Source organism: Pseudomonas sp. NFACC51 (assembly GCF_900103575.1).
Taxonomy (GTDB): Bacteria; Pseudomonadota; Gammaproteobacteria; order Pseudomonadales; family Pseudomonadaceae; genus Aquipseudomonas; species Aquipseudomonas fluorescens_Q.
The window spans coordinates 229,923-285,857 of sequence record NZ_FMXH01000007.1 but is presented as its reverse complement, the minus strand read 5'-3'; the positions used below and the strand labels follow the sequence as shown (position 1 = coordinate 285,857).

56 protein-coding genes and 1 pseudogene (1 of these 57 cut by a window edge) are annotated in these 55,935 nt (G+C 57.6%); 27 read left to right on the top strand and 30 right to left on the bottom strand.

Translation table 11 applies throughout. From position 1 onward, the window contains the following. Positions 1–61: 61 nt before the first annotated feature. From BLT00_RS16530 to BLT00_RS16510, 5 genes are all read left to right on the top strand, one after another. A complete protein-coding gene (locus tag BLT00_RS16530; protein ID WP_063320592.1) occupies positions 62–334 on the top strand; it encodes a hypothetical protein in 273 nt (90 codons plus the stop codon). A gap of 169 nt (positions 335–503) precedes the next feature. Next, positions 504–818: a type II toxin-antitoxin system RelE/ParE family toxin gene (locus BLT00_RS16525; RefSeq protein ID WP_092144732.1), complete on the top strand. Its 315-nt coding sequence runs from the start codon at positions 504–506 to the stop codon at positions 816–818. 1 nt (position 819) lies between these two features. After that, on the top strand, positions 820–1,338 hold the full coding sequence (locus BLT00_RS32345) for an addiction module antidote protein (RefSeq protein ID WP_092144647.1): 519 nt from the start codon (positions 820–822) through the stop codon (positions 1,336–1,338). Between the two features lie 237 nt (positions 1,339–1,575). Continuing rightward, positions 1,576–2,025, top strand: coding sequence for a GNAT family N-acetyltransferase (locus tag BLT00_RS16515; RefSeq protein ID WP_092144645.1), 450 nt, complete (start codon positions 1,576–1,578; stop codon positions 2,023–2,025). A 135-nt stretch (positions 2,026–2,160) separates the two neighbouring features. Beyond that, on the top strand, positions 2,161–2,781 hold the full coding sequence (locus tag BLT00_RS16510; protein WP_092144643.1) for a hypothetical protein: 621 nt from the start codon (positions 2,161–2,163) through the stop codon (positions 2,779–2,781). 363 nt (positions 2,782–3,144) lie between these two features. Here BLT00_RS16510 and BLT00_RS16505 read toward each other — a convergent pair whose 3' ends face one another. From BLT00_RS16505 to BLT00_RS16495, 3 genes are all read right to left on the bottom strand, one after another. Continuing rightward, positions 3,145–3,399 (bottom strand): DUF2790 domain-containing protein, encoded by a 255-nt coding sequence (locus BLT00_RS16505; protein ID WP_092144641.1) that lies wholly within the window; start codon positions 3,397–3,399, stop codon positions 3,145–3,147. A 111-nt stretch (positions 3,400–3,510) separates the two neighbouring features. Further along, entirely contained in the window at positions 3,511–3,981 is a 471-nt protein-coding gene (gene cynS / locus BLT00_RS16500) for a cyanase (RefSeq protein WP_092144639.1), read from the bottom strand. Between the two features lie 39 nt (positions 3,982–4,020). Then, entirely contained in the window at positions 4,021–4,680 is a 660-nt protein-coding gene (locus BLT00_RS16495) for a carbonic anhydrase (RefSeq protein ID WP_092144637.1), read from the bottom strand. A gap of 109 nt (positions 4,681–4,789) precedes the next feature. Here BLT00_RS16495 and cynR point away from each other — a divergent pair, with 109 nt between their 5' ends. Then, positions 4,790–5,677, top strand: coding sequence for a transcriptional regulator CynR (cynR, locus tag BLT00_RS16490; protein WP_092144730.1), 888 nt, complete (start codon positions 4,790–4,792; stop codon positions 5,675–5,677). Positions 5,678–5,845: 168 nt separating this feature from the next. Here the strand turns inward: cynR and BLT00_RS31900 are convergent, their stop codons facing one another. The 7 genes from BLT00_RS31900 to BLT00_RS32550 all read right to left on the bottom strand — a co-directional run bounded on the left by BLT00_RS31900 (position 5,846) and on the right by BLT00_RS32550 (position 11,804). Beyond that, positions 5,846–6,028: a hypothetical protein gene (locus BLT00_RS31900; protein WP_158265806.1), complete on the bottom strand. Its 183-nt coding sequence runs from the start codon at positions 6,026–6,028 to the stop codon at positions 5,846–5,848. A 237-nt stretch (positions 6,029–6,265) separates the two neighbouring features. Further along, entirely contained in the window at positions 6,266–6,850 is a 585-nt protein-coding gene (locus BLT00_RS16485) for a DUF805 domain-containing protein (RefSeq protein ID WP_092144635.1), read from the bottom strand. A 534-nt stretch (positions 6,851–7,384) separates the two neighbouring features. Continuing rightward, entirely contained in the window at positions 7,385–7,894 is a 510-nt protein-coding gene (locus tag BLT00_RS31205) for a hypothetical protein (protein ID WP_139199611.1), read from the bottom strand. 490 nt (positions 7,895–8,384) lie between these two features. Continuing rightward, positions 8,385–8,822: a hypothetical protein gene (locus BLT00_RS31200; RefSeq protein ID WP_139199610.1), complete on the bottom strand. Its 438-nt coding sequence runs from the start codon at positions 8,820–8,822 to the stop codon at positions 8,385–8,387. Between the two features lie 264 nt (positions 8,823–9,086). Then, positions 9,087–9,398: a hypothetical protein gene (locus BLT00_RS31195; protein ID WP_139199609.1), complete on the bottom strand. Its 312-nt coding sequence runs from the start codon at positions 9,396–9,398 to the stop codon at positions 9,087–9,089. A 439-nt stretch (positions 9,399–9,837) separates the two neighbouring features. Next, positions 9,838–11,388: a TIGR04141 family sporadically distributed protein gene (locus tag BLT00_RS16465; RefSeq protein ID WP_092144631.1), complete on the bottom strand. Its 1,551-nt coding sequence runs from the start codon at positions 11,386–11,388 to the stop codon at positions 9,838–9,840. Between the two features lie 179 nt (positions 11,389–11,567). After that, positions 11,568–11,804 carry a GNAT family N-acetyltransferase gene (locus BLT00_RS32550; protein ID WP_371856943.1) on the bottom strand — a complete coding sequence of 79 codons (237 nt, stop codon included), beginning with the start codon at positions 11,802–11,804 and terminating at the stop codon, positions 11,568–11,570. 285 nt (positions 11,805–12,089) lie between these two features. Between BLT00_RS32550 and BLT00_RS16455 the strand changes: the two genes are divergently transcribed. Both BLT00_RS16455 and BLT00_RS16450 read left to right on the top strand, forming a co-directional pair. Further along, a complete protein-coding gene (locus BLT00_RS16455) occupies positions 12,090–13,067 on the top strand; it encodes a hypothetical protein (protein WP_092144627.1) in 978 nt (325 codons plus the stop codon). 471 nt (positions 13,068–13,538) lie between these two features. After that, positions 13,539–14,861 carry a PIN domain-containing protein gene (locus tag BLT00_RS16450; RefSeq protein ID WP_092144625.1) on the top strand — a complete coding sequence of 441 codons (1,323 nt, stop codon included), beginning with the start codon at positions 13,539–13,541 and terminating at the stop codon, positions 14,859–14,861. A 287-nt stretch (positions 14,862–15,148) separates the two neighbouring features. Here BLT00_RS16450 and BLT00_RS16445 read toward each other — a convergent pair whose 3' ends face one another. The 3 genes from BLT00_RS16445 to BLT00_RS16435 all read right to left on the bottom strand — a co-directional run bounded on the left by BLT00_RS16445 (position 15,149) and on the right by BLT00_RS16435 (position 19,104). Beyond that, positions 15,149–17,548, bottom strand: a complete 2,400-nt coding sequence (locus tag BLT00_RS16445) for a TonB-dependent receptor (RefSeq protein WP_092144623.1) — start codon at positions 17,546–17,548, stop codon at positions 15,149–15,151. 129 nt (positions 17,549–17,677) lie between these two features. After that, a complete protein-coding gene (locus BLT00_RS16440) occupies positions 17,678–18,601 on the bottom strand; it encodes a FecR family protein (protein ID WP_092144621.1) in 924 nt (307 codons plus the stop codon). Next, a complete protein-coding gene (locus BLT00_RS16435) occupies positions 18,598–19,104 on the bottom strand; it encodes an RNA polymerase sigma factor (RefSeq protein WP_092144619.1) in 507 nt (168 codons plus the stop codon). Before BLT00_RS16435 ends, BLT00_RS16440 begins: the two co-directional genes overlap by 4 nt. Positions 19,105–19,302: 198 nt before the next feature. Between BLT00_RS16435 and BLT00_RS16430 the strand changes: the two genes are divergently transcribed. Further along, positions 19,303–21,288 carry a M10 family metallopeptidase C-terminal domain-containing protein gene (locus BLT00_RS16430; RefSeq protein WP_092144617.1) on the top strand — a complete coding sequence of 662 codons (1,986 nt, stop codon included), beginning with the start codon at positions 19,303–19,305 and terminating at the stop codon, positions 21,286–21,288. Positions 21,289–21,450: 162 nt separating this feature from the next. Here the strand turns inward: BLT00_RS16430 and BLT00_RS16425 are convergent, their stop codons facing one another. Beyond that, entirely contained in the window at positions 21,451–22,242 is a 792-nt protein-coding gene (locus BLT00_RS16425) for an MmyB family transcriptional regulator (protein WP_092144615.1), read from the bottom strand. Between the two features lie 120 nt (positions 22,243–22,362). Between BLT00_RS16425 and BLT00_RS16420 the strand changes: the two genes are divergently transcribed. Then, entirely contained in the window at positions 22,363–22,974 is a 612-nt protein-coding gene (locus BLT00_RS16420; protein ID WP_092144612.1) for a glutathione S-transferase family protein, read from the top strand. Here the strand turns inward: BLT00_RS16420 and BLT00_RS32155 are convergent. The 3 genes from BLT00_RS32155 to BLT00_RS16405 all read right to left on the bottom strand — a co-directional run bounded on the left by BLT00_RS32155 (position 22,968) and on the right by BLT00_RS16405 (position 24,413). Next, positions 22,968–23,093, bottom strand: a complete 126-nt coding sequence (locus BLT00_RS32155) for a hypothetical protein (protein ID WP_256572671.1) — start codon at positions 23,091–23,093, stop codon at positions 22,968–22,970. The genes BLT00_RS16420 and BLT00_RS32155 overlap by 7 nt on opposite strands. A gap of 217 nt (positions 23,094–23,310) precedes the next feature. Beyond that, complete coding sequence (locus BLT00_RS16410) at positions 23,311–24,087, bottom strand: SDR family oxidoreductase (RefSeq protein WP_092144611.1); 777 nt, start codon at positions 24,085–24,087, stop codon at positions 23,311–23,313. Beyond that, a complete protein-coding gene (locus tag BLT00_RS16405) occupies positions 24,081–24,413 on the bottom strand; it encodes a nuclear transport factor 2 family protein (protein ID WP_092144609.1) in 333 nt (110 codons plus the stop codon). Before BLT00_RS16405 ends, BLT00_RS16410 begins: the two co-directional genes overlap by 7 nt. Positions 24,414–24,518: 105 nt before the next feature. Between BLT00_RS16405 and BLT00_RS16400 the strand changes: the two genes are divergently transcribed. Continuing rightward, on the top strand, positions 24,519–25,427 hold the full coding sequence (locus tag BLT00_RS16400; protein WP_092144607.1) for a LysR family transcriptional regulator: 909 nt from the start codon (positions 24,519–24,521) through the stop codon (positions 25,425–25,427). 21 nt (positions 25,428–25,448) lie between these two features. On the opposite strand, the gene BLT00_RS16395 is transcribed toward BLT00_RS16400, so the two are convergent. Next, positions 25,449–26,888, bottom strand: a complete 1,440-nt coding sequence (locus BLT00_RS16395) for an HD domain-containing phosphohydrolase (RefSeq protein WP_092144605.1) — start codon at positions 26,886–26,888, stop codon at positions 25,449–25,451. An 87-nt stretch (positions 26,889–26,975) separates the two neighbouring features. Between BLT00_RS16395 and BLT00_RS16390 the strand changes: the two genes are divergently transcribed. Together BLT00_RS16390 and BLT00_RS16385 are read left to right on the top strand one after the other, a co-directional pair. Continuing rightward, positions 26,976–27,749, top strand: a complete 774-nt coding sequence (locus tag BLT00_RS16390; protein WP_092144603.1) for an alpha/beta hydrolase — start codon at positions 26,976–26,978, stop codon at positions 27,747–27,749. A gap of 59 nt (positions 27,750–27,808) precedes the next feature. Next, entirely contained in the window at positions 27,809–29,374 is a 1,566-nt protein-coding gene (locus tag BLT00_RS16385) for a GMC family oxidoreductase (protein WP_092144601.1), read from the top strand. 216 nt (positions 29,375–29,590) lie between these two features. Here BLT00_RS16385 and BLT00_RS16380 read toward each other — a convergent pair whose 3' ends face one another. From BLT00_RS16380 to BLT00_RS16370, 3 genes are read right to left on the bottom strand one after another with little or no spacing between them, the layout of a single operon-like run. Further along, positions 29,591–30,934: an MFS transporter gene (locus tag BLT00_RS16380; RefSeq protein ID WP_092144599.1), complete on the bottom strand. Its 1,344-nt coding sequence runs from the start codon at positions 30,932–30,934 to the stop codon at positions 29,591–29,593. A gap of 56 nt (positions 30,935–30,990) precedes the next feature. Next, positions 30,991–32,382, bottom strand: coding sequence for a four-carbon acid sugar kinase family protein (locus BLT00_RS16375; RefSeq protein WP_092144597.1), 1,392 nt, complete (start codon positions 32,380–32,382; stop codon positions 30,991–30,993). Positions 32,383–32,385: 3 nt separating this feature from the next. After that, the gene (locus tag BLT00_RS16370; protein ID WP_063320572.1) at positions 32,386–33,663 is read right to left on the bottom strand and encodes a ribulose-bisphosphate carboxylase large subunit family protein; all 1,278 of its coding nucleotides are present in this window, start codon (positions 33,661–33,663) and stop codon (positions 32,386–32,388) included. Between the two features lie 191 nt (positions 33,664–33,854). Here BLT00_RS16370 and BLT00_RS16365 point away from each other — a divergent pair, with 191 nt between their 5' ends. Beyond that, positions 33,855–34,733 (top strand): LysR substrate-binding domain-containing protein, encoded by an 879-nt coding sequence (locus BLT00_RS16365; RefSeq protein ID WP_092144595.1) that lies wholly within the window; start codon positions 33,855–33,857, stop codon positions 34,731–34,733. Between the two features lie 58 nt (positions 34,734–34,791). On the opposite strand, the gene BLT00_RS16360 is transcribed toward BLT00_RS16365, so the two are convergent. Beyond that, the gene (locus tag BLT00_RS16360) at positions 34,792–35,559 is read right to left on the bottom strand and encodes an SDR family NAD(P)-dependent oxidoreductase (protein ID WP_063320570.1); all 768 of its coding nucleotides are present in this window, start codon (positions 35,557–35,559) and stop codon (positions 34,792–34,794) included. A gap of 294 nt (positions 35,560–35,853) precedes the next feature. On the opposite strand from BLT00_RS16360, the gene BLT00_RS31895 reads away from it, so the two are divergent. Together BLT00_RS31895 and BLT00_RS32150 are read left to right on the top strand one after the other, a co-directional pair. Continuing rightward, positions 35,854–35,994 carry a hypothetical protein gene (locus tag BLT00_RS31895; protein ID WP_158265808.1) on the top strand — a complete coding sequence of 47 codons (141 nt, stop codon included), beginning with the start codon at positions 35,854–35,856 and terminating at the stop codon, positions 35,992–35,994. A gap of 102 nt (positions 35,995–36,096) precedes the next feature. Beyond that, positions 36,097–36,174, top strand: a pseudogene (locus tag BLT00_RS32150) (tautomerase family protein); the annotation flags it as partial. A 149-nt stretch (positions 36,175–36,323) separates the two neighbouring features. On the opposite strand, the gene BLT00_RS16350 reads toward BLT00_RS32150, so the two are convergent. Beyond that, entirely contained in the window at positions 36,324–36,998 is a 675-nt protein-coding gene (locus BLT00_RS16350; protein WP_092144593.1) for a hypothetical protein, read from the bottom strand. A 348-nt stretch (positions 36,999–37,346) separates the two neighbouring features. Here BLT00_RS16350 and BLT00_RS16345 point away from each other — a divergent pair, with 348 nt between their 5' ends. From BLT00_RS16345 to BLT00_RS16330, 4 genes are all read left to right on the top strand, one after another. Further along, the gene (locus BLT00_RS16345; RefSeq protein WP_092144591.1) at positions 37,347–39,509 is read left to right on the top strand and encodes a TonB-dependent siderophore receptor; all 2,163 of its coding nucleotides are present in this window, start codon (positions 37,347–37,349) and stop codon (positions 39,507–39,509) included. Between the two features lie 132 nt (positions 39,510–39,641). Continuing rightward, positions 39,642–39,893: a hypothetical protein gene (locus BLT00_RS16340; RefSeq protein WP_072339944.1), complete on the top strand. Its 252-nt coding sequence runs from the start codon at positions 39,642–39,644 to the stop codon at positions 39,891–39,893. 236 nt (positions 39,894–40,129) lie between these two features. Further along, a complete protein-coding gene (locus BLT00_RS16335) occupies positions 40,130–40,696 on the top strand; it encodes an RNA 2'-phosphotransferase (RefSeq protein ID WP_086936753.1) in 567 nt (188 codons plus the stop codon). 229 nt (positions 40,697–40,925) lie between these two features. Further along, positions 40,926–42,335 (top strand): surface-adhesin E family protein, encoded by a 1,410-nt coding sequence (locus tag BLT00_RS16330; RefSeq protein ID WP_256572670.1) that lies wholly within the window; start codon positions 40,926–40,928, stop codon positions 42,333–42,335. Positions 42,336–42,375: 40 nt separating this feature from the next. Here BLT00_RS16330 and BLT00_RS16325 read toward each other — a convergent pair whose 3' ends face one another. Further along, positions 42,376–43,125: a substrate-binding periplasmic protein gene (locus BLT00_RS16325; RefSeq protein WP_063320565.1), complete on the bottom strand. Its 750-nt coding sequence runs from the start codon at positions 43,123–43,125 to the stop codon at positions 42,376–42,378. Between the two features lie 215 nt (positions 43,126–43,340). On the opposite strand from BLT00_RS16325, the gene BLT00_RS16320 reads away from it, so the two are divergent. The 4 genes from BLT00_RS16320 to BLT00_RS16310 all read left to right on the top strand — a co-directional run bounded on the left by BLT00_RS16320 (position 43,341) and on the right by BLT00_RS16310 (position 46,308). Continuing rightward, positions 43,341–44,141 (top strand): DUF6630 family protein, encoded by an 801-nt coding sequence (locus BLT00_RS16320; RefSeq protein WP_092144586.1) that lies wholly within the window; start codon positions 43,341–43,343, stop codon positions 44,139–44,141. A 161-nt stretch (positions 44,142–44,302) separates the two neighbouring features. Then, the gene (locus BLT00_RS31890) at positions 44,303–44,455 is read left to right on the top strand and encodes a hypothetical protein (protein ID WP_158265810.1); all 153 of its coding nucleotides are present in this window, start codon (positions 44,303–44,305) and stop codon (positions 44,453–44,455) included. A 39-nt stretch (positions 44,456–44,494) separates the two neighbouring features. After that, entirely contained in the window at positions 44,495–45,142 is a 648-nt protein-coding gene (locus BLT00_RS16315) for a VOC family protein (RefSeq protein WP_092144584.1), read from the top strand. Positions 45,143–45,354: 212 nt separating this feature from the next. Beyond that, positions 45,355–46,308 (top strand): alpha/beta fold hydrolase, encoded by a 954-nt coding sequence (locus BLT00_RS16310; protein ID WP_092144582.1) that lies wholly within the window; start codon positions 45,355–45,357, stop codon positions 46,306–46,308. Positions 46,309–46,436: 128 nt separating this feature from the next. Here BLT00_RS16310 and BLT00_RS16305 read toward each other — a convergent pair whose 3' ends face one another. The 3 genes from BLT00_RS16305 to gabT form a co-directional block, all read right to left on the bottom strand. Then, a complete protein-coding gene (locus tag BLT00_RS16305) occupies positions 46,437–46,925 on the bottom strand; it encodes an Lrp/AsnC family transcriptional regulator (protein ID WP_003203167.1) in 489 nt (162 codons plus the stop codon). A 45-nt stretch (positions 46,926–46,970) separates the two neighbouring features. Beyond that, positions 46,971–47,627 (bottom strand): HAD family hydrolase, encoded by a 657-nt coding sequence (locus BLT00_RS16300; RefSeq protein ID WP_092144580.1) that lies wholly within the window; start codon positions 47,625–47,627, stop codon positions 46,971–46,973. 87 nt (positions 47,628–47,714) lie between these two features. Continuing rightward, positions 47,715–49,007 (bottom strand): 4-aminobutyrate--2-oxoglutarate transaminase, encoded by a 1,293-nt coding sequence (gene gabT / locus BLT00_RS16295; RefSeq protein WP_063320560.1) that lies wholly within the window; start codon positions 49,005–49,007, stop codon positions 47,715–47,717. 288 nt (positions 49,008–49,295) lie between these two features. Between gabT and BLT00_RS16290 the strand changes: the two genes are divergently transcribed. The 3 genes from BLT00_RS16290 to BLT00_RS16280 all read left to right on the top strand — a co-directional run bounded on the left by BLT00_RS16290 (position 49,296) and on the right by BLT00_RS16280 (position 52,054). After that, on the top strand, positions 49,296–50,222 hold the full coding sequence (locus BLT00_RS16290; RefSeq protein WP_092144578.1) for a 2-hydroxyacid dehydrogenase: 927 nt from the start codon (positions 49,296–49,298) through the stop codon (positions 50,220–50,222). A 225-nt stretch (positions 50,223–50,447) separates the two neighbouring features. Then, on the top strand, positions 50,448–51,305 hold the full coding sequence (locus BLT00_RS16285) for a GNAT family N-acetyltransferase (protein ID WP_092144576.1): 858 nt from the start codon (positions 50,448–50,450) through the stop codon (positions 51,303–51,305). A gap of 41 nt (positions 51,306–51,346) precedes the next feature. After that, complete coding sequence (locus BLT00_RS16280) at positions 51,347–52,054, top strand: cupin domain-containing protein (RefSeq protein WP_092144574.1); 708 nt, start codon at positions 51,347–51,349, stop codon at positions 52,052–52,054. A gap of 144 nt (positions 52,055–52,198) precedes the next feature. On the opposite strand, the gene BLT00_RS16275 is transcribed toward BLT00_RS16280, so the two are convergent. The 3 genes from BLT00_RS16275 to argE form a co-directional block, all read right to left on the bottom strand. Further along, on the bottom strand, positions 52,199–53,278 hold the full coding sequence (locus BLT00_RS16275; protein WP_092144572.1) for a tartrate dehydrogenase: 1,080 nt from the start codon (positions 53,276–53,278) through the stop codon (positions 52,199–52,201). A 40-nt stretch (positions 53,279–53,318) separates the two neighbouring features. Further along, positions 53,319–54,776, bottom strand: coding sequence for an NAD-dependent succinate-semialdehyde dehydrogenase (locus tag BLT00_RS16270; protein ID WP_072339501.1), 1,458 nt, complete (start codon positions 54,774–54,776; stop codon positions 53,319–53,321). A 173-nt stretch (positions 54,777–54,949) separates the two neighbouring features. Further along, a protein-coding gene (gene argE / locus BLT00_RS16265) for an acetylornithine deacetylase (RefSeq protein WP_092144570.1) crosses the window boundary here: on the bottom strand, positions 54,950–55,935 show its 3' portion. It continues 172 nt past the right edge of the window; the window shows 986 of its 1,158 coding nt (coding positions 173–1,158); the start codon falls outside the window, past its right edge — the gene reads right to left on this strand; the stop codon is at positions 54,950–54,952.

Genomic DNA, 55,935 nt, shown 5'->3' with positions numbered 1-55,935 from the left:
TGGTGATCAGGTTTGGCGACCTGCGTATCGGATAAGCCCTCTAACCAAATGGAGCAATCCCATGCAGAGATACATCCCCATCACCGGCATCGACTGCACCCCAGCCGCCCTGCTTATCGACACCCAAGCCCCCCTTGACGTCCTGCACGCAACTGCCGATTACCGTATCCGTACCGTGACCCAGGTATTGGAAAACATCGCGTTTCGCTCCGAGATTGCCAGCGATACGGTGGTGCTTTCGGATTTCGCGCAGCTTTTGGTGATTCCGCTGCGGGATGGGTGTGATTTGCTGGAGGTGATTGGTAGGCGACTTCAGGCGCAGGTCGAAAACTAATGGAACGACGGGCGCCTGAGAGCGCCCGTTTTCACGCAACTGCAGCATACAAATAGCGCCTACTGCCAGCCAGAGCGACACCATCGGCTCTATGTTCGATGAAAAGAACCATGATCTGCAGTCAATCCTCCCATCTATCAGGAGTAGCCATATGGCTACAAATGAGACTATGATCGATAAGAAAATGTACGAGATCCACCAGACGCCCGATTTTGAGGATTGGCTTGACAGTGTGAAGGATGCTCAAGGAAAAGCGGCCATCTTGGCCCGCCTGGATCGCGCCCGAAATGGCAATTTTGGTGATTGCGAACCGGTTGGCGATGGGGTGAGCGAAATGCGTGTTTTTATCGGACCGGGGTACAGAATCTACTTTGTACGCTCGGGGACCGCAGAGTACTTGATGCTCAGCGGAAGCGATAAAACAGATCAAAAACGAGGCATTAAGAGAGCCAAAGTGATTCTTGATGCCCTGAGAGGTCAATGACATGAGCGACAAATTCAATCCTGAGGATATGCCGGTCCTTAGCCTCGGCACTACCGGTACGACTCGTTACGAGGCTTCGCGTTTTCTCGATACCCCAGAAGCTATAGCGGCTTATCTGGCTGAAAGTATGAAAGCCGATGACACAGAGAGTCTTATTCATGCGTTGGCCGAGGTCGCAAAAGCTAAAGGTGTCAATAAAGTCGCCAAAGATGCCGGAGTTAATCGTGAAAGCCTTTATAAGGTGCTGAAATCTGGAGCAAAAACGCGGTTTGAAACCATCAGGAAATTGATGACCGCGATGGGTGTGGAACTCACGGTACAACCGATTAAAACATTAGCGGTGGCTTCCAAAGCTGCGGCTCCAAAAGCTGGAAAACCACCGGTCGCTGCATCAAAACCTACAGCAAAATCCGCTGCGAAAAAACCAGCCGTACCGGCGGCTAAAACAGACGCGAAACCTGCTGCGAGAAAATCAGCTGAGGAAGCTGGGTGGGAAGCTGGGGACAGACCACGATTTTGAATCCATCTGCGAAACCTCGCACAGCTTCACGGGGCTCCCCTTTTAAGAACAAATCTGCGTTATCGCGAATCGCTGCATGAAGCTTCGGATATAGCACCCTGAGTCCTTCAATAAGCATGAACATCTGCGATGTTGACTTCCCCCTTGACCAGTGGAAGTGCAAACATGAGTGTCAGCGTCCGGGGAAGGCACATTGCGATGCGCTAAGCTGTAATCCTTTAGGATTGAGGTCCCAGCATGGAATGTCACGTTCGTCCCGCCACGAGCAGAGATGCAGCAGCGATAAGCCGCGTAGTTATTGCCGCCCTGCGTGAGTCAAATTCACAGGACTATCCGCCTGATGTGATCGCTCAGGTTGAGCAGAGCTTTTCTCCTGAAGCCATCACCACACAGCTTACGAAGCGTAGGGTCTTCGTAGCCTTATTGGGCGAAAACATTATTGGCACTGCCGGTCTCGACGGTGATGTGGTCAGAAGTGTTTTCGTTGACCCGGCTCACCAGAAAGGCGGTATCGGGCGGCATTTGATGGATGTCATTCATACAACTGCTGCCAGCGCAGGAGTTGGAGCTGTACGTGTGCCCTCGTCGATTACAGCTGAAAGGTTTTATACAGCGTTGGGTTATCAGAAAATCCGAGAGGAGTTTCATGGGGCGGAGCGCACCATCGTTATGGAGAAGCGGCTGTAGGGTAAGCGTCCAGTTAAGTCATCTACCGATCCAGCTATCAGCATGAGGATGACTGCTTGCCGCCCATGCCGTAAGGTTCGCTACCAAAATCACCACAGCCTTCCAGTGGTGGCAATACAGCAAAGAGAGCGAACAATGAACACCTTCAGATCATCAATCCAAAACGTAGCTGCGGCCATAGGCCTCATCGCAGCAGTGACAGTCGGGGGATGCGTGATGATCCCTTATGACACGCCGGAATCAAAAGCCCAAATCCAGCGCGATCTGAAAATTGCACCATCGGATATTCAAGCCGTGTCGGAAACGAACTGGTGCTTGTTCCCATATGGAAGCGAAGGCAGCTGCAAAGCCACTCAAGGCCTGGGAGTGTTGACCAGCAAAGGCCTGATCCTCAGTCTCTACAACAACCACACCTACACTGAAACCGCACGCATCCTCCCAGAACAAGTGCAGTGCGTGAAGACAGTTGGTGGTCGCACTGGAGTCGAACCGTTCGTTGTATTCACCAAAGACCGAGCGATCATGCTCGCCGTCATTACGCCTGGTGGACAAATGAATGTGCCTGTGAAAGTCAGTTTCTTTGATTACCTGACGAAGCCAGGGCAGCAAGTCTTCACTGGAGCGGATGGCGGATATGTGCGCAAGTCGGGTCGACAGCAAACCGTAGGCGGAATGGTGTCAGGCACTGCCATTCCGTGGCATACAACACTCGACGTAACCGAGGTTTTTAACCCTTGCCAGCAGGTTACAGATTAACAAGGAGTGGTGCGTTCCCTCGCAAGCGGTGCGCGCAGGCCGAAGCCCGTAGGTATGAAGGATGAAGCCGGAAGGGCCGAGACGCCCCGGTGGCTCGGCTCGCGACAGCCGCCCTCGTGAAGCTGGTGAGGCTGGGGACAGGCCACGATTTTGAATTCACCTGCAAAAAAGGAAACAGATTTTTTATCAGAAAAACAAATCTGTTCCTTTCTCCAGAATACCGTACGAGTAGAAGCAGCAAGCGTGGCGCGAGGCGCAAGTAGCGAAGGGTATTGCCCTCAAAAAGCACAGGGGTCGGCGGATGTTTGCCGCCCTCCCCCGGCGCCGAGTGATCAAGCGCCAGGTGAGTCAACGGCAGAGGAGTCAATTGGTACACCCAGTACCTATAACCTGGTACTCCATGATGTGCCGATCGCCCTTGGAGTCGTCGTAAGTCATCCGCACCGGCACTACGTCGCAGACATTGGGTATTGGAGTCATCGCCACAATGTGCGCGATATCCAGGTTCTGAGAATAACGATAGGGCTCGACCCTAACTTGCGCTGCCTGAGTATCCTGTTCATCGGCCATGGCGACAGAGCCAAGGCAGCCCAGGAATAAAACGAGTAACAGTCTCATAGCAATCACCTGTAATGAGGGCGTGAGAAGGCCAAAGCACTCAATTTGTGCTCAGTCGTAATAAAGGTTTGGGTGTAGCCCGGTCGCCGCCAGACGCCGGGCTGCCTTACATCAGAAAGGCTTGGTAGGCAGGTACTTGCCGTCCAGGGTGATCACGGCGCGATGGCCGCCCTCCGGATCTTCGATTTTCTTGATGTCCAGCTTGAAGTTGATGGCACTGATGATGCCGTCGCCGAACTTTTCGTGAACCAGAGCTTTGAGGGTGGTGCCGTATACCGAGATCATCTCGTAGAAACGGTAGATGGTCGGGTCGGACGGTACGCCGTCAAAAAAGCTGCCGCGAATTGGCATCGATTGCAGCAAGGCGATCTGATCAGCATCGAGGTCGAGTTTCCTGCCCACGACATTGGCGGCGCTGGCAGGCAGCGGATGCTGGCCGAGCAAGGCAGCAGTGACGAAGGCTTCGGACAAGCCGGTGCCGTCAACGATTTCGGCGAAGGACAGGTCTTTGCGAGCCTTAGCCAGAATGATGGTTTCAGTCAGCTCCTGGCGAGCGGTGCGGGTGGCTTGAGTCTGGATCATGGCGTATCTCCTGGGTTAGCAACGGTGCAGGTACAGGCTTCAGGCAACGTGCCTGGCGTGTTGGGAAACGGCGTGAACTTCGGGGTTCTCGGCGAGGGACACGAAGATCCCGGTATCGCCATCGAAGGCGTCGATATGCCCGCTCTCGATGTCATAGACCCAACCATGCAGGGTCAGGCGGCCTTCTTCGAGAGCCAGGCGAACGGATGGGTGTGTCTGGACGTTGGCCAACTGTGCGATGACGTTTTCGCGCACCATGGACGCTACTTTGCTCGGCAGATCCGGGTGTTTGCGGGCTTCGTTAACGACCTTGGCCGAGTCGGCGTAACGGAGCCATCCGGCGACGGCAGGCATGTGATCCAGGCACTTGCAAGTTGCCACGGCGGTCATCGCACCGCAGTCGGAGTGGCCGCATACCACGATGTCTGCGACCTGAAGTGCGGCGACTGCGTATTCAACCGAGGCAGAAACGCCGCCCGGCTCTGGCCCATACGACGGCACGATGTTGCCGGCATTTCGAATGACAAACAGATCGCCTGGCTCGCGCTGGGTGACTAGTTCCGGCACCAAGCGGCTATCAGAACAGGAGATGAACAGCGCTCTCGGGCTCTGCTGATTGGCCAGGTCCTTGAACAATTTGGCTCGCTTAGGGAAGGCGTTTCTTTGGAATTTCAGAAAACCATCGATGATCGCTTTCATGGTTGCTGTCTCAATGTCGCGGGTGTGAAACAAAGACTAAGCAACGCGTTACATAAGGTAAAAGTCTCATTTATTATGAGATGGATCAGATTACCTTATGGCAAAAACCATGCTTGCTCGGCACGTCCAATATTTCCTCGCGGTTGCGGAACATCTCAGTTTTACGAAGGCCGCAGCGGCGCTGCACGTCTCTCAGCCAGCCCTTTCGCAGCAGGTGAGGCAGTTGGAAGAAAGCCTTGGAGCCCAGTTGTTCGACCGCTCAGGACGCACAACCCGTTTGACTGACGCGGGAGATGTCTATCTTCTGTATGCGCGCCGTGCTTATCAGCAATTGCGGGAAGCCAAAAGCGCCATCCATGATGTGAGCGACCTCACCCGCGGCTCATTACGCCTGGCCGTGACGCCGACGTTCACGACCTATCTGGTGGGGCCGGTGATCGAAGCATTTCACTCCCGGCATCCTAAAATCACTCTCAACCTGAAGGAGATTTCCCAAGAGCGCATTGAGGAGCAGCTTTTGGCAGGAGATTTGGACGCGGGGATCGCGTTCGATGAAATAAATACACCGAACATTGATGCCGTCCCTTTGCTGAACGAAACCCTCGCTTTGGTGGTGAGTCGCAAACACCGCTTGGCCGAGGAGCGGTCCATTGGATTGCAGGACCTGAATGCTGAATCCCTGATTCTGCTCAGTCCAGAGTTTGCAACCCGCGAACAAATCGACCGCTACTTCCGCAAACACGCGATTCACCCTCAGGTGCAGATGGAGGCTAATGCCCTCGGCGCCGTGATCGAAATTGTTCGCAGGACAAATCTATCGACTTTGTTGCCTGCCAAAATAGCGTTGGCCCATGATGATCTGGTGGCTATCGCACTGGAGCCCGAGCGCTTGCAACGCACCGCCGTCCTTATGCGGCGCAAGGATGCCTTTCAGAGCGCAGCGATGCGAGTTTTCATCGAGGTGGCTAAAGAGGTATCCATTCAACTGAACGTGTAATACCTGTGCTCGTCGAGCTTGACGGGGCTGAGCCGAGCCTGTGCCGTGTTGATAGCAGGCTTGTTGGAAAACAACAGACTGCCCCTTTTTTCGGAACGCTGCTGTCCGCACGAAGATATGCTCGGACGCTGCGATTGCAGTGGCGGTTTCTGGCTGGCTCCAGCCGGTCTAGGGAAAGGGGGCAGATTTATTATCAGAAAAAATAAGCCTGTCCCATTTTTTTGTCCCGTTTTTTTCCATTACAACATTAGCGGTGACTTCCAAAGCTGCGGCTCCAAAAGCTGGAAAAACACCGGTCGCCGCATCAAAACCTATAGCAAAATCCTCTGCGAGAAAATCAGCTGCGGTCAAGCTTGGCGCATCGGAAGACCTCCAAACCTGCCCGGTGCTGGCAATACAAATAACAAAAGGGGGCCCGATAAGGGAACGAAACTATTTTCAAGCAAATAAATCAGTCCCCTTTTTTACTTGGACATCACCGCGGCGTACGCAGGGCTATCGCGTGGTGCGCGCAGCGCTCTCTACAAAGGCACCTGAGCACTTGGCGCCGCGCAATGAGGCGAAGCATGGACTTCGCGTACGCTAACGTTATGCCTGAACCAATGCATTAACGAACCACTCGTAGAGTGCCTGTGGGTGGTATTGGGGAAAATACGCAGCTAGCACGGTTGAAGTTACAAGCACCAGAACCACCAACAGCGCGGTAAGTAGCTTTACCAACGTCGAGAGAGGTGGATTGGGCGGGCCGTATTTATTAATCGCTTTACGCCCCGGAAGCATGATGAGCGGAAGCGTTATCACAAAGCCGATAACAGGGAACACCCAGAGAATTCCCCATATCGGACTCCAGCCTAGATCACGTGCCCTGCGTACCAATAGAGACACGTCGAGCAGGATGGCAGGAACGACAACGGTGACACCGACTATCAGCAAAACCACCAGTTGATGGCGCAACCCCACCATAAAGAACGACAGCAAAATGCACGGAAGAACCAGCACCAAGGGCACACGAATCAGCCAGAAGCGCGCCAGAGAAATACGCCCGGAAAAATCAAAAATCTGGGGTTTTGAAAACGTGACAACCTCGTCGTCAATCAGTTGGGCGTCGCCCGGTTGGTATGGGTTTTCGATTTCGCTGCTGATGCTGCCGAAAACGGGTTCTATCCTTGCCATTTAGTGCTATTTCCTTGTGTTTGATGGTGCTATTCACGTCACAACGTTTACGCTTGGTATCTAATCGAAGGCCGGCATCAAACTCAAGAGGAAACGCTATCGTGTAAGGGGGGCTGTGCGCACCACAGCATGTGGGGGTCTGTCGCATGGTGCGCGCAGTACACCTTATGAAGTGTTTTGCCGCTAGTAAGAAGGCGGGTCATGTCCCTACTCTGAACGACGGCTTCTGGCCGATTCTGTTGAAAAAGTGGACCACCGTTTCCACGGCAGAAAAGTACGCGCCTGAGATTGAAATCTTTATTTTGAGCAGAGGGCTTCGGGCTCATATTTCACGTAGCAGCGCGCAAGAAAGGCGTTTTCAGCACTCAGTACACGGGCAGCCTGGAAAAACCGACTTTTTCAACACAATCGGCCGATAGCTGTCTGTTGCGGAGGACTGTAATCGACCCTTTGCAGACATTCATAACGTCAGGTTAAGGGGGGCGGCTTTAACCGGTCCCGAGTGAGCGAAGCGAACAAACTTTGAACCGTTTGTTAAGCATTTTCAGGTAGTCTCGGTGGGATTTCACCAGTCAATGCTATTGTTTCGAAGCATGCTAGGTATGAGAGAGTGCTTGCAATCGCTGAGTAAAGAGCAGCATTGGACTCTTGCTTTGATTTATTTCCTTTGTTGGATTTAGGTGCGAAGGAAAGAAACCTTTGAATTTTCGCTTCTAATTTTTTAGGTTCAAGCGCATGAGCAAGCTCATTTCTCAAGGAGTTTAAAGCATCAAGCATTCCCCACACGCTCTCGGGAAGAATTAGACCGTTTGGATGAGAGTTCCCGATTAGGGCGCGCGCAAGTTTTGTTTTCAAGAAGAATCCTATTTCAATGCCATCAAGAGCTTCAGGAAGACGGCATTTGGCTCTAATTAGATTCTCTAGAATTTCCTCCGCCAAAAGATGCCCCTTAAGCACTATTAGTGTTGGATCGCCTAACGATGGCAGGTGAGCATCAAAACGCTTGAAGCGTTCTTTGACTTCTTCCGGGAGATCTTTAGTCATCTTTAGTGCCTAACTTGGAGTTAAGGCCGCGCGCGGAGCGCGTCGGCCTTGAACGAGTTGTTAGGGGGCGGATCAATTGCGCTTTTCTTCGCATACCAGCAACCCTCCAAGATTTTCTCTGTGGCTGCATTTATAACCATACATGTAATCACCACTTTTCCCGTTTTGTGAATCATTGCTTCGCAAGCGATTAATGGCTGCGACCTGACATTCCTCAAAAGAGCTGTAATTTCCTATGGTGTAATTCTGGGCTTGTTCAGGGCCAGGAATGTTTTCTATATCGGGGTATACGAAGGCGGTCCAGTCCGAGTACGAGCCTGAGCACCCACAAAGCACGATTGCGAAAACACCAGCAGCTTTCTCATGACATCCCCTAACGTCTTTGATAACCGCCGGCCGGAGCGTTTTGCGCACGAAGTGCACAGCGTAGGCCGTCCGGCGCACGTATTTTGCGCGCGCAGCTGAACGAATTGTTATGCATTTACTTGTATTAACCATTGACTTGATCCGATGGGCACAATATTTCCACCCCATCAAGGCAGCCTATTTCTAATGTATCAATAGATGCTTTACCGTTATCTTCGTACACAAATCTGAATTCACTCTGGCGGCCAAAATTATCATATTTTCTGAATGGCCCCATTTCACCGTGATGTTCTTTGTAAGATACATACTCGACTAATTGTGCCTTTATTGTTCCGTTGCCTACCTGTTTGAAGGCATTGCCAATCATCTGATAAAACTTGGTTATATCGGTGATTACAACAGCATAATCACCGAATTCACAACAACGAGCGTCGATATGGTTGTTGTTTTTGTCGATGCAATCATCGGTAAAGCCATACAAGCAGAAAATTAACGGATTGTATGCATTGGACTCCACAATACGAATTGGGCCAGCGTTCCCTTCAATTTCCAAATCATTCACTTTTAAACTACTTGATCAGGCTGGAGCGCATGACTTAATCCTTCATTTTTGTCGCCAATCTGATCATGTTCGATATCTTGAAGCGCACGTAGCCTTTGCATATAGATGAAGCCAGTATCAAAGAGTTGTTTCATAAACTTGTACTGAGCAAATTTTACGAGGAAGTATAACTTGCGATCTTTTATGCTAGCTCCGTGATACATAACGATTAAGCTAAGGGGCCGGCTTTAGCCGGTCCCAGTGAGCGCATTGTTAGAAGATAAGTTATATCCATTTCGTATCGCCATCTAGCCTATATTCGCTGTTTGATTTATTGGGTGTCGTTTGGAGATCGAGAATGACCTCTGTTCTCATGATTTTTTTATGGGCAAATATCGGTTGGTTTGGCTCTGGTGAACGAGGTTTTAATTTTACCTTTCCTGCCTTTAACTCATTGATAAATTTTCTTTTCTGGCGTTCCCTGTTCTCAACTTCTAGCTTGCGTCGTTTTGCGGCCGAATCTTCGGACTTTTTTATTCTGTTCTCTCGCTCTTTAAGCGCCCGGTCTCGCGCTTTTTTTATGGCTTTAGCTTTCATGGGCGCATAGTCTCAGTCTTCTAACTTGAAATAGACCTCAACTGGGGAAAAACACCCCAGTGGGGCTTGGTAGATAACACTCTGAAGAGGCAGCACAAAAAGCAGCTCTGCCATACGGCATTCGAGACGTTGGGGGGTAAGGCAGTTATGCACCATGACGGCAAGTCCCTCTGCGCGTGGAGTGGAGAAGGGATGAGGTTAGCTCTGAAGACGCGGGTAGGCAATCGGGGATACGTCCGCTCCTGGCCGTTCTCTGCCGGTCGGAAAAGGTAGAAAACGACCACAGTAGCAGTCATGAAGCACTAAAAAGGCGAATTGATCGATCCGTGCGCCAGACATGCTGAGGCCGGTGTCGAGATCCTCTCACTTTTCGGTGCCGGGCATCACTGTTATCCCATTGAGATGTGTTGGTCGGTCTGATTGACCGTGGCCAGATGGGTCAATTACCGATTCTACAAACCTCAACCTGATAGCCCATTGCACCAAGCCGCTGGGCAAACTGCCGGAAATTAACCTTCGAGAAAAACGGCATGTGCAACGTATCGTTGGGTTGCATGATAGCGAACACGATTTTGTTGCGCGGTTGCGTGACAGGGTTGAAGGTGAACTGAAAATTACCCAACTCCGCCAGATAGCCGTTCACCTGAGTAACGACATCGGAGGTGTTGATCAAAGCTTCAGCGGAAACATAGGCCTGAGAAAAGAGATGACTCAGCACGCTCGACGATGAGTACTTCTTGACGTGGATGATGTGGTGATCCGGCGTGAGCAGGTCACAAAATTCGAATGGGCCACCAGCCCCCGGCAACCTCACTAACTTCTGGTCGAGCAGATAGAAATTTATGTTGTCTGCAATACGTCTGAGGTAAGCGCCCTCGTGGTCGGTTCCATACGGAGGAAACACCAAGTTGCATGGAACTGCAGCGTCAAAGAAGCGGTTCACTTGTTCGGTGTAATCGCGGTCAATCTGGTACCAATCACCCTCGCTGAGCAAATAGATTTTTCCTTCGTGTTCGATCTCCGCCTCAAGGCACGTATACATAGGCCACGCAGCAAGCCGTTGCTCATCTGCACCGTAAAGGTAGATGCGTTCGGATGCCAGCGCCTGGCGGGTGATACCTCGCAGAAGGTGCTTAGCGAGCAATGCCTGCCGCAGATCGAGGTCGAATGCGATCGTTGGGCCGTTGCGAGATCGGGCGCTGTGTTTCACATATCCGAAGCCGCTGATGTCATTGCTAAGTAGCTCAGGTGGCGCCGCGCGGACTCGGTCGAACTGTTCTATATTTATCGCAGCCACTAGAAGCCCGTCCAGCTGGACCATCAGTGTGGAGTCACGTACCGGGACGATGAAGTCCATCCAGGGATATTTTTCCTTGCAGTGCTCGTCTTCATACGCCGTCAACAGTCGAAGCGCGATCTCCGGGAAGTCTTCGAGTTTTACATCGGAATGCAACGCCAATGAGTCCGAACCGCTAACGTACTCGCCCTCATTCTGATCGTTTTCCACGATGCCGGTTAGCGATTTCAGGATCTCCGAATCGAACTTAAAATCGAACTCCGAAATCGACAGCAGCCTTGATGACTGCGCCTTTGAGCGCAGCGGTGTGCGATCAATATTGGACTTTTCCACGGACTTGATCAGTAGTGGATCAGTCAAGCTAAGCGCCGTGCGCAGCCCGAAATAACGCTCAATGGCTAGCTGATCGATCAAGTGCCTGGCGTGGCCAAAAGTGAAGCAAAAAACCCTGTCGTTGACTGCCAGAACAAGAAGGGCTTTGAGCGATCTGCCTGTAAGGTCGAGGCCAGCCACTTCTGGGATGGCACCAAATAGTTGCGTCCACTTCGGATGGGAAGGGTTTTTCTGATGGTAAAAAAGGCACTCAACATCGCCCAATGAAAAAGCAATAGGTCGCAAGTTGACCTCATCGGAAAGTGCGTCCTGAGCGGTTCGCCCTTCCTTGAGCAGGAACACGTTAATAGTGATCTTCACGCGTCACTCCTTGACCTCTCGCTTTGATGTTAAATTGGCATCCGCCTCTCTTTCCGTCAAGGCACACACTGACCGCTTCTGGCCGATATCTGCCAGAGTCAGAGGTTTCTTAGCTGCACGACATGCGTCGCATGAGCATCTTGAGTTCGTCTGAAGCCGCAGCGTAGGTGAAAAGTGCTTCACTCAGAAGGGTCGGTGTAAAGACGCACACTTTCAAAGTGCAAAGCGGCGTGGGCAAGCAAAGCGCTAACCAGCCGCCTGCCAAACTGTTGCCTCCGTGACGCAGGAGTCGCATAAACACGCCGCAGCCTTCCTGTGCGGGTATGCGTGAACGGATCAGCAGACAGGCCTCCGACGCCCACCAGTTGGCGATCAGCCCGCTCTAAGTTGCATCTAATCCTATATCGCAGGCCCAACAAGGCACTGCAGCAGACGCTTCGACGCCGCTGAGTTTTGGCGTTGGACTGCTCTGGGTTTTATGGAATTAAGAAGTGATACCGCTCGATAGGTTTTGGCTTCTCATCACCTGCAATGCTTGAAAACCACGATAAGCCTTCCAATGCTCCAAAACGGCCAAACCTCATCTCATCCTGAAAGAGCTGATGCACCAGTGATTTGACTCACGCTCAGATAGTGGCATTTTGCCGAATCTGTGCTGTACTGCTATCCAGTCTTCGGTATGAATCGTATGGGAGAGAGCGATGAAAAGAGCCGCACTGCTGGTAATAATTGGCACAACCGTGCTTTCCGGATGCACTTTTTATCAAGAAAAATTCAACGAACTGGAGTCCAACTCCTTCGTTGCTTACGTACCTGTGGACTCGAACTCACTGAGCCCGCCTATACCAAAGGGAGGAAAATCGAATTTTTTGCCGTCATATGATCCAAATGTTGCTAAAGCTAATCTTCAGGGCGATGAATTCCATGCCGGGGACTGTATCATGGTCGTCATGAATACCGGCAACCTGAATCAAAACTTCGAGACTTGGTTCGAGAGAAATTTGATAGGTGAGGATAAAACTAGAAACGAGATTTCCTTTACCTCTCAGGTTTACGAGACGCCAACTGAATTACCAGCAGGAACAACCGCCCCCGGTAAACAGCTTTCTATCCATGAATCGAAAGGCCAACTCAAGAGTCGCCCTCTGACTGTGGATAATCTGATTTTGTACGGCCCACGAAAGTATTATGGCGGCCCTATCACTTTCAGCCTGTATGTATCGGAAAAAGATCATGACGAGCTTACGAAGGTCAAAAAGGACATTACAGATTCTACGAAGATTATCAACGCTCAGCTGCCAGAGGGTAGCAAAACAACCTTCAAGGATTTTGTTGCTGCAGGCGTTAATGGGGCCACGCTAGATGCTTTTGGCTATGTTGCGATTGGGACACAGGCGATCGATTTATTCGCGGATGTGTTTTATCAGCTAAATGAACAAGACGACGTTGTAATGAAGGCCAACTTTACGCTGCTTCAAACCGGCACGAAATCAAAAACATATCAGTCATTTTTGAGAGAGGGCTATTTCCCAGTAGTTCGGCTTTCAACAAATGAATCATATCCAGCAGGTCTTAGCGACTTGGTTCTTGACCCACAAAGTGGTGAGATAAAGATGTCTGGTCATCATCAAACCTCTCTAACCCTTCAGATAACAAAACCTAGTTCCTGTCCAATATGACATGAAAAAGTGGGACAGACTTGTTATCAGAAAAATATGGCTACCCTATTGTTCCACAGCTAAAACTCTGTAGCTCCCGCCGGAGAGTGGCTAGATCTTTAAAGTCCATATTCTTCCTAGTAGTATTTCTATTACACCAAATAGTAGGCAATTGAGGGCGCCGTAGAAGGTTGCCGAAGTCGGAGCTCAAGGTCAATTAGGCACGAAGTCTTTTCCAAGCTCACGCAAACGCGATAGCATTCGAGCGTCTGGATGTCCGCTTGGGGTCGACTGATGCCCTTTTTTACAGACAGAAATCGGCCAAAAGCTACCTCTGCCGTGCGATTACTTTCCGCTCTTGACGACACTAAACTTTGGAAGCGGAGCAATTATAACCTGTTGCAGCATTGGTTTAATCGGAGTAAAAGGCCATCGCTACTGAAGGTTTTCGCTTCGGTGACTATGCCCCCCTTATCTGACAAGGAATGTTTTATGGCTAAATCTGAAACGTTGAAAGCGGCCGTGGACGCAGACGATGCTCCAGACTCAATTTGGGCTCTTGAGGACGTTTATCCGAAGGTCGATGATCTCCTGAACGCGTCTGTTCTGTCTGCTGCGAATGCCGACGTTCTCATTGTTTTGGATACAAATGTCTTGCTGCTCCCTTTCACCATCGGCGGTCGGGAATTCAAAGAAATTAAATCACTGATAGGCAGGCTTGCTGGCGAAGGGCGATTAAGGGTGCCAGCCCGTGTTGTTCGGGAATATCTCAAAAACCGAGATGGTAAGCTCGCAAGTATACTCAAGAACGTTCACGACAAGACGAGCGGCGTTGGGAGTGTCGTTGCGACACTGCCTCATTTTTTTAAGGACTTGGAGGAAGCTGGTCCTGCTCAAGCAGCCGGTGCAAAACTAAGTGAAGCAGGAAGCGAGTATGCAAAAGTTCTCCAAAAATTGATCAGTCGTATGAAGGGCTGGCGTGGAGACGACCCTGTTACGTTGGCATACCAAGAAATATTCAAACAAGGTGTTGTAGTTGATTTTGAGTATGTCCGTGCAGATATAGAAAAAGAATGGGAGGTCCGCAGAGCTTCGAAGATACCTCCTGGATATAAGGATCAGAGCAAATCTGATAAAGGTTTGGGCGATTTTCTCATCTGGAAAACGATCCTGGATATCGGCAAGACAATGCAACAAGATCTTATTTTCGTGACCGGCGATGAAAAAGCTGACTGGCGAGTAGGATCCAATCATCAAGGTGTTTACCCGCGACCTGAACTAATTGATGAATACCGTAGAGCTTCCGGGGGGAAGAACCTAGAATTATTGAAGTTGGCGGAGCTCCTTGCTCAAGTCGGTGTAGAAGCGGCTGTCGTCGAGGATGTAAGAGAAGCTGAGGCGTCGAGCCCTGCGAGCGCGGAGTACGAAAATTCGTATTCTGAGAATGTAATTGGATTCGACTACTCAACTCAAAATGGGGAGGTCGTAGTATTGGTATCGAATGTAGGCGCATTCAAACTCCACTTCAGCAAGGCAAGCAACGAGTCAATTCACGTTTACTCTACTGGTGGTACAAGAGTGGCTCGTGTAAAAGGTGCTGAAAAACATTCACCCCTTTTATTTGAGGGCTACGATAGCAGTTCTCGTGTGTACACCGTTCGTACGGGCGAAGTCTTCCTAGCTAGAAATGAAGATGGAAGTACTCTGGCGGCCCGGATATTGAAAATTGAGGATGACTCACGAGGTTCTGATCAGGATGAGGTAGTCTTCAGTTATCGGGCTTCTGGTCCGGGTCAGACCGTGCGAGCACCGTAGGCTTAGAGTTGAAATTTCGGCTTTCGGGGAGCAACGTGCTTTGGCCCCGATGCTCACCTTGTATGGAACGCTTCATGGGCGATCCTTTCGATGAAATCTTCAGAAATCATAGCAAGGGTTTGCGAAGGCGTTTTTACACACTCTGGGCCGATTCCTGTCTAGCGCGCAAGACTCCAATCAAATCAATAACAACAGAGGCCGCAAATGCAGCCTCTCAGAGCGTCTGGCAAAACCGCCTTTAGCATAATCACACAACTTGCAACGGCGCCTCTTTAACGCCAGCAACCTCAAAAATCAACAGTAGCCGACACCTTCAACGTACGCGGCGCCCCTTGGGTCAGATAACCACCATTAGCCGAGGCCCAGTAATTCTCATCGGCAACATTCTCCAGCATCGCGTTGAAGGTCACCCCGCGGCCCTCCATTTTCGTCCGATAGCGCGCGCCCAAGTCGACGCGGGTCCAGGCGGGGATGCTGTATTCGTTGGCGCTGTCTACGAACTGGCCGCCGGTGCGCAGTAGCAGGCCGTTCAGGCTCACCCCGGGCAAGCCGGGCACATCCCAGTCGGCGCCCAGATTGAACTGGAATTTCGGCACCCCCACCGCCTGGTTGCCATCGTCGCGCCCACCAGCGGTGCCGCTAAGTTCGGCTTTGGTCCAGGTGGCGCCGCTCAGGAGGCGCAGGCCGTCCAGCGGTTCGCCGAACAGGCTCAGTTCCACGCCGCGGTTGCGCTGCTCGGCATCCACCCGGTAGTAGCCGTCGCCGCCGAGCACGCCTTGCGGCTGCTCGATGCGGAACAGGCTGAGGCTGCCGCCGAAGGTGCCCCAATCGAGCTTGGCGCCCACCTCGGTCTGCTTGGAGCGATAGGGCGCGAACATCTCGCCGTTGTTGAGCGCGGCGGCCGGCGCGGTCGGGCCCTGTTGCAGCGACTCGACGCGGTTGGCATAGAGCGACAGGAACTCGGTGGGCTTGATCACCAGGCCATAGGCCGGCGTGGTGATGCTTTCCTGATAGCTGGAGGTGCGGGCACCGCTGGCCGCGTTCCAGGCGTCGGCGCCGATGGATTGGCGGCGCACACCCAGGGTCAGGAGCACGCGGTCGTCGAGCAAGCCCAGGGTGTCGGACACCGCCAGGCTACGGTTCTGTACCTTGGCGGTGGTGTCCGGGTCGTGAATGTCGCCGGAGACGCTGGTGGCCGGCGGCTCGGCGACGGGCTGGCCCTCATACAGATTGCCGAAGCCGCGACTGCCCGCCGCGGTGGACTCGAACGCGTTGCGCTTCTCCTGCCAGATACCGTTGGCGGCCAGGTTGATGCGGTGGCTGACCGGCCCGGTGGCGAGTTCGCCGCGCAGCCCGGTGACGGCGCTGAGGGTTTCCTGGTCCAGCGGCGAATAGAGGCGGCCGATACGGGCGTCGCCATTCGCGCCATAGACGTAGTTGGAGGCGTAGACGCCGTTCTCCCGCGTGTATTTGCCGCCGGCGCTCAGGTAGGCGGTCCATGTGGGCGACAGGTCGTACTCGGCGCTGAACATGCCATAGGTGTCTTCGAGCTGCGACCAGCTCCAGGGTTGCGCGTAGTTGTGGTCGGCGTCGGGTGCCGACGGCGTCTTGCCGTTGAGTGTGCTGGTGGGCCCCGTCGTGGTCAGGTAGACCACCGAGCGTCCCTCATTGACCCGTTGCTTCTGGTAACCGAGGTCCGCGGACAGGCGCAGACGGTCACCGCGGTAATCCAGACCGAGGGTGGCCAGGCTGAAGCGCGAGTGCTCATCGTCCACCGCGGTCTCGCCCTCGCGCTGGGCCAGGTTCACCCGCACGCCGAAGCGGTTGTCCTCGCCGAAGCGCTGGCCCAGGTCGAGGTGCCCGCCTACCCGACTGTCGCTGGCATAGTCCAGGGTGGCGCTGCGCGTGGGGGTGTCCTCGGCACGCTTGGAGACCACGTTGATCGCCCCGCCGACACCGCTGCCCGACGGCGATACGCCATTGACAAAGGCGTTGGCCCCCTTGAACACCTCGACCCGCTCGACCGACTCGGTGGAGATGATCTGGCGCGGCAGAATGCCGTACAGGCCGTTGAAGGCAATGTCGTCGCTGAACAGCTGGAACCCGCGCACGACGAACACTTGGGAGAAGTTGCCGAAGCCAAACGACTGACGCACACCCGGATCGCTGGCCAGCACATCGGCCAGGGTCTGCGCCTGGCGCTTCTCGATCAGCTCGGAGGTGTAGCTGGAGAAGGCGAAGGGCACATCTTGCATGTCCTGGTTGCCCAGCACGCCGATGCGGGCACCGCGCGCCGCCTCCCCGCCGGCGTACTCGGCCGGCAGGTCGACACGGTCTTCGGCGAGCCCACTGATGGTGGTCGGGCCCAGCTCCAGCACGCCCTGCTCGGGCAGCGGCACCAGGGTGATGGTGCCGTCGTTGCCGGCCTGGAAGGTCAGGCCGCTGCCCTCCAGCAACCGCTGCAGGCCGTCGACCACCGAATAGTCGCCCTTGAGCGCCGGCACCATGGCGCTGCCACGAGTCAGGCCGGCGTCATAGAGCAACCGCACGTTGGCCTGCTCGGCGAAATCGATGAGCGCCGCGTCGAGCCGCTGGGCAGGCACGTCGAGCTCGACGGCTCGCGCCTGTGCGGCGGCCATGGCCAGGGGAAGAACGGCTAGCGCCGCGAGGAAGGAAGTCGACCGCATGCTGATGTCCTTGGCTTTCAATACGAAGAAGTCGCATTTGCAGGAACGGAAGACGAAGGCGGCGATGATTTCTGAACCATCGCCGCCTAAATATTTTCTTTTTTTGAAGGTACAGGCGCGGCGCGGGGCTCAGCGGGACGTGACCAGGATCAACCCCGGCAGGCGCACCAGACGCACAGGCAAGGTGGTTTCCACAGCGCTCAACACCGCCTGTGGGTCGTCAAGGGCGAACACACCGGTCACCTGTAGCCGGCGAGCGGCTTCGTCGACAAACAGCACTCGCGCAGACTGGCTGCGCTCAAGCTCGGCGAACACTTGCTCCAGCGGCTGGTCGCGGAACACCAGCTTGCCGCGCTGCCAGCTCAAGCGCTGGCGTGCATCCAGTGCCTGCGGCGCCTGCAGCGCCCCGCCGCGCCACTGCACCTGCTGCCCGCCGACCACGGGCAGCGGCTCGCGTCCCTCGCTGGAGGCCAACACGCGGCCCTCGCTTACCGCGAGGTCGACACCGCCCTCCTCCAGACGCACATCGAAGCGCGTGCCAGTGACGCGGATGCGCGCCTCGCCGGCCCTGACAGTGAACGGTCGAGCCGGGTCATGGGCGACCTGGAAATCCGCCTCGCCGCGGTACAGCCTGACCTCGCGGCGACCGTCGACAAACTGCCAGTCCAGCGCCGAATCGCCGTTGAGGGTCAGCAGCGAACCATCGGCCAGCCGCACCTCGCGCACCTCCCCCGGTTGGGTGCTGATGTCGGCATACAGGCCAATCCAGGTGCCACGCGGTAACCACAGGGCGAGCAACAGCATCGCAGCGCAGGCAAGCGGGGCCGCCCACAGTCGATGGCGACGTATCACGCGTACCTGGGGCTGCTCGGCCGGACGTTCTATCTGGCCGAGCAACGACCACAGCCCTTCCACCTCACGCAACGCCTGCTCGTGCTCGGGCGCCGCCTGGCGCCAGGCCTGCGCGGCATCGCGATCGGCAGCGGTGGCGCGGCCAGAATGCAGCAGCACCTGCCATTGTCGGGCCTGGTCGAGAAGCGAAGGATGATTCACGGCTGCGGGTCCATCTGCTGCTGGCAGTGTTCGAGGGCCTTCAGGATATAGCGTCCGGCCATGCTTTCCGAGACACCCAGGCGCTCGCCGATCTCACGCTGGGTCAGCCCGTCCAGGCGATTCCACAACAACGCCTGGCGCAGGTGCGGGGGCAAACCCTCGACCACGCGCTGCAGTCGCTCCAGGCGCTGGGCGTCGCTTGCCGCTCGCTCCGGACCCGGCTGGGCACTGACCAATTCGATGGATAGCTCCTCCTCGACCGGACGGGATTTTTGCTGACGGCGGTAGTCGATGATCAGGTTGCGCGCGATGCGATAGAGGAACGCACGAAGGTTGCCGATCTCCTGCCCGGATTCGCGCCGGCGAAAGCGCAGCCAAGTCTCCTGGCGCAGGTCGGCCGCCAGTTCTGCGCACTTCACCTGCCGTGTGAGGAAGTGCAGCAGCTCGCTCGAATGGCTCTCGAACTGGCCGTCGGTGGAATGAGGATCGGATGGCCTGGACACGCAAGCGACTCAAGCGAGGAGGAGTCGCGAGAATATATCAGATGATAATGACTTTCAATTACTAACAGGCCTGCGGCATTTCGTCCTCCTTTTCCAGTATGGCCATCCCTGGAACGACCCTATCGTCGCCGCTGCTGGCAACCAGACTGAACCCTGTCTATTGTTTTTGGCGACGGAATAGCTATCGGAGGCATGGACATGAATCAGAGCATTTCGCCCGCCGCTTCAGCCGTGGGGAAAACAGGCATGGTCGCCACGTCCTTGTGGGGCTCGGACAAAATCGGCGGTATCACGGTCGATCCGGACGGTGCTATCTGGCTTGGCGCCTATAGTCGCCTGGGACTCGGCGGCGAAGAGGATTCAGGCTTCACCGGCAGCCTGGTCCGGTTCAATGCCAACGGTAGCCTGGACCGCCACTTCAGTGGCGACGGTAAATCCCTCCTGCCTGTGGCGCTCGATATCGAGGACGGCGGTAATGCCGCGGTGCAGCCGGGAGGGGGTTACCTGGTGGCGCAATACGTGAAAGTAGGCGACACCTGGGTGTCGGGCGTAAGCCGTACCTTGGCTGACGGCAGCCTCGATACGAGTTTCGGGAATGGCGGCACCGCGACAGTGCCTTTCTACTGGAATGACTCTCTAGGCCAGCAAGCGTCGTTCTCCGTGCAACGCGACGGCAGTTTTTTCGCCAGCGCCGCGTATCCCTCTGGGGATATCTATATCGCCCGCTTCGACGCGACGGGGGCCTTGGTCTCGTCTTTCGCAGAGGCCGGGATCCTGCACCTGCCAGCGTCCGTCGGCATTCAACCCAGCCGCACGATCGACGTTTCGCTGCAGGGAGACGGGAAGGTATTGGTCACGGGGCAAGATACCCTGACCCGCCTCAACCAGGACGGTACCCTGGACAGCAGCTTTGCCAACGGCGGCAGCCTGGCCCTGGATGTTCACGCAGACGCCCTCGTCCTCCAGGATGACGGCAAAATCCTCCTGGCGGGCGCCTCGGGCGGCGTGGCGACCGTCATCCGGCTCAACGCCGATGGCTCGCTCGACACCGATTTCGGTAATCAGGGTCGGGTAAGTTGGGGCTCGCAAAGCGCGCCTTTCGCCGTAGCCGACATGGTCGTACTGGCCGACGGCAAGCTGTTGATTGGCGCAAGCCAAGGTACCAGCGCGGACGGCTATCTGGCCGCCCTGGTCCAGTTGAACCCCGACGGCAGCCTGGACCACAGCTTTGGCAATCCCGACGACGGCTATTACCACCTTGACGGTGGCCGCGATGATGACTTCTTGCTCGGCACCGCCTCGTTCGACGATGCGATCTTCGGCGGGGCCGGCAACGATCTGCTCGATGGCCAGCAAGGTCGCGACCTGCTGACGGGCGGTGCCGGGGCCGATACGTTCCGCTACCAGTCAGTCACAGACAGTTACCGAACCGCAACCGCGGCCCATAGCGACCGCATCACCGACTTCGACCCCAGCACCGATACGATCGACCTCGCCTCCCTGGGCTTCCTCGGGCTGGGCAATGGACATGACGGAACGCTGGCGATTCGAGTCAATGAAAGCGGGACGCGGACCTACCTCAAGAGTTTCGATGCCAACGCGGATGGGGAACGCTTCGAAGTGGTCTTCGACGGTGACTTGAGCCAAGCGCTGAATGAAACCAACCTCCTGTTCCAGCCAGCCAGGCTGATGGGCACCGAAGAGGCCGATCGTTTACAAGGCAACGCTCGCGGCGAAATCATCGAAGGATTCGCGGGCGATGATCGCCTTCATGGAGCGCTAGGCAATGATGTATTGGTTGGCGCAGAGGGCCGGGACCTATTGACGGGTGGCGGCAACAACGATGTGTTCCGCTTCGACGTACTGAGCGACAGCTACCGTACCGCCACCGAAAACCACACTGATCGCCTGGTTGACTATACCGCGGGTGAAGACACGATCGATTTGTCCGCCTTGGGCTTTACCCGGCTGGGAAACGGTTACAACGGCACGCTGGACGTGGTTTTCAATGAAACCAAGAACCTGACTTACTTGAAGAGCTACGAAGCCGACGCCGATGGGGCTCGATTCGAGTTGAGCTTGGTCGGGGACCACTCCGGTTACCGTGACTTGGACATCACTTTCGCCGAGCCCCCGGCAGAGGAGGTCTTTCAGTTGATCGGAGTGACTGACTTATGGGTGTAGAACGCAAGCCTGGTCATTCCTTGCCTTGGGCCGCATCCCGAGCGGTCTAAGGCGCCATCAGGGTCTTCGCTTCTTGTGATGATGGTGGGCTTGGCGAGGGCGGCCCTGAAGCCGTGGCGAACCTCTTCGCTCAAAGAGGGGATCCGTTCGGTACATTCCGCTCTAAGCTACGTTTTCATCGTAGAAGGCGATGCGAAGTCCGGGCCTGTCCTTGGAGACAAGGATATTGATGCGATAGCTTCGCCAACGGCCCTGTGCATCACGCAGCGTAATGTCCGTATCGCCGATGGGGAGGATTTCGGGGTCATCCCACCATTGCATCGTTTGTGGGACGGCTTGAAGAACCTCGTTGAGGATGGACTTTAGAATCGGGCTCTTCCCTCCCGTCAGATAGTCATGGCGCGCCTTGAGCAGGACAAGCCTCGCGGCGAACTGCCAGTCTTGAATCTTCTGCCGGTAGTGGTCGGAAAAGAAAACGATGAGGATCATATTCGGTCGCGGCAATGCGAAGTCTTCAAACAGGATCCTTGCCGCTTCGTTATGGGCCAGCACATTCCAAGAGCTGTCCATTATGTAGGCGGCTTGATCGAGAGCATTGATCATCCTTACGAGCGACTGAGGAAGCTCGGCACTTTCAGCTCCATCCGCAAATGTCTCACGGCCGGCCAGGGCAAAAAGGTGCTCCCGTTCGGCTCGGTCGAGCCGAAGCCCTCGCGCCAATCGCTGGAGGAAGTCGTCCGATACCGCGATGTCGCGTCCCTGCTCAAACCAGGTGTACCAGGTCAAGCCGACACCCGCCAACGCGGCGACTTCTTCACGACGCAGGCCCTTTGTTCGACGGCGGCGCCCCTGCGGCAGGCCAAGCGATTCTGGAGACGTGCGCTCGCGACATTGGCGGATGAAGTCTGCAAGCGCCTGTCTGGCCGGCACACGCGTTAATCGATCAGACGTCACTTCACACCTCCTAAAGCATCACTTTAGTAACAGCATAAATGCCCCATTGTAACAGGATGTATTGCGGGTAATCTCTGGGGCACGAAGTGATCGGATGCCAAACTCGGGAGGTTGGATCGTATGCTCCTCTACCAATTTCAAAAGGGCACGAATCCGCGGCGCGTTATCATCTACCTGAGCGAAAAGGGGATTGACGTTCCGCGATATGAACTTGATTACGCCGGCGGAGAGCACAAGTCGCGCGAATACCTCGCAATCAATCCCAGCGGACGAGCCCCGACACTCCTCACCGATGAAGGTGTGCCCATCACCGACTCCGCCGCCATCGTCGAATATCTGGAGGAGCTGTATCCCGACACGCCGATGATTGGGACGGACGCCATTTCTCGATCAAAGATACGGTCGCTTGAACGCCTGGGCACTGATCTGGTAGTCCGGGCTCAGCTTTGGCTGTGGAACGTGACCCCATCCTTTCCTGCCAAGGAGCCGTCCCCGTCACCGGAGGTTGCTGAAAAGCTCTTTGGGTACGTCACCGAAATACTGGATGTCCTGGAGACGACGATCGGAGATAACGAGTTCCTGGCAGGAGACAAGCCTTCGATCGTGGATTGCACGGTATTTTCAATTTTTCAAACATGCCGGGAGAGATTCGACCACCCTTTCGGCTCCGCTCATCCGCGCCTTGACGCCTGGTACAAGAAGTTTCGCCAGCGGCCGAGCGCCGACTACTGAGAGGCCAGTGATTTGAACACGCCCAAGGCCATGAACTGCAACTCAAAGAGACTGAAGGCAAGCGACGGCCCCGTCTTCGTTCCGATCAGACCCTCCAGAATCAGAATGGCAATCGTCATGACTGTATTCGTTTACCCCATCGTGACGCTCCTGCTCTACGCATTGAGTCCGCTGGCCGACAATTGGGCTGTGTGGCATCGAACACTGGTTCTAACGCCGATCACCGTAAGCCTCATTGTCTTTATCGTGAGCCCGTTGATCACAAAACACTTTGACTGGTTCCTGCGTCCTCGCTCAGCGCCGGGATGCATCGTAATGTCTCGGCCGAAACACCGCCTAGGCCGTCGGCACCGTTCCGCCGTCGATCACAAACTCACTTCCCGTGATAGATGAAGCTCGCGGCGAAGCCAGAAAGCCAATCAGGTCGGCCACCTCTGACGGGGACGAGGGGCGCCCGAGCGGGATGCCTCCCAGGGCTTGCATGATGATCTGCTTGCCGCCTTGATAGTCAGTACCGGCTTCCTGCGCGAGTCGCTCGGCCAAGGCGACCGAGGCTTCGGTTTCCACCCAGCCCGGCGAAACCCGGACAACACGGACGCCCTTGGGCGAAACCTCTTTCGATAGGCTCTTGCTGTAAGTCGAAAGCGCAGCCTTGGCCGCTGCGTAGGCTGTCGTAGCTTCCGGCAGCGGCAGCCGACTCTGGATGGAGGTCACGTGGAGGATGACCCCTTCCTTTCGCTCCAGCATATCCGGTAGCAAGGCGCGATCCAGACGCACGGCCGGAAACAGATTCAGATTGAGCTCACGTTGCCACTGCTCTTCGTCCAGTGCCGCGAAGCCGCCGCCGGGTGCCGAGGAACCACCCAGGACGTGGACAATGATGTCCACACTGCCCAATCGCTGCCTGGTCGCGGCGACGACCGCATCACAGCCTTCCCGGGTCGAAAGATCGGCCTGGACCAAGAGGTTATCCGGCAGCGTACCGCTTGCCTTCCGAGCGGAGGTAAGCACCTGCGCGCCCTCCGCCAGGAACAGCTCGACTACAGCCTTCCCGATGCCTTTGGTGCCTCCGGTGACGAGGACTCGCTTACCACTCAAGCCAAGGTTCAGCATGGGGTGATCTCCAGAGCACCTATTCGATCGCCCTCCAGAGTGAAGACGTGACTCAGATGAACCGGGCTACCAGGAAAATCGCCAGTAAGCCGTGCGATGACAGTCAACTTGCCCTCCCCCAGCAGCGCCTGCAAAGGTTGAACGTCAAAGGAGAACGTCCGCCGGACCTCCTGTTGCCAAGCTTCGATGGCCTGAATGCCCTCATGCGTCTGGTTTTCATCGAACACCGTGGCCTGTGGGCAGAAGCAGCTCGCAAGCTGTGATACGTCGCCGCCATTGCTGATATTGAAGTACGTCTCAACGACGTCGGGAAGCTGAAGGCTCATTGGCCGGTCTCCTGGATGGATTGCTGGGAGCGATCTTGCTACCTGACCGATAGTTTGCTCAACTGGGATAAACTTTATGGCCTATCCCAAAATTCAGGATAATTCATGTCAGATACTCGTCTAGGCCTGAGCGAGCTGGACGCTGTCCTAGCGGTTGCCCGCAGGGCTTCGTTCCGACAAGCCGCCATCGATCTCAATGTCTCGACCACCGCGCTAAGCAGCACCATCGCCAAGCTGGAAGCGAGCCTCGAAACGCGGTTGTTCAATCGTACGACGCGTAGCGTGGCCGTTACCGAAGCGGGCAGGATCTTTCTGGAGCAGGTGGGGCCGGCCCTGCAGGATTTGCGTACTGCGCTCGACGCGGTGCGATCTCACAATGCCGGTCCTTCGGGCACGCTGCGCATCAATGCGTTCGCCAGCGCAGCTCGAGCGGCACTGCTGCCGTTGATGATGGAATTCCTGCGGCATCATCCGAAGGTACACATCGACCTTGTCACCGAAGGCCGCCTGGTGGATATCGTCGCTGACGGCTTCGATTTCGGCGTCCGTTCCGCGAGCCTCGTACCGAGCGATATGATCGTGATCCCCCTCGGCCTGCCGCAGCGGTATGCCGTGGTCGGTACACCGGCGTACTTCGAGCAATACGGTAGGCCACGGACGCCGCCTGATCTGCTCAACCATCGGTGCCTGCGTGTTCGTTTGCCGAATGGGGCGATTTTTCCTTGGCATTTCGAGCGCGATGGGGAAGTGACCAGGCTCGATGTGAGCGGCCCGCTCACGCTCGATGAACCGAGCGTCGTCAAGGCAGTGGTGCAGGAAAGCATGGGGCTCGGCTTTTTCATGGAGCAGGACGTTCAGGATGAAATCCAGGCCGGACAGTTCGAGCGAGTGTTGGAAGATTGGACACCGCCCAGGGACAAGCTTTGCCTGTACTACCCGAACCGTCGCAACCCCTCTGCCGCGGTCAAGGCATTCATCTCCCTGGCTCGCGCCAATCCGTCCGCCCAAGAATGATCGATCTGCCGCGCCTTGGCATCAGGAGATCAAGCCCAGCGTCAATGCTTTCAGAGTCGCGGCAGCTCGGGTCGAGCATTCCAGTTTGCGAAATATGCTTTCCATGTGTGTGCGAACGGTGCTCGGACTGATGTCCAGCAGTCGCGCCACCTGCTTGTTACTGGCGCCACGGCTGATTTCCAGGAGCACATGACACTCCCGTGCGGTGAGTAACGAACTCTTCGGCTGATGAGTCCGACGCTCGCCACGTGCAGCGGCGATAACCGCTTCGCATACAGCCTTGTCGAACAAACCACTGGCGGCATCCTGCTCCAGCAGTCTGGCCGCCTCCGATTCGCCGTAGGCCGCCCTCCAGGGCCTGGCTTCCCTGAGTGCGACCCAGGCTACGGAAGTGGCGAACAGTCGATGCTCGGCACACAGTGCATCCCCCATCACACCTCGAAAGTAGCCACTGCCGTTGAGCCGTTCGTAGGCATGGGCGGCAATCTCGGCAGGCACGGCCAGTTCACTGATAGGCCTCAGCGCCTGTTGCGTCCAGTAGGGAACCAGGTGCACCCGCTCCGCGGCGCTATAAGGCAGCGCCCCGGCGGTGTTCCAGAGTTGGTTGGAAACGGCTGCCCGACCCAGACCGTAGACAAGCGCCGCCTTTCCGAGCGCTATCAGGGTGGGTTCACCTAGCCCCCACAAGCGCGCAGTCTCCATGGCGACATGCGCCACCCGCCGCGAATGCCCCGCCAGCCAGGGTAGCTTCAAGTCAATCACGTCCCCCACCAAGGTCAGCGAGACGGAGCGTTCGGCCTCCCCATGGACCGGGTTTTGAGAGCGGCCATCCAGGTCTGCCAGCCACGCCCTGGCGTTATCCATGAGCAACGACGCGAGGGCAGCGGGATAGCGCCGATCCGACTGGTCGCGGATCCAGCGCAGCGCCGCGTCCAAGCCATGTGCTCGACTGAGAATATCCAGATCACCGGCAAGCACCACCTGATAGGCGACCTCCGGAATGTGCTCATGGGTCAAGCCCAGCGGCCGGCCAGTCCCATCGTAGGTTTCGAATACGCGGCACAAGCCTGCCTCGACAGCGGCCCCCAGTTCGAGGGTTTTCGCGACTTCGCCAGAGACCTCGCAGTGCACAACGGCCAGCGGGGTCGCCTGATGCACCGCGTTCATGGCCTCTTTGCCCAGGGTCAGGTCGAGCATCGCGCGGCGGCCATCGACGTCATCACCGAGCAGATCCGCAAACCCTTCGGCGTTGGCGGTGCAGCCGGACCAGCGCAGCAAGGCGACCTGCTCCGCCACCCTCAGGTGCTCGCCATCGCCGTGTGAGGCCTGCGCCAGACTGCGCGCCAGTGCGGCAACGCGTCGGGAATGCCCGAGTGGCTGGCCCATGCTGAGGTCCCCGACCTGGCCGATCGCCTGCAGCGCCGCGCTCAATGAAATGTCCAGTTGCAACGCACTATCCATGAAAAATGCCTTGGGGTCGGATAAATGACCGATGCCCACGAAGCAGGCCAGTCAGCAGAATTGAGCCCCCACACAGGAGTTCATGCCATGAAAACATTCAGATCAAAAGCCGTCACCGTCGCCTTCGCCCTTGCAAGCACATTGGCCGCCGGTATCAGCCAGGCCCAAGATACAACGCCTTCGGTGGTCATCGTACACGGCGCATTCGCCGACGGCTCCGATTGGGCCAAGGTCGTGCCGCTTCTGCTGGCCAAGGGGGTCGCCGTTTCGGTCGTGCAAAACCCGCTCACCTCGCTTGCCGACGATGTCGCTGCCACGCAAAGAACGCTGGACAATCAGCCGGGCCCGGTCGTGCTGGTCGGTCATTCCTGGGGCGGCACCGTGATTACCCAGGCCGGCAGCGACAAGAAAGTCCGTGCCCTGGTGTACGTCGCCGCCTTCGCTCCCGATGCCGGTCAAACCAGCGGCGAACAAGGCAAAGGCGCGCCCACTCCCCCGGGTATCAGTCAGATCAAGGCTGACGGCAACGGTTTCCTCTACTTGACCCCGGAAGGCATGGCCAAGGACTTCGCCCAGGATCTTCCAGCGGCGCAGACCGCCGTGATGACCGCGACGCAAGGCCCCATCAAGGCATCCGCGTTCGAGGACAAAACGACCGTCTCTGCCTGGAAGACCAAACCGTCCTGGTATCTGCTCGCCACCGAGGACCGGATGATCCATCCCGATGTCCAGCGCTCCGCCGCCAAGCGTATCGGCGCCACCCTGGCGCAGGTGCACACCAGCCACGTGCCCCAGCAGTCGCAGCCAGCCGAAGTGGCCAAGGTGATTCTCGATGCCGTGAAAAGCGTTGGCGAACAGTGATCGCCGCGGCCCCCCCGGATAACCCTGAACCCAGCCGCTGCATCGATATGGACGGACGCATGAATCATCGGCGTGATCGGAACTACGACTTCATCGTGTGTGGTGCGGGTACGGCCGGCTGCGTGGTTGCGGCCCGCCTTGCCCAACAGGACAACGCACGCGTGTTGTTGATTGAAGCAGGCAACGAATACGCCGGCCCTGAAGTTGCAGAGCCGGCGCAGTGGCCGCTGAACCTCGGTTCAGAGCGCGACTGGGCATTCGCAGGACAATCCAACCCGCACCTCAACGGGCGTCGTCTTTCCTTGAACATGGGCAAGGGGCTTGGAGGTGGCTCCAGCATCAACGTGATGGTCTGGGCACGCGGGCATCGATCGGACTGGGATCACTTCGCCGCCGAGTCCGGCGACTACGCCTGGGGATACGATTCGGTGCTGGATTACTACCGCAGGATCGAGAACTGGCACGGCAGCCCGGATGCCGCACGGCGTGGTTCAGGTGGCCCCGTGCATGTCGAGCAGCCGGCCTCGCCTCAACCCCTCGCCTGGGCAACCCTGGAAGCGGCCAGCCGCCTGGGTATCCCCCGATATGACAGTCCCAACGGAGCGATGATGGAAGGCCCCGGCGGGGCTGCGATCACCGATCTACGCATCAACCAGGGCAGGCGCGAATCCGTTTACGATTCCTATGTCCGACCACGGCTGCACCAACCGAACCTGACCGTCCTCACCGGCGCGCTGGTGGCCCGTGTCCTGCTTAGGGGCACAAGAGCTGTCGGTGTCGAAGTGATCATCGAAGGGCAACGGCACTGCTTCTATGCCGAAGCCGAAGTCGTCTTGTCCATGGGCGCGGTGAACACGCCCAAGGTGCTCATGCAGTCAGGCATCGGCCCGGAGAGTGAACTGCGCACCCATGGCATCGTCCCGGCCAGTCACCTTCCCGGTGTGGGTCAGAATCTTCAGGATCATGTTGCCTTTGGCTGTACCTGGGAGTACCTGCAACCCCAGGCGGTTGGTGGCGGCGGTTGTGAAACCACGTTGTACTGGAAAAGCGACAGTCGCCTGGACGCGCCAGACCTGCTGCACTGCCAGCTTGAATTTGCGGTGCCCTCTCCTGCTGAAGTGGGTATCCAGCCACCGCAACAGGGTTGGACGATGTTCGCAGGGCTGGCCAGGCCTGTCAGTCGAGGGCGCCTGCGCCTATCGGGCGCCGGGCCGTCGGATGCTCCACTCATCGAGCCGAACTCGCTGAGCGCGCCCGAGGACATGGCGGCGGCGTTTGCATCGATCGACCTCTGCAGGGCACTCGGGAACAGCGAAACCTTCAACGACCTGGTAAAACGCGAGGTGGTGCCCGGGCCGAAAGCGCACCGCGCCATGGAGCAGTTCATCCGCAATTCCGCCGTGTCCTATTGGCACCCGTCCTGCACCGCGAAAATGGGCCGAGATGAAATGTCTGTGGTCGACCATCAGTTGCGCGTGTATGGCATCGAGAAATTGCGGATCGCGGATGCCTCGGTCATGCCCCGAATCACCGTCGGCAACACCATGGCGCCTTGCGTGGTCATTGGCGAGCGGGCAGCAGACCTCGTCCTCGCTGCCCAGGGTGTGATCACTCTGGCCAGTTAAAACCACGAACCTCTCGAGACACCGGATTCCTATGCCACCGGTGCTGATCGAATCATCATATTCGCCAGGAGGGTATGGGTCAGACCACGATTCATGAACGTGGTCTGACCCGCTTACTGATAAATGTGGTCTGCACCCGCTTATGCCTGGAGGGCGTTACGCTTGCCGAGTCGAACAAGCGTGCGGCACATGTGGACAAGCCGCACGCGGGGGTCATTACTCGTCAGTGATATTGATCGTTCTGGTTTCGGCTGACAGGTAGACGCACAAGGCAGAGATTGCCGCGAGCACTACCGTGTAGACCGAGATGGCATAGGGCGAGCCATAATGGCTGAGCAGATAGGCGCCGACGATGGGTGCCGTGCCGCCACCGATGATGCCACCGACATTGGTGGCCATGGCGAACCCGGTGAATCGTGCGCTGGGTCCGAATGCCTCGCCGGTGAATGAAGGCACAGCACCGTATACCAGGCCGTAGCCGGCCATGAACAGGCATGAGCCCAAGACCATGGGTAGGAACTGGCCTGTGGAAAATAGGTGCCAGAAGGGAAACGCGGCCAGCGCAGTCACCGCGAAGCCGATCAACATCATGGTGCGTCGACCCAGTCGATCGGCCATTGCGCCGGCGAAGGGAACGATTACCAGGTGCGTGCAGATAGCGACCATCGCTACCGAGAGCACAAAGGCATTGGAAAGGCCCAGTTCCTTCTGACCGTAACTCAATGCGAATACGGTAAAAAGATAAAATGTCGAAAAGTGACAAATGTTGGCACCTGCGACCAAAAGTAACTGTTTAGGGTACTTGGTGAACAGGCGCATGGCCGGTGATAGGTCCGGCCCCTTGGCTACCGCGCGTTTTTCGGCGGTCTTTTCGAACACCGGAGATTCGGCAACTTTAGACCGTACGAAGACGCCAACGACCAACAGGGCGAGACTGGCAATGAATGGAATGCGCCATCCCCACTTATAGAAATCCTCCACCGACAATAAACTGCTGACGATCAGCAGCAACCCCGCCGAGGCGATGAATCCGAATACCGGACCAATATTGTTGATGGCTGCATAAAAACCACGTTTTCGCCGGGGCGCATGCTCAAGTAGCATGAGCACTGCACCGCTGTATTCTCCGGCAAAAGCGAAGCCCTGGATGAAGCGCAGCACACACAGCATGATGGGTGCCCAGATTCCTACGCTCGCGTAGGTAGGCAGCAAGCCAATGCCTACGGTGCTCAAGCCCATGATGATCAACGTGAGGTAGAGCAGTTTCTTGCGGCCTATCCGGTCGCCGAAATGTCCAAGCACCAGCGAACCCAGCGGCCGTGCGACAAATGATATGGCGAAGGACGCTAGCGAGGCGAGTCTTGAGACAGCTTCATCGGTGCCAGGAAAGAACAGAGGAGCGAAGATCAGCGCCGCCGCGGTACCGTACAAATAGAGGTCATAGGTTTCCAACGCTGTGCCGAAGAGACTTCCGGCAACAACATTTTTCATGGATTTTTTCTTCTCATCATCAACATGTTCATGATGAGTCTCGCTGTTACTTAAGAGTGAGGTTTGCATAGTTTCACCTGTTGTTATTGTAAATATGCAAGCGTGTTCCTGTCCTGGAACGGAAGTTAGCGCCTACCTGTGAGCGCTTTTACGAAGTAGTCCTGGTCACCCATCTGCCCGCCTTTCAAGGCGATTTCCAAGTTATCCAAGTACGGTTTGTTTGAGCGCACCTGGCAGAGGGGCGCACCGGGAGAAAGATCGGATTTGATGACCAATGCATCAGGGGCGAGAATCTTGGTGATCTGACTTGACGTATCACCGCCGGATATAACCAGTCTTTCGAGCGGATACGCCTTAAGAATGTCCAGGACGATGTAGCCCATTTCGACAGCCAATTGCTTACCGCCGCGGATTTTTGCCTCGTCACGAAGCAGTCCTTTGGCGGTCATCGCTTCGATCATCTGTTCGATTCTCGGGTCGTCCGGGCCTTTTGCCGTGTGGATCAGCACGGAGCGTCCGCTTTTTAGGTGCGCGACTGCCGTCGCCACCACATCCTGGACCCTCCCGCCTTTATGTGACTCTGCGAGGATCGCTGCCGCATCCACCGCCAGTTCGACAAATCCACTCGCGATAGCGGTATCGATTTGAGCGCGACTTAACGGGGATGCACTTCCAGAAATGACCAACACTTGTCTGGCGGGCTGCAGCGCAATGACCTGAGTTTGGTAGGCATCTATCAGCCCCACCGAATGCCAGTGCTGCGTTAATCCATACTCGACACCTGAAGAGCCAACCACGAATAACGGCGCCGAGCTGCTGGAGATCTCCGTAAGTGCTTTTCCTGCAAGGGTCATATGAGCAGTGGTAGTGCCGTCGATCAGAACCGAGTCATGGCTCAGAGCGGCTTGGCGGACCAAGGACGCCAGGTCGGCAGTTTGGTCAAGCTGAAGGATATCGATTTTGGCAATCGATAAATGCTTTTGCTGGCCGATATGGACACTCAGATCGGCTTCTCCCATAGGCGTGATGGGGTGCGCCCGCATGACGGGATGGCGGTCGATCCGGTGTACACAGTGGTCGGTCTTGGACAGCGCAAACAAATTGCCAAACACGCAGTAACGACCCAGGGCCGGGTTACCCGCGACGATTGGCACTCCTTTTACTCCAAAGGCGCGTGATGCGAGTTCAATGACATGGCCAATGTTGCCCACGTCGGGAGCGCTGTCGAACGTGGAGCAAACTTTGTAATGCACAAGATCGGGGGACAGGCGCTTGAGTGCTTCAAAGATGTCTGGAAGTACTTCATCCATTTCAGCATTGGATAACGCGCGGCTATCGCCAGCGATGCCAATAGCGTCAAAACCACCCAGCTCTTCTAACAACTCGGGCGACGGTGGCGCCAAAAACAGTGCGCATCTCAGGCCGGCTGCGGTAAGGACTTCCAGAGCATCGGTCGAGCCGGTGAAATCATCACCGTAAAACACCAGACGAAGCCTGGGCGTATTGGCTGAACGCATGATTTATACGCCTCCGAATTTTGCCAAGGCGGCGGTTAGTGCGGGTCTGCCCTCTGCATACTGTTGCAGGGGGATGCCCTGAGTTGCCGCTTCCCATCCTTCGCGCATACTCTGAATGCCGGCACCGATACCTAGGGGATGGCCGATAATTCCACCACCCGCCAGATGCATGAGGTCCACCGACTGCAGCTTTTCGAACAGCGTTGGCGCTTGCGCAGCCCATTGGCCGGAAGAGAAGACCGGCAGGATCGGTTGGACGCCCGAAAACGGGGTCAGGCAGCTCAGTGCCGAGGCAATGACTGAGTCATCCGGCTCCCAGAATTTGCTCTGAATGCCATTGACGTGCAGATGATCGATGCCAGCCAGGCGCCAGATTTTCTGATAGACCTCAAACGAAAAGCCCAGCTGTGGATTGCGGGTAAAGGCACCCCAACCGTTACGATGGCCGTGAATAGGTAGTTGGGAATGCTTGCGGATATGCTCGACCCCCGAATGCCCAACCCAGTTCAGGCAGAGCATGACGCAGGTCCCCCCCGACTCCAGTACGGCGTCGTGGCGGCGAAGCATTTCATCAATGCTCCCAGAAATATTGATCGCGTACATTGGCATCCTGCCGAGGCGATCTGCATGCTTGTGAAGTACAGGCATGACAGCATTTAACCTCGCATCGAAGGATGCATAGGTCGGGTCGATCAAGAGTTCATCATCTTTGAGGAACTCAATACCACCCGCGCACAGCTCATCGGCCACGGTAGCGGTCTGCTCAGGTGTCAGGCCGATGCTGGGTTTAATGATGGTGCCAATGATTGGACGGTCATGAACGCCGCACAGTTTACGAGTCCCTTCAATACCGAACTGTGGGCCCAAGAAGCCAGCGGCAAATGTTGCCGGAAGATCGACATCGAGCACTCTTAAACCGCTGACTTCACCTATCTCGAATAGATTGCCGGCAATGGTGGTCAGCAATGCAGGAAGATTCGGACCAATATTGGCCGTTGGAAAAGCGATTTCAACTTCGCCGCGATAGTACGTCGCCGAAGGATTGTGCCTAGCCAGGTATTCGCTATGTAACGAAGCGCTGGTGACCGCTGGAAGAGACTTGACCGACACCACACGGGCCCGTGAACGCTCTTTCAACTCAGCTGATTCGCCGGGCAAGGCAATGAATGTACCGCTGGATTGCTCGCCAGCGATGACCTCGCCGACCCGTTCAATCGGGTAACTGCTCTCTACGAAGAAACGGGCCGTAAACTCTTCGCGCCCGGCTGTTTGATCGACCATCGATAATCACCTTGGCTCTACTTTTTTTATATTCATTGGCCGCTTTTGCAGGGGCGGCCTTCACCTCGAATATACATTGACCCTGCTGACGGGCTAACGATATGATTTCCCGCTAAGTTGAGAAAAACTCACATTAGGCTTCTGGTTCGACCGGCGCTCTGGTCGCCATGGCCTGCTCACGAGGTGCGCACATGTCATCCCCTCCGCGACCGTCTCTCAATGCACTCAGAGCTTTCGAAATGGTTGCGAGGAAAGGCACCTTCGGCGAAGCCGCTGATGCCCTTTCCGTGACTCACGGTGCTATCAGCCGACACATTCGGACGCTTGAGGATGTGCTGGGGGTCGTCTTGCTCACGCGCAATGCGCATGGCACTAAACTGACTCCAGAAGGCGCGCGCCTTGCCGCTGGCTTGAGCCGCGCATTCAACTTGATCCAGCAAAGTATTGACGAAGTGCGCCCTCAACCGCTGGAGCTGTCATGTTCGGCGTCGATCATGATGCATTGGTTGCTACCCAGGCTTGCCGGGTTGCATAGCAACTTTCCGACGATGGAGCTGGGCTTGAGAACCGGACACGGTCCAATCGACTTTGTCCAAGATGGCGTCAGCGTGGCAATACGCTTGGAAAGCATTGACCCACCTCCCGGCATCGCGCCGATCCCGTTGGCCAATGAATGGATTGGGGCTATATGCTCGCCTGATTACCTTAAGGCTTCAGGTGTGCAGCAAGTGAGCGACTTGAGCGGCAAAAAGCTGCTGGCTACCAAGACTCGCCCGCATGCTTGGAAAGAATGGTATTCAGCGTTGCAGATGACCATGCCCGCCCCCCCTGAATTGGAATACTTCGAGCATTTCTATCTGCTGATTCAGGCGGCTAAGGTCGGCTTGGGATTTGCCTGTGTGCCGCGGATGCTGGTGCAAGCGGAACTGGAGAGCGGCGCGCTGGTAGCCCCGTTTGGCTGTGTTGAAGGCCCGGAAAAATTGGTGCTGTGGATCTCGCCCAACGCCAGAGCGCGGGCCGACACAGCAGACCTGGTGAAGTGGATCGTAGAAGAAATGGCGGCCGAATGATCAGCCGCACAGGGAGTGCCTAGTCATTACGCACCCCGTTTATTCGTATCAGCGCAACTCAGATATCGCCAGCGCCCCACGCAAGGAAACCACCATCCACGGGTAGGACAATTCCGTTGACGTAAGCTGAGACGTCAGACGCCAGATAGCTGACTGCTCCGGCGATTTCACGCGTGGTGCCATAACGTTTCGCTGGGATGGCGTTGCTGTAAGCCTTACGGAACTCATCGCTGTGCAGCTCTTTGGTCATCGGCGTATCGACCGGTCCAGGGGCGATGGCATTTGCGGTGATTCCGTATTCGCTCAGTTCGACGGCCATCTGCCTTGTCAGCGCGATCACAGCACCTTTTGATGTGCCGTAGGCCGTCCGGCCTTTGCCCACTGCGCGCATCCCGGCAACGGAGGCAATGTTGATGATCCGGCCGAACTCGTGCTTACGCATGATGCGTGCCGCCAGCTGGCAGCACAAGAACGTGCCCGTGACATTGATCAGCATTGTCCGGTTGAAGACATCGGCATCAAATTCCAGGAAAGGCATGGTCTTGGCGATGCCTGCAGAATTGACCAACACATCGCAGCGCCCAAACTTGGCCTCAACCCATTCGAACGCAGCAGACACAGAGGCAGGTGTACCGACATCGATCTGGAAGGCATCGGCGCAGAAACCTTGGTCACGCAGCTGTTGCGCGAAACGTTCGGCCTCGGTGGTATTGATGTCGCAAATGATTACATGGTGGCCATCACTCGCCAGCGCACTTGCCGCTTCCGCTCCGATACCCATAGCGCCGCCGGTAATTACGGCGACTTTCTTGTTTGCAAGCGTCATCGAGAATTCCTCTTTTATTATCGTTGCCAAGCCCAGTTGGTCAGTGGAAATCCTAAGAAGGCGCTGTCAATCCAGCAATCGATAAAAATTCGCTCGGCTGTCACAAAAACTCACTGATCACCGTGCCTGGTCTCAGTACCTCAGCCCAGATGCAACGCATCTGGATTAATTAGCCGCAGAGACTTGCTCCCCTGGGCATTCATGCTCCGCACTTCAGGTTTTTCTGCATCAACGCATTCTCAATGCGTTACACCCCGACGGACCGGAAACCCTCGCTCCACGACATGAAAACCGATGACCGACATCAACGACGTGGTCAAGGCGACGCCCGGTTTGTTCCTGGACTTTTCCTCTGGTCCTGGTCGGCAGATCTACAAGGCGCGTGGTTTTGAAATCGACAACTCTGGCCCCGGCGGCGAACATTGGTGCCTTTAATCTCGGCAACGCGATGGGGGCGGCGCTGGGCGGAGCGGTGATCAATGCCGGGCAGGGTTATCCGGCGATTTCCCTGGCCAGAGCGGCGATGGCGGGTCTGGAAACGCGGAAGATGTCATGGTGGTGATCACCACTACGGCCAGCGATGAGTGGTCGTTTGGTGATGGCCGGGGCAACTAGCCTTGTCAGGGTACGACGGCCATTATTCGCTGACCTATCAACGTACGAGCGCTGCCGATATCTTGGATAACCTTGGTCAGGCTCACGCCGTTACCCCGCCCAATTCACGAAGTATTCGGCTGGCCTTGCAAGGCCAGCCGAATACTTCTTTATTTCATCGGAGCACAAAGAAAAGTATCAGCACTTGAGCCGTATTCCAAAATACCTGCACGACTAAGTTTGCTCCAACCAGCAAGTGGATAGCTCTCTATATTCAAGTCGCGCAACCTGATAATGATGCCGCCTTGATAGTTTCTTCTGTCAAGAATGGTAGGGAAAGCAAAGCTGGATATTTTAGAATGGAGCCACTCCATAGCTGCATTAGACATTGACTCATCGGAAAGCGCTTCTAGATAGTCCTTATTACAGATATCGTCGCGGCTACCGCCATGAAGCCAAACTCTTGTCCGATCAAACGCATCTGCGCGGAATGGATCAAATGGGCCGTTATCGGGCTTAAAAGGAACAAAGAAAAATTGCTCAGAAAGGGCTTCCTGGTAAGAACTTTCCACGACATCAGCCATCACTTCACACTTATCTTTAGTATATCCAAGCTCCATAAGTCTAGACATTGTGCGCGACTTGGAAAACAACGCGACCTTGGCTATGCCATGTTCACCTTTTGATAAAGCGTCAAAATGAGCAGCGTGCGCAGCCAAGGTTTTAAAACCAAGCCCGTATGCTAATGATTCCTTGAGATGGTTCAAATTTACAGAATTCGCCTTTCGTGCATCCTGAACGGATGTATAAAAAGGGATGTCAGAAACGATGACAGAGTTAAACATATTCATCTCCACGCCGACTTAAAATGTGAGCAATTACAAAGTCAGCATTAATGAATATGCTGTTTTTTCTAAGACCGGATGCAAGCGCTCACGTACTTGATGGTTGGCTGCCGTGCATTGAAAATATTACCTGCCGGCGTAAAAATCAAGCAGCGCTTCGTTCAAACGACTCCGGGGGTCAGTCCTAGGAAACTCTCGACAAAGAAGAGCCCTCGGCCCCACTGGGCATTGAAGCCCTACCCTCCACGCATCAGCGCGCCCAACCCCAACAAGCTTTATCCCACAAACAAACCCTGCAATACTTAATGCGAATCACTCTCACAAGCATTAGTAAATCAGGACCAACTCATGTCGACTCGCACCACCCCGCCGCGTCACTTCACTCCTGCCCGCAATCTTCTGGCCATGGCTGTCTGCATGATCTCCATGGCCCCCGCCTACGCCGATGACAACACCCCACCCGCCACCCTGGAACTAGACGCAACCGAGGTCTCCGGCAGTGGCCAACTGGGGAATACCACGGAAGGCACCGAGTCCTACACCACCGGCGCGATGTCGACCGCGACCAAACTCCCGCTGACGATGCGTGAAACCCCACAGGCCGTCACCGTCATTACGCGCCAGCGCATGGATGACCAGGTGATGACCGACATCAACGACGTGGTCAAGGCGACGCCCGGTTTGTTCCTGGACTTTTCCTCTGGTCCTGGTCGGCAGACCTACAAGGCGCGCGGTTTTGAAATCGACAACTTGATGTATGACGGCATCCCGAGTGGCTACAACGGCGTTAACGTTGGCGCCCAGCCTAACCTGGCCATGTTCGATCGGGTCGAGGTGGTGCGCGGTGCCACCGGCCTGGTGACGGGTGCAGGCAACCCTTCGGCCGCCATCAACCTGATTCGCAAGCGGCCATTGGCCGAGCAAAAAGTCACCCTGACCGGTGCCGCCGGCAGTTGGGACGACTACCGTGGCGAGGTCGATGCCTCCAGCCCGCTCAACGACAGCGGCACGCTGCGCGGCCGGGTCGTGACCTCTTATCAGGACGCCAACAGCTTCATCGACAATGTCGAAGAAGATCATGGCCTGTTCTATGCGGTCACCGAAGCGGACTTGAGCGAAGACACCACCCTGACCCTGGGTTTTTCCCACCAGAAGGACAAGACCAATTACTTCTGGGGCTCTTCGATGATCGGCCAGGACGGCCATCATCTGGATCTGCCACGCTCCTACAATCCGGGCACGGATTGGGAGAACAAGGATCAGGAGATCAACACCGTATTCGCCGAAGTCCGTCATCGCCTGGCCAACGACTGGAACCTTCAGGTCAACGCCAACTACGCCGAACAGAACGCGCTATTCTCCGGCTCTTACCAATCGCGCTGGGTCAACAACACACTGGCCCGCACGGTTTACCAGGCCGACTTCGATGAAAACCAGACCGGCATAGACGCCTTTGCCAGTGGGCCCTTCGCAGCGTTCGGGCGTACCCATGAACTGGTGGTGGGCGCCAGCAAGCGCATCTACGACATGACCACCCACAACTACAGCCCGTACGACACCAACTGGCCGCTCAATGCGGGTAAACCGGACTTCGTCCACACCAGCAACCAGCGCGAAGTGACCACTCAGGACGGCGTCTACCTCACCACACGCCTGAGCCTGGCGGACCCGTTGAAGCTGATTCTCGGCGGGCGCCTGGACTGGTACGACTACGATAACCGGGATGGCGACGGCGACTACAAGGTCACCCGTAACCTCACCCGTTACGCCGGCTTGATCTACGACCTGGACGAACATCATTCGGTCTACGTCAGCTACAGCGATATCTTCACGCCGCAGAGTTCCAAGGATACTTCCGGTAGCCCGGTCAAGCCGATCGTCGGCAAAAACTACGAGGTCGGCATCAAGGGCGAATATTTTGATGGCGCGCTGAATGCGAGCGTGGCGCTGTTCCGCGTCGACCAGGAAAACCGCGCCGTGCAGCTGTTTACCGCAAACTGCCCACAGGCAACCTGCTACGACGCCTCCGGCGAGATTCGCAGCCAGGGTATCGACTTCGAACTGCAAGGCGCCTTGACCGAAAACTGGCAAGTCGGCGGTGGCTACACCTACGCGCGCACTCACACCATCAAGGATGCCGCGAACCCGCAGAACGTAAACAAGCAGTTCGACACCGACACGCCGGAGCACCTGTTCAAGCTGACCACCAGCTACCACTTCCAGGGCCCGCTGGAAAAACTGCGCGTGGGCGGCAACGTCTCCTGGCAGAGCCGTATGTACAACGACATCTCGCTGGCTGATGGCAGCACATACCGCCTCGAACAGGGCAGCTACGCGATCACCGATCTGATGGCCGGCTACCGGGTCAGCCAGAACCTGGACTTGCAGGTCAACGCCAACAACATCTTCGACCGCAAGTACTACTCGACCATCGCCAACTCCGTGAGCTACGGCGGTGATGCCTACGGCAACCCTCGCAACATGATGTTGACCGCCAAGTACAGTTTCTAGAAAGCAGAAAAAGGGGACGTAACTTGGAGCGCCCCCTTTCAACCCAAAGCAGTGCACTTGCGACCATCCTTATGGTCTACCGGAAGCCGCAAATGGCCCCCCTACCTACCTCTGCGCTAGAGAGACAATCACATGAAAATGGCTGCCATTTTTGTACTCACCTGGATTGGCTTCACCTCAGCGGGCGCATTTGCCGGTGATCGGAACCAGGACTATCGAGAGGCAAACAGGCGCCACTGGGAACACCAGCGCGAAATGGATAGAGCAGCAGACAGGAAACACCGCGAGCGCCATCAAGCGAGGGAGCGGGAAGAACGCAAGCATTATGAAGAAATGGAGCGGGAAGAAGCCAGGCGTAGAGCGCAGTACTATCAAGCGCGGTAGAAAGACTGCCGCGAGTGATTTCATCATGCGCCTGCCTCACGCCCCCCCGAAATCAGTCGATACGCCGTTTCCCCGCGCAGCCATCACAACGCCTGCGAAACCGTGGGAATCCCTTACCTTGTGCGCCAAAGCCGACGAAACTGCCCGCGTCGGCTTGCGGGCAACGTTCGTTTGAGTGCCGCCATACAACCAAGCACAGTACTATTTGCAATCAGCTAATGAAAACGGACCTTTCCTTGAACAAGAAACAACGCGACGACATCAGCAAGCTCCTCAGCTACGTACTACGCCACGCCCCCGAATCCATGGGGCTAGTCCTGGACCGCGACGGTTGGGCCGACATTGATAATCTGATTTCGAACGCCCACCAACATGGCCATACCTTCGACTACCAGATGCTGCACGAGGTGGTCGAGACCAACGAAAAGAAGCGTTTCACGCTCTCTGAAGATGGCCAACGCATTCGAGCCGCACAAGGTCACAGCACCGGGCAGGTCCAGGTGCAACACGTCGAAAAAACACCACCTGCCCAGCTCTATCATGGAACCGCCAGCCGCTTCATGGCCTCCATCGAGGTGCAGGGCTTGATCCCAGGCAGTCGGCACCATGTCCATCTGACTGAAAGTCCCGAAACGGCAATGGCCGTTGGCAAGCGCTATGGACAACCTGTTCTACTCGCTGTTGATGTACAGGGTATGAAACAGGCAGGGGTTCGGTTCTTTCAGGCGGACAATGGCGTTTGGCTTGTGGAGTCGGTACCTGCGGCCTACTTGAAGACGGTAGAGGATAAAACTCATACATGAATGGGTCCGTGTTATACCTTTGGCCTGGAGCCCGTAGGTAAACCAGTTACCCATTGGACGTTCCGTCAAGCCCCAACCCGTGTTGTGGCTCGATGCAGTGCCACAGGCCGGTAGTCGTCGTTTCACCGACGCTGGCCGGCCTGATTGCTGGCCAGGGCTCGCATCAGCTAATCACTCCCTCTATCCTAAGCCCCCAGCCCCAAGACATCGCCCCACCCCGCCTCCCTCAATGGACTTACCGGAGACATCTGTGCAACGCCCTACCCTTCTCATCGCCTCAGTGCTGCTAACCGCCTGCGCCAGCCAACAGCCACCAGCCGATAAGCAAGCCACCCTGCTCGCTCAGCCGTTGACGCCCAATAGCCTGATGCGCGAAGGCGACGTCATCAACTTCCAGGTGTTCGCCCCCCGCGAACCGAACATACCCTTCTGGCAAACGGTTCAGTTTTCGGCGGCCTGCTCCAGACCTCAGGTCAACCAGGTTTACTCGTTCATGCTCCGCCGCTCCTACGCCAACAATAGCGGCCACTATGCCCCGCCAACAGCGTTGCCCGAGCGTTATCACGCCACGCTGATGAACAACCGGGAGTTCACCCAGGCGTGTAAAAACCTCCCCGCTCCGGATTGGCGCCAGGTGATGAAGGGGGACGCTGAACGGTGGCTGTTGCTGGATAACAGCAGCGTGCGCAAAAACGGTAAACAGGTGCAGTTCTGGATGGCGTACGACGAGCCGCAGACCCGCCTGAACCCGCTGAGTAGGTCTCCTTTCACGCAGACCCGCGAGCAGTACACGCTGGACTGCGCAGCGCGAAAGGTCACGCTGTTGGCCCGTTATTACCTCAATGCCAGTAACGAGGTCACTGACGGAAAAATCGAAATGTTTCCCGAGGCCAAGGCGATGACAGCGGCCGATCAGGATCAGTTGAAGGTTTTTGAACTCGTGTGCAACGCGCCTACGACCATTGCCACTCTGCCGACGTTCAAGTCTCGTACCAAAGCACCGATCGCGGCGGATGCTCTGCCCGACATCAACCCAGGTGTATTGAGGAGCATTGAGCAACTTCACATGCCTGCCCCGGTCAAGACGCTGACTTATATTGAGTTGGCAGGCACCGCCAGTCATGCCCAAGAAAGTTGGCCGGAGCGTACTGAGTACTTCCTGTCCACTGACCCTGTGACCCGGCAGCTCAGCATTGTTCACAAAAGCGAAAACCTCAATGGCCGCCAGATCAACTGGCGCGGCCTGATCAGGCTATCGGGCACAGAGCAGGCCACGCGTTCCGAGAACACCGAGGTGGTCAACAGCCTGAGTTTCCGTGGCGATTGGCAGCGTATGCCTGTGGGCAGTCAGCTGGGCTTTACCCGCCAGGGCAGCCTCACCAGCAATCTGATCGGCACCGTGGGCAAGGAACCGAAAACCTTCGACTGTACCGTCGACAGTGAAGGGCCAGCCAAACGACTGAACCCAGCCTTGAGCGGTAACGCCAAGGCGTTGAGCTGCCGTGAACAGCGCCCAAGCTCAACAGTCGTGCCGCTGACGCACTATTACTACTTGGTTGACTATGGGTTCTTCTATCACGCCAGTACTGACAAAAATGACTCGATATCCATCGACATGCATGTGCAGAGCGTGAAGTGAGTGCAGGTCTGCGGGGCCGGCTTTCGCCGGTTCCGCGCGCTCATTGCCCCACCGCCCCCTCATACCGCCGCTGAATCCGCTCCAACTCCCCGGAACGCCGCAACTTCTCCAACGCACTGGCCCACGCCGCCACCACTTCATCCTCACTGTCAGGGCTGAAGGCGATGTACAGCGATGAGCGATACAGTTCGATAGGGATCCGTCGCAAGGTGCCCGGCGCGATGTTCAACTGACGGCTGTAATAAGCCACGCCCGCATCGGTGTCACCGATGATGATGCCGGTGCGCCCGGCAAGCAGCATGCGGTAAAGCAACTTGCTCTCGGTGGCGCTTTTATCCAGGTTGTTGAAGCCCAGCGACTGCAACATCTGCGGCACCAGGCCGGCGTGACGGGTGGTGATCTGCGGGGCATGCAGCAGTTGTTCCAGGGAGTTCACCGGCGGCGTACTGGCCAGTTGATAGGGGTGGATGGACTCCTCCACGATCGGTCCGACCCATTTGTACAACGGCTCGCGCTCCGGTGTGCGGAACAGGGAGTACATGATGGTCTTGGGTCGCGTCTTCAGTACCTGGGTGGCTCGCATACTCGGCTGCAACAGCACCTCGAAGTCATTCCCGGTGAGCGCCATGATGGCCCGGACGATCTCGGTGGTCATGCCGGTGAGCTGATTGTTTTCCTGATAGTTGTACGGTGCCCACTCTTCGGTGATGACTTGATACTCCTCGGCCCTGGCATCAACCGTGCCGAGCAATAGGCAGATCAGCGCTGCAACCGGTGTCGAATGTCTCACATGTTCTCCCGGCGGATTGTTCGGTGTTTGTGCATGGACGGGCTTGGTTCAAGGGGGCAAGGTAAGCATAGACCCAAACACGCGCCCGCCAGTTGACGTCGCCCACATTCCGCCCCTTAGCAATCTCCAGGCCTTGGTGTACGATCAGCGCGATCCGGATATCGGACAGCGTACGCCGCGCTTCCGTTTCGCCCTTCTCCCTGTGACCCGCCCACATGAATCCGATCGACCCACTGTCGTTTCAACGCATCATCACCGCCCATGGCAACTGCGAAGGCGCGGCGTATTTCGACGCTGAGGAAAGCCTCGCCCATGAGGTGTTTGCTGACCGCATCGTTTTCCAGACCAACTACCTGGATTACCGCAGCTATGAGGTCGATCTCACCGAGGGCAGCGTACGCGTGCGCAAGACACGGCTGGATAACTACCTGCGCGGCCATAAGGCCCAGGTGATCGATGACGACATGGACGACGAGGACTGGGCCGAACTGAGCAGTCTATGGCAGCGCTTGAGCCACGACCTGGACACCCAGGGACACGGGCCGCAGCCCGATTTGGCCGATACCCTGGCCGATCTGTTTGGTTGCCTGTTCGACGAGGCGCGCGCGCAGGCGCTCATTCAGAACATCCCGGCGCCTACCGGGCAGTGGGATTGGGCTTGGACGCAGGTCGAGTCAGCACTCACCGAGACCAATCAGTTGGCCGGGTTCGAATGGAAGGAGTGGTCGTCCTGCGGGATCGATGCCGTCAATGCCCTCGCCCCGCTGCGACAGTTGGGCATTGAAATCCCTGTGCCCGAGCGTAACGCCATCGATGCCATCAACCGCGCCAACGATTGGGAGCGTGCGCTCCTGCAGTACTTCAACGCCCAGCTGGAGGCCCATGACTTGAAGTTGTTGGCCATCGGCACGCACTTCGATGAATACCAGGCCTTCGCCTGCCTGCCCATGAACGGCCTGGGCCTGATCAATGCCTTGGAGATCATGGGCAGGCTGGGCATCGTCTACAAATATTAAGTGACTGACGCCACACATGTTCGGTCCGCTTTTACGAGCCCATAAAGGGCACCCCCTCCTTTGAGCCTCGAAGTGACGACATGACAAACTGTGATCAATGCGGGTCCCTCCTCCCTTACGACACCGCTGTTTGCCCGCGATGCGCCGGAGAAATTCGGCACATGGTCGAGGCACACGGGCCAAGGTCCCAGCCGTCGAAAGGGCAGAAAATCCTGAAATGGGTGCTGATCGGCATTGTGGTCGCCGCGCTGGCAGCAGTGGCGGCGGTCATGTGGATCTTGCACTCGCTGGGGCCGATGCCTTCTTTTGGTTGATGGCGACAGACACTTCCCAACCCACGGATGGATGAACACATGAAAACCACCCTTGATCACCTCGTCATCGTGGCAACGGACCTCGATACCGGCTGCGCGTTCGTGACTGACGCGCTGGGCGTCGACCTTCAGCCGGGTGGCGTCCACTCACGCATGGGCACCCATAACAGGCTGCTGCACCTTGGCCCCGGGGTCTACCTCGAAGTGATTGCCGTGGACCCGTCCGCCCTACGTCCGCACCGGGCACGCTGGTTCGGCCTCGATCAATTGGCCCCCGATTCGCCGGCACGCCTGGCGACCTGGGTAGCACGCACCGATGATATCCATACGGCTCGTGATGCCTGCCCTGGCCTTGTCGGAGATGTCGAACCCATGACGAGAGGAGCACTGAATTGGCAAATCACCATACCGGCTGATGGAAGCCTTCCCATGGCTGGATCAGTCCCCACCCTCATTCAATGGGCGCCTGGGCCTCATCCTGCGGACATGCTCCAGGACAAGGGGTGCGCGCTATTGGCGCTGGAGATCTTCCATACGGATCCGGAAAAAGTCAGCGCGATCCTGACGGCCATGAACTTTTCTGGCCCCGTTCATCTTCATGCACGGCAAGCGTCTTCGGCTCCCTCCCTGGTTGCGCATATTCAAACGCCAAATGGCCTGAAGACACTGCCGCTTTTACACGTGTGACCGTTTGGGGCGGCTTCGCCACCCAGCGGGAGCAAGCTCCCTCGCCACGAATATTCACTTCTCAACCGAAGCGAAACGCAGCTATCCGATTTTCCCATAGTTGCTATCGATACCGGCGCCGTTCTCGTCCTCGGCCTCTCTCTCTAATCTGCCCACCAACGCGATCGACGACGATCGCCGCAGATCAAACTGACCTTATGGAGAGAGAAACGATGAACACATTCAACCGCACCCTCGCTGTCGCCACCCTGGCATTGGCCACCCTCAGCGCCGAAGCCGCGTCACCTGTCCAGTCCGCTGCCAGCGCGTCTGCTGTCGGCAGCGTGGTTCAGTCCGCCAGTTACATCACCACCAAGGATGGCGTCCAGCTGTATTACAAGGACTGGGGCCCGCGCGATGGTCAGGTCGTGACCTTCAGCCACGGCTGGCCACTGGACTCCGACAGCTGGGAAGGCCAGATGATGTTCCTCGCCTCGAAGGGTTATCGCGTGGTGGCTCATGACCGTCGCGGCCACGGTCGCTCCAGCCAGCCTTGGGAAGGCAACGACATGGATCACTATGCCGATGACCTGGCGGCGGTGATTGAAGCGCTGGACCTGAAGGACGTCACCTTGGTGGGCTTCTCGACAGGGGGCGGTGAAGTGGCTCGCTACATCGGCCGTCACGGCACCGCTCGAGTGAAGAAGGCCGTGCTGGTGTCCTCTGTCCCGCCGTTGATGCTCAAGACAGACACCAACCCCGGTGGCTTGCCTATCGAGGTGTTCGATGGCCTGCGCAAGGCATCCCTGGAGAACCGCTCGCAGCTGTACCTGGACATTGCCTCGGGCCCGTTCTACGGCTACAACCGCAAGGGCGCCAAGCCATCCCAGGGGTTGATCCAGTCGTTCTGGGTGCAAGGCATGCAGGGTGGCAGCAAGAATACCTATGACTCGATCGCGGCATTCTCGGCTACCGACTTCCGCGGCGATTTGAAGAAATTCGATGTGCCGACGCTGGTGATCCATGGCGATGACGACCAGATCGTGCCTATCGACGCTTCAGGCCGGGCCTCGGCGGCGCTGATCAAGGGCGCTCGACTGATCGTCTACCCTGGCGCGCCGCACGGCTTGACCGAGACGCACAAGGATCGTCTCAATCAGGATCTGCTGACCTTCCTCAAGGAATAAAAGCCCAGATCCCTTGTGGGAGCGAGCTTGCTCGCGATGGCGGTGGATCAGCTTGCCTCAATGCCGAATCTGCCGAAGCCTTCGCGAGCAAGCTCGCTCCCGCAGTTGTTTTAGGATGGTTCCCGAACTCAATGCCGCAACAACTTGCGCAATGGAATCTCATCCTTGCGCACCGGTGACTTGATGACGATGTAGCTGAAGTACTTGGAGATGCCGATGTTCTTGTCCAGCAGGCTTTCCATCACGTCCTGATAGTCCTGGATGCTGCGGGTCATGAAGCGCACCAGGTAGTCGTAGCCGCCGCTGATGAGGTGGCATTCGAGTACTTCATCCACCAGGCGGATGTTGGATTCGAACTTGGCGAAGTCCTCACGCTTGTGGTCGCTCAGGGTGACTTCGGTGAAGACCGTCACCGAGTCGGTAATCTTGGCCAGGTTCAGATGGGCCTTGTAGCTGGAAATGTACCCCAACGACTCCAGTCGCTTGACCCGCTGCAGGCACGGGCTGGCGGACAAGCCCACGGCATCGGCCAGGCTGACGTTGGTCATGCGGCCATCTTTTTGAAGCTCTACCAAAATGCTGATGTCGATCCGGTCCAGTTTCGCTAAACCTTCCATCGCATACCTCTTGCCTGCCGTTTGTAAGACAATCTTCTAACAAAATCAGCGTCGTAAGGACAGCTGATGCTGAGCGACCAGATCAGCCATGCTGTTGATGCAGTAGTCCGCCGCACAGGGCGCGGGCGACCTATCGGCGTTGCGGCAGATCAGGCAAACAGCCCCAACCGACCGTGGACGGGCGCCAGGACGGGTCACCTGAAGAATCGTCTCGGCGCTCAGGCCATTGGCCGCCAGCCAATCGTGATCCTGCAACGGGTCGCTCGCCAGCGAAATAAAATCATCAGGCTCGATGCCCAGGCGCTCGCACAACACGCCCCGGTCCTCGGCATCGCGATCCCCTTGCACCAACAACCGATAGAACTTGCGCAGGTAGAGCATCGCACCCGGCGCATCCTCGAACAGCGTCCAACCGGCAGCCGAGCGGGCGAAGCTCATGCCCTCCTCCCAACTGATTTTGAGCTTCCAGCGCTCGGCCAATTGACGGTGGGCGAAACACAGCAAGCCGCTGAAACCCAATTCGCCGAAACGCGGGTACAAGGCTTGCAGTACTTCGTCAAAATCGGCGAGCACCTGTGCTTTGTCCAACGGCTCGCCATGGTTTTCCAGCAACGGTTGCAACGCCGTCCAGACGCCGGAGTCCCGATCCACCAAGACCTCATCGCAGTCGATCAACAACGCCCGATATTCAGTCAGCCTCATCTGTAAAGCCTCCGATGATGTCCCATCGATCAACGCTCCATTAACCGCCACTGACGCTTGCCCCGGCAAACGTCATGAACGCGGGCATCAGCCCAGGACGCGTGCCAAGGCACCGTCGAGAATCTGCAACGCTTCGTCGATCTGCGCTTCGCTGGTCACCAGCGGCGCCAGGAAGCGCAAGACGTTGCGGTACACCCCGCACTTGATCACCAGCAAACCACCGGCCCGGGCTTCGTCGATCAGGCGTTGGTTCAGGTCGGCATCCGGGGTCCGCGCCTCATCATGCTTGATCAGTTCGATCGCCAGCATGAAGCCGCTGCCGCGCACGTCGCCGATCTGCGGATAACGCGTTTGCAGATGCAGCAGGCCCTGGCGCAAGCGCTCACCCAGGACTTCGCCACGGGCCAGCAGCTGTTCTTGCTCGTACGCCTCGATCACCGCCAGCGCCGCCGCGCACGACAGCGCATTACCGCCGTACGTACCGCCCAGGCCACCCGGCAGTGGAGCGTCCATGATCTCGGCCTTGCCGACCACACCCGACAACGGCAAGCCACCGGCGAGGCTCTTGGCGACCGTGACCAGGTCCGGCTGGATGCCGGCGTGCTGGAAACCGAACCATTTACCGGTACGACCGAAACCGGTCTGGATTTCATCGAGAATCAACACAATGCCATGCTTTTGCGTCAATGCGCGCAGGCCCTGCAAAAACTCGGCGGGGGCCGACAGGAAACCGCCATCGCCCTGCACCGGCTCGATGATGATGGCCGCGACCCGCTCAGGTGCCACTTGCGTGGCCAACAGCTCGTCCAGCGCCTGCAGCGCCATGGCGCTGGTGACGCCGCGATAGGCATTTGGATAGGGCGTGTGGAAGACCTCCGGGGCGAACGGGCCGAAGTTCTGTTTGTACGGCTGGCTCATGCCGGTCAGCGTGGTGCCGAGCAAGGTCCGGCCATGGAATCCGCCACGAAAGGCAATCACGGCCGAGCGGTTGGTGTGGGCCCGGGCGATCTTCACCGCGTTTTCCACCGCTTCGGCACCCGAGGTGAAAAATGCCGCTTTATAGGCGTGCTGGCCGCCGATCATTTCGCACAGGCGCTGGGCCAGGTCCAGGTAAGGCTTGTAGGCCACGACCTGGAAGCAGGCATGGGAGATCTTCTGCAACTGGGCCTGCACGGCCGCGACGACCTTGGGGTGATTGTGGCCAATGTTCAACACACCGATGCCGCCGACGAAGTCCAGGTAGCGCTTGCCATCCACGTCCCATAATTCCGAACCCTGGGCCCGATCGATCACCAACGGGTGCGCGGTGACCAGGCCACGTGGCACGAATTGATCACGCTGACGGAGCAAACTTGGGGTTTCTTCGACTTTACTGTTCATTGGCATTTCCCATCGTGAGCCTCGCACCCAGGAAGCGGCTGCGGTGTGTTCACAGGTTAAGCGTTCGACGCGATTGTCTAAGCCGAACTTGGTCGTTGAGAAATTCGGATCGACTGTTTACACCCCGGCAAACAGCAGAATCCTCCAGAGGCATTCCAGCCCCATGGAATCTGCCGCAAGAGGCACCTTGCAACGCAGTGCGATGCTGCTACGCCGGCCCTTTCGACAGATCCTGCTCTGGCGTTGAGGCATGCTAGGGGCTCCTTGATTTCAGGCGAGAAGTGACCCATGGCCCTGCTCTATAAAGCTGACCCGGTACGCGGCGAACACTGGCGGCGCCTATTCGCCGAACACGCGCCGGACATTGAATGGCGTGCCTGGCCAGACATCGGCGACCCGCGGGATATCCGGTACCTGGCGGCCTGGCAGGCACCGGACGACGTCGAAACGCTGTTGCCGAATCTGCAGGTGCTGTTTGCCTTGTCGGCCGGCGTGGATCAACTTGACCTGAGCCGGTTGCCTACGACGCTGCCGGTGGTGCGCTTGCTCGACCCGGGCATCAGCCAGGGCATGTGCGAATACGCCAGTTTCGCCGTGCTCAGCCTGCACCGGGACATGTTGCGCTATCGCCAGCAACAGGCCGAACGGGGCTGGCAAGCGCACCGGCTGGTGCCCGCCGGGCAACGCCGGGTGGGCCTCATGGGCCTGGGTTTGCAGGCACGGCAGATACTCGCCACCTTGAAGACCTTTGGTTTTGCCTTATCGGGCTGGGCCCGCAGCGAGCATGACATCGAGGGCGTCGCGTGCTTTGCTGGCGACAAGCAATTGCCGGCCTTTCTCGGTCAATGCGACATTGTGCTGTGTGTCCTGCCGTTGACCGAGCAGACCCGGGGGATCCTCAACCGCCAGCTGTTCCAACACCTGCCCAAGGGCGCAGCGTTGGTCAACATGGGCCGAGGTGGGCACCTGGTGGAAGCGGACCTGCTTGAAGCCCTTGCCGACGGCCAACTCAGCGCCGCGGTGCTGGACGTGCTGGAGCAGGAGCCGGCACCGATGGATCACCCCTTCTGGCACCATCCACAGATACTGTTGACGCCGCACATCGCGGCGATGACTCAGCCTGAAAGTGCCTTTGGCGTGTTGTTGGAGAACATCCGCCGGCATCAACGGGGAAAATCGATGCTGGGCCTGGTTGATCGTGAGCGTAACTATTGAGCCCTCGATGACCTCTGGTTTCGATCTGAACAGCGAAAAAACGACCCGGTATTTACTGCTGGCCAAGCGTCTGATTTGAGCAAGAAATGTGGCCGGCAGAGCCGTTGCTTACGGAAGATACCGAATCGATTTGCCGCCCTTGCCAGGCCCGATGGCAGGTGAGATACAAAGACTTTCAGCGCACACATCCATCCGATTTCGCCCCTTATTTTATGGTGATCTGCCATGTCCATTTCGCAACGCCCTACTTACTTCTATCGCGCCATGACCGCCGCCGATGTGCCTGCGGCCCATGCCTTGTCCGTGCAATTGAAATGGCCCCATCGCCTGGAAGACTGGGCGATGTTGCAACGTGTTGCCCAGGGTTTTGTCGTGGAAGACCAGGGCCGTTTGATTGGCACGGCGTTCACCTGCGCCCAGGGGGATTACGCCACGATCGGCCTGGTGATTGTCGACGATGAATATCAAGGCCGGGGAATCGGTCGCAAACTGATGGAACTGGCAATCGAAGCTTGCGGCTCGCGAACCGCCATCCTCAATGCGACGCTGGCCGGTGCCCCGCTGTATGCCAGCCAGGGGTTCGTTGATTTTGGGCATATCCAGCAGCATCAAGGGCAAGCGCTGGTGCCGGCCCCGCAAGAACTGGCCACCGGTGAACGCTGCCGCGTGCTGGACGAAGCCGATCACGCCGAGTTGATCAAACTGGCCAATGCCGGGAGCGGGCTGGAACGAACCGCCGTACTCAATGACCTGTTCGGTGTCGTTGAACATTGCGTGGGTATCGAACAGGACGGTCACCTGTGCGCTTTCGCCCTGCTGCGCCCCTTTGGCCGTGGTCGCTGCATTGGCCCAGTCATCGCCCAGACCCTGGAACAGGCTCAGCACTTGATCGCCGTGCTGCTGGCCCAAGTGCCGGGGGCATTCGTTCGCATCGACATCCCCTCAAACAGCGGTCTGGCCCCTTGGCTGGAAGAGGCCGGGCTCAAGCAGGTCGACACCGTCGCCCAAATGGCACGGGGCACGCCCCCGCAGGCTACCGGTGCGGTTCGGCAATTTGCGCCGGTGACCCAGGCCATTGGCTGAAAACCCACACTTCCCTCAATGCTCCCTGGAGAATCATCTTCATGCTCGAACCCACTGCAGTGCTGTTGGCACACGCCAATGGCAGTCTTGCCTCAACCCCGTTCACCCCGGGTTCACTGGGCGCCAAGGATCCGTTCGACCGACTCATCGCCTATGCCGGGGAGGATGGCATGACTGCCGGCGTGGTCCGGGCGAGCGGGCTGTTCAGCGTCGATGAATACCCCTTCAGTGAGACGCTCGTGGTGCATGCCGGCGCAGTAACGCTGCGCAGCCAGGGGCAGACGCTGCAGCTCAAGCCAGGTGAAAGCGCGGTGATCGGTCGGGGGACCGCGCTTGAAGTCGAGGCGCAACCCGGCTCGCTTTGGGCCTTCTGTGCCGACACCCAGCGCATCGAAGCGCACCTTCCCGGACTGACGGCACTCCCCGCCCACACCCTGCTCTCGCCTTCCGCAGCCCCGGATGACGAGATCCTGCTCAGCCCGCCACCGCAATGTCGCTCGCACAATCTGTTTGTCGAAGAAGTGAGCAACCTGCGCATCGGTATCTGGGACTCGACGCCCTACACCCGCAAGTCACGACCGCACAAACTGCATGAACTGATGCACCTGCTCGAAGGCAGCGTCACCTTACAGGCAGCCGATGGCAGCGACTTGACGGTCAACACCGGCGATACCGTATTCGTCCCGCTGAATGCCCCGTGTGCCTGGAAAAGCAGCGTTTATGTGCGCAAGGTGTACGTCGTCAAGTAATCCGGTGTACGGCTGCACTGGCGCTATCGCGAGCAAGCTCGCTCCCACAAGGGATTGGTGGCGGGTGTGAAGTGGGTGGTCGATCTGGAATAAAAAAAGCCCGCCGTGTGGGCGGGCAAAAGGTGTCGCAGGTTGGATCAAGTCTCAGAGCGCCGCGGCGATGGCCTGGCCAACAGCCTGGGTCGAGCCTTGTCCACCCAGGTCGGGGGTGATGGGGCCTTCGGCGATCACCTGTTCGATGGCCTTGAGAATCCCATCATGGGCCGCGCGGTAGCGTTCATCGCCGTTACCCAGGAAGTCGAGCATCAAGGCGCCGGACCAGATCATCGCGATCGGGTTGGCGATGTTCCGCCCATAGATATCGGGGGCCGAGCCATGCACCGGTTCGAACAGCGACGGGTAGCGGCGCTCCGGATCAAGGTTGGCCGACGGCGCGATGCCGATAGTGCCGGCGCAGGCCGGGCCCAGGTCGGAAAGGATGTCGCCGAACAGATTCGACGCCACCACCACATCAAACCGGTCGGGCTGCAAAACGAAGCGAGCGCACAGGATGTCGATGTGTTGCTTGTCCCACTGCACATCCGGGTACCGCTCGGCCATCAACGCCGTGCGCTCGTCCCAATACGGCATGCTGATGGAAATGCCGTTGGACTTGGTTGCCGCTGTCAACCGTTTGCGCGGTCGGGTCTGGGCCAGGTCGAAAGCGAACTTCAGGATCCGATCGACCCCGCGCCGGGTGAACACCGATTCCTGCAGCACGAACTCATGCTCGGTGCCCTCGAACATCTTGCCGCCGACGGAAGAGTATTCGCCCTCGGTGTTTTCACGAATCACCACGAAGTCGATGTCCCCCGCCTTGCGCCCGGCCAGGGGGCACGGCACGCCGGGGAACAGCCGCACCGGGCGGATGTTCACGTACTGGTCGAAGTCGCGACGGAACTTGAGCAGCGAGCCCCACAGGGAAATATGATCCGGCACCTTGTCCGGCCAGCCCACGGCGCCGAAGTAGATGGCGTCGAAGCCCTTGAGTTGTTCGAACCAGTCGGCGGGCATCATCTGCCCGTGTTCCAAGTAGTAATCGCAATGGGCCCAATCGAGCACTTCGATGTCCAGCGACAACTGCCACTTTTTCGCGGCTTGCTCCAGTACCCGCAGCCCTTCCGGCAGGACTTCCTTGCCGATGCCATCGCCGGCAATGGCAGCGATTCGAAATGGTTTGCTCATCAATCGTGGCTCCCTGGTGTCTGTTCAAATGACGGTCGCATCACAACCCACCGATGTGGAAGGCTTTGACTTCAAGGTATTCGTCCAGGCCGTACTTGCTGCCTTCGCGCCCCAGGCCCGACTGCTTGATGCCGCCGAAGGGCGCGACTTCCATGGAAATGATCCCGGTGTTGAGCCCGACCATGCCGAACTCCAGCGCCTCGCCGAAACGCCATGAGCGGCGCAGGTCCTGGGTGAAGTAATAAGCGCCCAGGCCATACGGCGTGGCATTGGCCAGGGCCAGGGCCTGCTCTTCTGTAGTAAAGCGCATCAGCGGAGCCACCGGGCCGAAGGTTTCTTCGTTGGCCAGCAACATCCCGGCGTGGGCCTCGCCCAGTACCGTTGGCTGGACGAACTGACTGTCGCCCTCGGGAACACCACCACAGAGCAGGCGCGCGCCCTGGCTCAACGCATCGTCGATGTGCCGGGCAACTTTGTTCACCGCAGCGAGGTTGATCAGCGGGCCGATCATCACGCCAGCCTCCAGCCCATTGCCGACCTTGAGCTTGCCCACCTCCTCCACCAGCCGCGCGGCGAAGCGTTCGTAGATACCGTCCTGCACCAGGATGCGGTTGGCGCAGACGCAGGTCTGGCCGGCGTTGCGAAACTTGCTGAGCATGATGCCGGCGACGGCTTGCTCCAGGTCCGCATCGTCAAACACGATGAACGGCGCGTTGCCGCCCAGCTCCAGGCTCAAGCGCTTGATGTGCTCGGCGCTCTGGCGCATCAACAAACGCCCGACCGCCGTCGAACCGGTAAAGGAAATCTTGCGCACCGTCGGGTTGCCGGTCAGTTCTTCGCCGATACCGGCGGGCATACCCGTCACGACATTGAACACCCCGGCCGGAATCCCGACCCGCTCGGCCAGCACCGCCAGGGCCAGGGCCGACAAGGGAGTCAGGTCCGAGGGTTTGACGATGACCGGGCACCCCGCCGCCAAGGCCGGTGCGCACTTGCGAGTGATCATCGCATTGGGGAAATTCCATGGGGTGATCGCGGCACAGACACCCACCGGCTGCTTGAGCGTGAGCAGGCGTCGGTCGCCGCTGGGCGCCGGGATGGTCTCGCCATAGACCCGCCGGGCCTCTTCGGCAAACCATTTGGCGAAACCGGCCCCGTAGCGGATTTCGCCTTTGGCTTCGCTCAACGGCTTGCCCTGTTCGCACGTCATGATCAGCGCGAGGTCGTCGAGGTTGTCCATCATGGCCTGATACCAGCGCTCCAACAGCGCTGCCCGCTCCGCCGCCGGACGCGCGCGCCACGCTGGCCAGGCGCGCTCGGCAGCCTCGATGGCACGCCGGGTTTCCACGCCTTGCATCGCGGGTACACGAGCCAGCGACTGGCCGGTGGCCGGGTCGATGACGTCAAGGGTGGCGGCGTTGTCGGCACCGATCCACTGACCGTCGACGTAAGCGAGTTCTGCCAATAGGCTGGGGTCTTTCAATCGATTCTTGAGCATGGTCGCGTCCTGTTCCGAGGTAGCTCCAGTCTAGGGAGATGCCGCGGGGCAGGATGCTGAAAGCGGGGATTGGGCAGTGTTGGATGCTGAAATTTCGAGGTGGGACGGCAGGCTCTACCGAGATGTCAGCATCACCACTGAAGCCCGCTCCCACATTTAGTCATGTACATGGCTTAGATTTTCAACGACCCCAACAACCCTTCCAGAAACCGCTCCCCCGCGTCCATCTGGCTGATTTCGATGAACTCGTCAGGCTTGTGCGCCTGTTCGATGGAACCTGGGCCGCAGACCACCACGGGGACATCCAGACGCTGCTTGAACAGGCCGCCCTCGGTGCCGAAGGAGACCTTGGCGGTGCCGGTGTCCGGGGTGGCGAAGTTTTTCAGGAAGCGCACGGCTTCGACGCTCGGATGGGTGTCGAGGCCCGGATAGACATTCAGGGTTTCGATCTCGATGTCCGCGACGCTGGAGAGTTTTTTCGCCTCGCGCACGATCACCTCGGCGCGCTCACGCAGTTGCTCCAGGAACAGGTCCAGATCATCGTCCGGCAAATTGCGCACTTCGAAATCCAGGGTGCACAGGTTTGGCACGATGTTCAGTGCCTTGCCGCCGACAATCTGCCCGACATGCACGGTGCTGTAGGGCACGTCGTAATCCGCGTCCTGGGCGCCTTGCTCCTGCAATTGCTGCTGGCTCTGGCGCAACGCCGCGATGAAATCGCAGGCCACGTGAATCGCATTGACCGAGCGCGGCGCCAGCGATGAGTGCGCTTCCAGGCCGCGACAGTAGGTGCGATAGGAACCCTTGCCCTTGTGGCCTAGCACGAATTGCATGTTGGTTGGCTCGCCAATCACGCACAGAAACGGTCGCACCGGCGCCAGGTGCAGCACGTCGAGCAAGCGCCGAACCCCCACGCAACCGATCTCTTCGTCGTGGGAAAGCGCCAGTTGCAATGGCCGGTTCAACGAATGGTCGGCGGCATCGAGCATGGCGTCGATGGCCAGCGCAATGAAACCTTTCATGTCACAACTGCCGCGCCCGTAGACCCGCCCATCGCGCACGGTCGCCTGGAACGCCGGAACGGTCCAGGCCTGCCCCGCCGCCGGCACCACATCGGTGTGGCCGGACAGCAGGACCCCGGGCAAGTCACGCGGGCCGG

What these genes read in the sequence shown, in the direction of transcription:
- BLT00_RS16280 (WP_092144574.1), top strand. Translation starts at nt 51,347, where the DNA reads ATGCTCGAACCCACTGCAGTGCTGTTGGCACACGCCAATGGCAGTCTT.
- BLT00_RS16375 (WP_092144597.1), bottom strand. Translation starts at nt 32,382, where the DNA reads ATGCGTTCAGCCAATACGCCCAGGCTTCGTCTGGTGTTTTACGGTGAT.
- BLT00_RS16315 (WP_092144584.1), top strand. Translation starts at nt 44,495, where the DNA reads ATGAAAACCACCCTTGATCACCTCGTCATCGTGGCAACGGACCTCGAT.
- BLT00_RS16380 (WP_092144599.1), bottom strand. Translation starts at nt 30,934, where the DNA reads ATGCAAACCTCACTCTTAAGTAACAGCGAGACTCATCATGAACATGTT.
- BLT00_RS16285 (WP_092144576.1), top strand. Translation starts at nt 50,448, where the DNA reads ATGTCCATTTCGCAACGCCCTACTTACTTCTATCGCGCCATGACCGCC.
- BLT00_RS16320 (WP_092144586.1), top strand. Translation starts at nt 43,341, where the DNA reads ATGAATCCGATCGACCCACTGTCGTTTCAACGCATCATCACCGCCCAT.
- BLT00_RS16445 (WP_092144623.1), bottom strand. Translation starts at nt 17,548, where the DNA reads ATGCGGTCGACTTCCTTCCTCGCGGCGCTAGCCGTTCTTCCCCTGGCC.
- gabT (WP_063320560.1), bottom strand. Translation starts at nt 49,007, where the DNA reads ATGAACAGTAAAGTCGAAGAAACCCCAAGTTTGCTCCGTCAGCGTGAT.
- BLT00_RS32155 (WP_256572671.1), bottom strand. Translation starts at nt 23,093, where the DNA reads ATGACGATTGCCATTCTGATTCTGGAGGGTCTGATCGGAACGAAGACG.
- BLT00_RS31195 (WP_139199609.1), bottom strand. Translation starts at nt 9,398, where the DNA reads ATGAAAGCTAAAGCCATAAAAAAAGCGCGAGACCGGGCGCTTAAAGAG.
- BLT00_RS16270 (WP_072339501.1), bottom strand. Translation starts at nt 54,776, where the DNA reads ATGCTCAAGAATCGATTGAAAGACCCCAGCCTATTGGCAGAACTCGCT.
- BLT00_RS16340 (WP_072339944.1), top strand. Translation starts at nt 39,642, where the DNA reads ATGAAAATGGCTGCCATTTTTGTACTCACCTGGATTGGCTTCACCTCA.
- BLT00_RS16275 (WP_092144572.1), bottom strand. Translation starts at nt 53,278, where the DNA reads ATGAGCAAACCATTTCGAATCGCTGCCATTGCCGGCGATGGCATCGGC.
- BLT00_RS16450 (WP_092144625.1), top strand. Translation starts at nt 13,539, where the DNA reads ATGGCTAAATCTGAAACGTTGAAAGCGGCCGTGGACGCAGACGATGCT.
- BLT00_RS16515 (WP_092144645.1), top strand. Translation starts at nt 1,576, where the DNA reads ATGGAATGTCACGTTCGTCCCGCCACGAGCAGAGATGCAGCAGCGATA.
- BLT00_RS16290 (WP_092144578.1), top strand. Translation starts at nt 49,296, where the DNA reads ATGGCCCTGCTCTATAAAGCTGACCCGGTACGCGGCGAACACTGGCGG.
- cynS (WP_092144639.1), bottom strand. Translation starts at nt 3,981, where the DNA reads ATGATCCAGACTCAAGCCACCCGCACCGCTCGCCAGGAGCTGACTGAA.
- BLT00_RS16400 (WP_092144607.1), top strand. Translation starts at nt 24,519, where the DNA reads ATGTCAGATACTCGTCTAGGCCTGAGCGAGCTGGACGCTGTCCTAGCG.
- BLT00_RS16495 (WP_092144637.1), bottom strand. Translation starts at nt 4,680, where the DNA reads ATGAAAGCGATCATCGATGGTTTTCTGAAATTCCAAAGAAACGCCTTC.
- BLT00_RS16370 (WP_063320572.1), bottom strand. Translation starts at nt 33,663, where the DNA reads ATGGTCGATCAAACAGCCGGGCGCGAAGAGTTTACGGCCCGTTTCTTC.
- BLT00_RS16510 (WP_092144643.1), top strand. Translation starts at nt 2,161, where the DNA reads ATGAACACCTTCAGATCATCAATCCAAAACGTAGCTGCGGCCATAGGC.
- BLT00_RS16385 (WP_092144601.1), top strand. Translation starts at nt 27,809, where the DNA reads ATGAATCATCGGCGTGATCGGAACTACGACTTCATCGTGTGTGGTGCG.
- BLT00_RS16330 (WP_256572670.1), top strand. Translation starts at nt 40,926, where the DNA reads ATGGACTTACCGGAGACATCTGTGCAACGCCCTACCCTTCTCATCGCC.
- BLT00_RS16365 (WP_092144595.1), top strand. Translation starts at nt 33,855, where the DNA reads ATGTCATCCCCTCCGCGACCGTCTCTCAATGCACTCAGAGCTTTCGAA.
- BLT00_RS31895 (WP_158265808.1), top strand. Translation starts at nt 35,854, where the DNA reads ATGACCGACATCAACGACGTGGTCAAGGCGACGCCCGGTTTGTTCCTG.
- BLT00_RS16420 (WP_092144612.1), top strand. Translation starts at nt 22,363, where the DNA reads ATGCTCCTCTACCAATTTCAAAAGGGCACGAATCCGCGGCGCGTTATC.
- cynR (WP_092144730.1), top strand. Translation starts at nt 4,790, where the DNA reads ATGCTTGCTCGGCACGTCCAATATTTCCTCGCGGTTGCGGAACATCTC.
- BLT00_RS16390 (WP_092144603.1), top strand. Translation starts at nt 26,976, where the DNA reads ATGAAAACATTCAGATCAAAAGCCGTCACCGTCGCCTTCGCCCTTGCA.
- BLT00_RS16525 (WP_092144732.1), top strand. Translation starts at nt 504, where the DNA reads ATGATCGATAAGAAAATGTACGAGATCCACCAGACGCCCGATTTTGAG.
- BLT00_RS32345 (WP_092144647.1), top strand. Translation starts at nt 820, where the DNA reads ATGAGCGACAAATTCAATCCTGAGGATATGCCGGTCCTTAGCCTCGGC.
- BLT00_RS16310 (WP_092144582.1), top strand. Translation starts at nt 45,355, where the DNA reads ATGAACACATTCAACCGCACCCTCGCTGTCGCCACCCTGGCATTGGCC.
- BLT00_RS16505 (WP_092144641.1), bottom strand. Translation starts at nt 3,399, where the DNA reads ATGAGACTGTTACTCGTTTTATTCCTGGGCTGCCTTGGCTCTGTCGCC.
- BLT00_RS16305 (WP_003203167.1), bottom strand. Translation starts at nt 46,925, where the DNA reads ATGGAAGGTTTAGCGAAACTGGACCGGATCGACATCAGCATTTTGGTA.
- BLT00_RS31890 (WP_158265810.1), top strand. Translation starts at nt 44,303, where the DNA reads ATGGTCGAGGCACACGGGCCAAGGTCCCAGCCGTCGAAAGGGCAGAAA.
- BLT00_RS16345 (WP_092144591.1), top strand. Translation starts at nt 37,347, where the DNA reads ATGTCGACTCGCACCACCCCGCCGCGTCACTTCACTCCTGCCCGCAAT.
- BLT00_RS16395 (WP_092144605.1), bottom strand. Translation starts at nt 26,888, where the DNA reads ATGGATAGTGCGTTGCAACTGGACATTTCATTGAGCGCGGCGCTGCAG.
- BLT00_RS16300 (WP_092144580.1), bottom strand. Translation starts at nt 47,627, where the DNA reads ATGAGGCTGACTGAATATCGGGCGTTGTTGATCGACTGCGATGAGGTC.
- BLT00_RS16485 (WP_092144635.1), bottom strand. Translation starts at nt 6,850, where the DNA reads ATGGCAAGGATAGAACCCGTTTTCGGCAGCATCAGCAGCGAAATCGAA.
- BLT00_RS31205 (WP_139199611.1), bottom strand. Translation starts at nt 7,894, where the DNA reads ATGACTAAAGATCTCCCGGAAGAAGTCAAAGAACGCTTCAAGCGTTTT.
- BLT00_RS16360 (WP_063320570.1), bottom strand. Translation starts at nt 35,559, where the DNA reads ATGACGCTTGCAAACAAGAAAGTCGCCGTAATTACCGGCGGCGCTATG.
- BLT00_RS16350 (WP_092144593.1), bottom strand. Translation starts at nt 36,998, where the DNA reads ATGTTTAACTCTGTCATCGTTTCTGACATCCCTTTTTATACATCCGTT.
- BLT00_RS16430 (WP_092144617.1), top strand. Translation starts at nt 19,303, where the DNA reads ATGAATCAGAGCATTTCGCCCGCCGCTTCAGCCGTGGGGAAAACAGGC.
- BLT00_RS16405 (WP_092144609.1), bottom strand. Translation starts at nt 24,413, where the DNA reads ATGAGCCTTCAGCTTCCCGACGTCGTTGAGACGTACTTCAATATCAGC.
- BLT00_RS16530 (WP_063320592.1), top strand. Translation starts at nt 62, where the DNA reads ATGCAGAGATACATCCCCATCACCGGCATCGACTGCACCCCAGCCGCC.
- BLT00_RS16455 (WP_092144627.1), top strand. Translation starts at nt 12,090, where the DNA reads ATGAAAAGAGCCGCACTGCTGGTAATAATTGGCACAACCGTGCTTTCC.
- BLT00_RS16410 (WP_092144611.1), bottom strand. Translation starts at nt 24,087, where the DNA reads ATGCTGAACCTTGGCTTGAGTGGTAAGCGAGTCCTCGTCACCGGAGGC.